Here is a 57,671-nt window from a genome sequence, read left to right as displayed (position 1 = left end):
CGAAATTAGTGGAACCCCTTATAAAACCATCTTGGAAAGAGAATTATTGCATTCCGGTTGCAAATAAGGAGATTTATATGCCTGCTATTGTGACTTACCACAAACATTATTACTTTTAGCTCCTATTCTAAATAGTATTGAGTGCACATGTATTTCTAACTAAATCACTACACATGATAGCCGATTTACGCTTAGTGGCACACATGAAACCACTACTTTCTCAATCAATTCTTCTGCTTACTAACAAACGGTTCGCGTATACATTTTACATTCGTTTAATCTTAACTTTATCGGTATGATTGGCATCTTTTTTAGAAAGCTAATAAGTAGTTTGAAAGGTATTAGGATTTTAGCAATAACTACCTTATTGTCTCTTGCAAGTTGCAGAATTGCGAAGAACCCAAGTTTTGTTATAGTTAGCCCTGGTTTTTCAATAGACCAGCCAACCTTGCGCGGTTGTATTCTGTCGTATACATCTCAAGGTATCAGTTTAAAAGATGCCATCAATTCATGCGGTTTTTACAACAAGCTGAATTTAGGTGATTATCGTGATCCATATGGTCCATTTGGAGCATTTGGAGAGAATAGTACTGGGGTAGAATCTATGGATTGTAAAACAACGAGTACTGATCCGAGATTAGGGTCTTTAAATGGACCGAGTTATTATAAACAAGAAAGTCATGATAAACAGATAGAATATAATCGACAATGGAAGGAGTATCAACAATTATTGGAAAAATATGAACAAGAATGGAAAAGTTGTGAGGATGCATTGAAAAAATATTTCGAGGCATTAGGTGATTCGGATCCAAAGAATGATGCGGCGGCAAAAGCTGAGCTTGATAAGATTATGAAAGAAGTTGAAAAAACAGAGCAAGAAATAAAAAGTTTTAGGCCAAGTGTAGCCAGCGGCGATGATAATGATCCAAATAAGAATGGGACGGGACTTGCTAAAATAGACCCTGACGCCCAAAACGCTTGCAATACCGTTAATGAATTTGTTGCTCAGTGCAATCAAAATGGTTGGCGAGATCCTGTATGCCGATTGTATCTGAAGCGTATGGAAAAATGTGGAGATCCTCTTGTCACTGATCCAATACCTGACGGGGAGGTAAATTGCAAAATGCCGGCCATGGATGAGAAGACTATAAAAAGGGTTGTTTTTGTTATGTGTCAAAAATATAAAAAACCGGTTCCTGGAGAAGAGCCATGTCGTGACTTTGCGGTTCAAGGAACATTATATAAATATTACTTAAGACCTCCGAAGGCGGGAGAAAATGCCACCCCATGTAACGACCCGTTAGCATTAACAACAGAGGCCCAATGTACTCCAAATATTACTGTAGCCGTTTTTGGAAAAAAAGATATAAAGAAAATAATAGAAGAAGGTCGTAGAAAACTTGGAGGACCAATTTTCGTAATGCCTCTGGTAGGTCCAAGTCCAGGTGGACCCAAGTAAATCACGAGAAAGCCAATTCTAAAGTACAACAGGCGTAAATATGAGAAGAAAAGACATTATTCTGGCTCCAAAATAAAATTAATTTATAAATAGTTAAATTAACAACTATACTATATTGCCAGATTAATAACGATGGCAACTTTTTGCGAGAATATTAAACTAGTGAGGTCTAAATCTCTTTTTTAAAAGAAATGATAATGCGGTTGTCGCTTAAATTTAGGAATATTGTTATGTTTATTCTATTGTTCAAACAGAAAGTGCAGCTTTACTGCTTATATTAATGGGTTTTTTGCGTGCTGTTTGCTGATTGTTTAATTCCCAATTTTGAAATCATCTCCTGATTTGTCGCTCTTGAGACTTTCGGAGGTATGTACATCGTGCTTATGCCTGTTAACTTGGCTTTTGAAAGCTCATTAATCTTAATTAATTGAATCTTAGGTTCAAAAATCGGATATTGAGCAGCTTCATAAATAATTACTTCGTAATCATCTCCATAAAACGAGGATAAGTAATCAGCAAGAATAGGAACATTTCTTCCATCAAATCCTTTTGAACTGTAACCCAAATCTCCAACTAATCCTATTTGAAAAATGATGACGGACGCAGAAACATCTAGGTTCCGAGATCTAATAAGAAGATCCGTAGCTTCAACTATTTGGCAACTGTAGCGCGAGGGATCGAAACCTATATCAGCAAATAGGCAATCCAACGAGGATATTGCGGGTAGCATGGAAGCTTTATACCCCATTCCTCTTGCTTTTTCTATAGCCTGATATGAAGGCCAAACAAAAATTCCTGGATGCCCATAAAACACAACACAAACTAGCTTTTCTGTTTTTATTACCTCCAAAATCCTATCCACCATTTGTTCATAAGTTTCTCTTCTTGGTTTATTGTCGCCATAATATATATACAGATCTTCTGAATTCTGATTTAATAACAAAATTTTCCTTTCAACCGCTAAGTCAGCGACACAATACAATACTTTAGACGCATTTGCAATATAAGCGTCCGCTTCTGCCGATATATGATTAGCGCCTTTTATTCCAGTACCTATAAAAATCACCTCGTTAGTGTGTAACCTCTGCCAATTTTTAAATAAATAATTGTAATAATTCTTTTGTAAAACATGGCTTTCCGCTTCTGCTCCATGATCGACGTCGTGGTCAACATCATGATTAGGTGCTAAGTCAACATCAACATCAGCAGTTAAATGTGTGAATTCATCATTTTTAGAATATTTATTAAAAGATTCAATGAATTCATTTAGAAGTCTAGCATGAATTGAATCGTTTGCCATTTCTCTTGCAAGAAAACCCCTAACTCTGTAAAATTCTTTGGCTTTAACAGACAATTTCTGCTCCTCACTTAGGCCTACGTCTGTCATATACTGTTCATCATTGTTAAGATAATTCTTAAAATTTGCACTGTCTGCGAGAGAAATAATGAAGTCAGTAAAAGGATAATTAAAGTCACTATTTGTTGTTTTCTTATTTGGCGTGTTACTCGAAACAACATTTTCCATATTGAAGAGATTTAAAATAAAAGTAGGTTTTTTTTGCAACTAAAGCAAGTTGAAAAGTAAGCTGGAAAAACACGGGTAAAGGTTGGTGCCAAACATCTGTGGGTACTTATTGGCAAATGCAAGCAACGTAAAAAAATGCTAGAATTCGCGTTTGGGGCTTTAATCTGCAACTTCAATTCTCCCCAGCACTGACCTTGACAATACGCTTTTAGTCATTATCTTTATCACGGGTTTTCAATTAGGCTTCGGCTCTGGCAGCTATCGTAAAAAACCCTACCATCCCAAGCTGGACACCGGCTCGACATTTAACGTAATTTATTTGAATTCAAGAGCATACCTAGACCACAACTTACCTTTGTTTCATGGTTCGTTCTTTATAGTACGAATGGAAACGAATAAATCTGTATGAGCCTTAACCTTGAAAGAGCAATGGACTTTGAATCCGCTAGACAGTAAAGTAAAATACGTCTTTTTCCTTCTTTGAAATTACTTGCTTCCCATTAGCAGTACCTTTTCTTTAGCTTCTTTGAAACTTCAATCTGGTAGTAGAATATAGTTGGTATGCCTTACCGAAGTCCAGTCTTCCCAGTATATGTTCCCTTCATTTACGGGCCATGGATCATAAACATAAACCCATTCTGTAAGATTATTTTCCGCCTTAATCGTTTTCCATCCAGCAATGGCTCTTGCGTGTCTGGGGATACCACTTTTTAAGGGACGAAGAATATTAATGTTCATAACTGCTTCATTGAAAGAGGGGGATAAATCTAATAAACATGTTAGGGTATTATTAGAAAGTTCCCTCAATGCTCTTATTTGATCATCATTAAGTGCCCCGGTTTCTTGGACCCGCATCACTTCCGCAATCCTGTCCTGTTCATAGGAAAACTGAAAAAACTTTAATATCATTTCACCTACCGCAACAGCGCAGTAATTACTTTTTTGCTGCGGGATTAAAGTAAAGCCTGAAATTTTTTTTTCAAGAGTAAGATCGGAGTCATTACGAACGTTGCTAGCTACATCTATAAATAGATCTGGATAGTTAGGTAATTTTGAAGAATTGTAAAGTTCTTTAGATAAATCTTTTTCAACTGCGTCGATCAAATTGATCATAGAATAAATACCAATATATTCAGTCGATCCTATTGGCCGTGTTTCGAGAGGAATAATAGTTTTATCTCCTATATCCATAACAAATTCGTTTCCTGATTTATCTTTTACTTTAATCCCTAATTTTGGATAAGCATAAGCATAAATTCTTGTCTCTTTTTCATCTCCCGTCAAATACTGTTCACCAGCCTTTTTTAAGGCTTCGTCAACTTTACTTTGTATTTGTAAGGGGGAATTAACTCCGTAAGAAATAACTTTAGGGAAAGATAAATCTGCTATGTTTACCCTACACCTAACCTCTTTATTATTCTGCATAAGTGCGACGAAATCGACAAATAAAAGGTTTTCATTGATGTCATAAATTTCTTGAACGTTTTTTTCAGTAAAAACAAACTCACCCTCTCCGGCTTCGGGCAAATTAAATATACTCCAGTCGTCAATTCCTTGTTCGCCACCTTCTGCTTCTTCCTTTAAAAAGGGTATTATCCATCGATTCGCATGAAAAACAACGTCTTTGTCAGGCATATTTAAATTTTTCTATCTTTTTTCTCTTTTCTAATTTTTGTACAAAAGGTAATTCAAGGAATTTAGTTGTGAAACTTTTGAAAGTTTCAGTATCTTTCTCATGGCTTTTGTTAAGTATCATTCTATAGATTTGATAATACCAAAACATCCTACATGCTCCAAAGGCTTTATCACATTGCAGCACTTCATAGACGAAGCTGAAATAGTATGGTGATCCAGGTATTGATTCTGTCTCAAAAAACTTCTCAACTATCTGCAATTCATCAAACAGCATTGGCGAAACCTGCTTCTTAATGGTAGTATATATGTCAGCACTGTCTAATATAATCAAATCAACTAATTCAAGCAAAACTTGAGCTAATAATGCTAGTTTCAATTCCCTTGGATAGTCAAGCATCACAAATTTTTCTTTTTGGGATAAAAAGTATAGATCGGTAGTTCTTGACTGAAGAAATTGTATAGTAGAAATACAAAGTTGCATACCAGCGTTTTTATTGTCAGTAGAGCTTTGTAATCGAATTAAATTGTGTATTAATTGTATGGAATGAAAAATGAATACTCCTATTTTATCATCTTTAATCAATAATTCATCTATTTTAAGAGCTTTTTGAACATCATTAAAAGCCTGTTGGAAATCATTCTTTTTATATTCCAAATACGCTTTTGCCGATAAGTAAAACGTACTACCAATAATTTTCAGTTTCTCATTTTTAGTATTACTAAAAAAATCCAATGCGGCATTATTTATGATTGTAGTCGCTGTCAGAACTCGGTTTTCCCGAGCTGCTGTAATACTGCTGAATAGAAAGCTCCTAAATCTTGTAAATTGAACCAATTCATCTTCCGCGAACCTATTACCGAGTTCCTTGAGCAGGATTGTTTCAAATAAGTCTCCTTTCGCTTCCGGCTCAATCAGTTGCACACCTACTCTTTCTTCAAAAAAGAAACGAAAAATATTATCCCTGACATCCTCCTGATTTTTCATTTTGAATGTGTAATACTTCTTTATTTAAGAAATAAGATAATAATAGCCGGTTTTTGATGTTGAATTTTGCAGGAGGGCAAGGTATTTCCCCTTCCAGCCATGATTTTGGACACGAGCCTCCACAAGTCGGAAGCATTTCACAATTATTACAATTATAATTCCCATCAAAAATTTTAGAATAAAAATCCTTAATCATGATCTCATTTTCCATTTTCATACCCTTATTAATATGTCCTATAGAGTACTTATTGACTTTCTGCCCGTCAATAACCTCTTCGTACTGGGGAATGTAACTGACTTCTGAACAGTTATAAATATCCCCATATGAGTCAAATAATTCCGCTCCCTTTCTTACAGCCATACATAAAATTTTTTTTCTCTTAGGCAATAGGGTAAATTTCATACCTCTCCTTTTTAATTCTGCAAACCATTCTATTTCCCAGTTTCCAAAACTTTCCATATCAGCAACGATAGAAGATACATCATTTCCCCAAGATCGAATAGGAGCGACATAAAAGTTATCAACTTTCTTATCCAATCCTTTTAATGCTAATAAGTCCAATAAAGGGATAACGGCATCTTTATTTCTTTTATCGACATTACATCTGATACTTATTTTTAAGCAGCAAAAAGGATCATTTACGACTGCTTCAATATTATTTAGAATAATATCAAAGGTGCCTTCGCCTTTTTTATACATCCGTCTTTTGTTATGATACTCGGCTATTCCATCTAAGGTAATTTCTGCGTATTCAATTCTTAATTCCGAAAATAATTCCTTTGCTATTTTATTTGTAAGATTAATCCCATTAGTTACTATTCTTGAATTATAACTTATACTATTTTCATCAATAAAATCAAAAATTTTGTTGCTGATTCTCCTAATCGAACTCAAAGCCGTTAAGGGTTCTGCACCAAACCAGGCCAATTCCAAACTTTTGTACCCGCCTTTAATCAACTTATTGATAATTCTATCAACTATCTTTTCTTCAAGTTCCTGGTCTAGCTTTTTAGCTGTATGCTTTTGTGCACAATAGTCACACCCCAATTGACAACTAGCCGTGGGTTGGATCGATATAAAAAGGGTTTGGTCATGTTTAATTGCCTCCAGGTTTTCCCTTATAACAATTTCTAATTCATTTTCATCCTCCGGTACCAAGACTTTACTTTCAGCTAACTTATCAGTTAAACAAGAACTTATTGCATGCAACGTATTACCCTTAACAAATCGGAACTCGTCCCGAGTAAGTACACTCATTTCGTTTGTTCTCGTGCTATAAACTATAACCTTTTCTGAATTGTCAGTAGGATCAGTAAATAAGTCAGAAAAGACAACATATTTGGAAAGTTTGTTCATAAAGTATTTGATAAAAAAATAGGGGCAAATAACCCCTATTTATAGGTTACAAAACGCATCACTTTAACATGAGCAGTTACCGCCTCCACATCCACAACCATCCCATTTCATATTCCCCATCCCCAGATCTTCAACCGCCAATTTTACGTCGGGATTAACTTTGATGTCTCCGCCTGGCCCAGATTCTGGGGGTTGAACAAATTCAATTTTTACATCTACTCCTTCTGGTAAACGAAGAGTGAAAATTTTGTTTTCTGCCATAGATTTTGATTTAAAAATGAAAAATATACTAACAAGTTGTCTGCAAATTTTAATATTTCCTCCTCTAACCTCAATAAACCTATTGACTATTTCCACATCCACAAGCATGCCGTTACATATTAATCCATCCGTAAATCGTCAACAGCTATCCTTACATCCGGAAAGACCTTTAATCCATTTAGCCCAGATTCTGGGGGTTGAACAAATTCAATTTTTACATCTACTCCTTCTGGTAAACGAAGAGTGAAAATTTTGTTTTCTGCCATAGATTTTGATTTAAAAATAAAAAAGGTTTGTTAATATTTAAAACAATTTGGGCCTTTTCCTAAATTTTTTTTTTACGGCCTCCCTAACGTATCTAATAAAAGCGTCTATTTACCCGCTCTTGCAGTTCTGCTGGTGGGGAAACAGGGGTAGCGAACGCAAATGCCGTGAGACTACGAAAGTCAGTTGTGCAGGGAAGCCGAAGATCGCTATTATCTAATGTGCGCGTTGGTTTAGCTAAGGTAGATTAAGCAAAAAAATTTGAGAGTATTTAGGGCATATTAGGTTTAGTGTATATATTGTTTTAAAATAAAACTATGACTTTGAAACCGTTACTTACAGCGATTCTATTACTAACGCTTGGCGTTCATGCTTTCTCACAGTTTAATGACATAAGTTTAAAAAATAAAGGCGCGATTTTTCAACTGTCAGTTTGGAAAAGCGCTATTGAAAATGTTGCGAGTCAAAAGATTAATGATGCAACAATATCAAAAAGCGACAAAATAAATATATCGAAGAATTACCAAGTGCTTAAAGCACAAGTAGAAGGGGCGGTCTTACAGCTTAGATATGAGATTAATAACAAAAATAAGTTAGCTAAGAAATTCAATCAAATAAACTGTGCATTCTTAAATGACCAGTTTGAAACAACTACTTATAAATATATTCAATTGAACGCTTTTGTTTCTGAGATTAAAGACTATTTCAGAAACGCCAAATTATTTTTACTTGATCCAATTACCCTTAGTAATAATAAGAAAATAGGTCATCCTCGCATGCCTGCAGCACCAATATCTATCGATTTAAGTTCAATTAGCCCGATAGATTTCATAGGATCGGGGTGGACTATTTACAAAGACATAAAAGATTTACAAGGAAATCGTGCCGAGGGCTTAGCTGCATTACTTAGTGAAGTGACACTGGCTAATTTGAATGACCTGAAAAAATAACGGTATTTAATGAGTGCTGTTCCACTTTCATTTTAATTGATGTAAACTAAGTAAAATATTCCTATTTTTTGCGGGACTTGCAAAAATAATAAGTAACTAAAACGTTGAGTTAGTTTACTATTTCAGAATAGATTTGTCCACTTCTTAATTAGTCAATGCGAATTCGATAACATATACTCGCAAAGAGCTTCTCCGAATTGATTGTTTCTTTATCGAGTTAAGCGCCATCATCTTTCACGAAGAATATGTTGCTTCGACTAACTCAAGAAACAAAAATTAGGCATAGACCCTTTTCCTCTCATTGGTTTTTAAGTTCAGGAGCTAAACCATATCGAAAGAAACCTACTGTCCGTCCGTCCAATTCCCTATAATTACAACTGGTTGACAGCAGTAAAGAAAATACACCATAACTCCTGGTATTGTGTCAATTCATTCTGTACTACGAAGGAATGCTGCTCAAGGCACAATGCATATACAGATGTAAAAAGGGCTATCTACTTTACCGATACAGGGAAGGGGTTAAGGAGTAAGACTTGAAAGTATATATAATAGTTTTTGCGTAATCATTTTTTATACTCCTTACAATATTTGTAAAAAATAGTAGTTTATAATTAACCAAATTCTAAAAGTAATCCGATGAAGAACCATGTCCTATATAATAGAATCTCGATACTAGTTTTTAGTTTACTTCTAACAGGGTTTTGTGGAGCTTTGATGTTATCACATAATCTTAGAGAAGTTGGCAAAAGAAAAATTATTGTTCCATTAGTTATAATAACACTTATTATAGATGGAATTATGTTTCAAGTTATAAAAAATGTAACATCAGATAGTTTAGTCAGGTTACTAGTACCTAATGCTATTGCAGGAATTATCTTAAGTTTTCCTATATGGGATATGTACTTAGCAGAAGTGGATGGTTTTGAAAGCAAGTCTTTGTGGCTGCCATTCTTCATAATAGTAGTATTATATGGAGGACTTATTGCAGCGAATATTTCTATAGGTAACTAATATTTATACAGCGAATAAAAGGTTATTTTAATAACGACTTATTCTTTTTAGGAGATAGTTTTATGAAGTTATAGATACCTCCAATAGTAAAAAATAAACCAAGCATTATGTCAAGGAGACCAGTTATGTAAAACTTTTCTGTATTAGTTAGATAGTTTTTAATAGCATCACAAATTAAAAAACAGCCATATCCAACTATCAATACTTGAAGTATTCTTTGAGTTAAGTTTGATGGTATAAAATGCCTTGCTTTCATTAATTCAATTGTTTTAGATACTGTTACTTTATTTTCAACTCATTGTATAGTTATGAAACATCAAAAAATCCAGTGTATGATTTTGGTTGAGTATAGATTCTGATGCCAAGTAATTCCAATCAAGCACACCATCTGCATAGTATTGGAAATGGCTAGGTTGAGAAGTCTTATTAACTATAATTGTTGGTTTCCATGTATGTCCACCCACTAACCCTATAATTGATGTAGATGCAGCATATGGTAGTATATCATTTGAGCCTTTAAAATAACCATATGAAATTAAAAGCTTAAAACCGCGTAACCCCATCTTGTCAACTATAATATATTTATAACTATTTATTTTAGTGTGATCGACGTCCTCTTCAGAAAGATTTAAAAGCTTATTTGAGTGGTTTATGTTGCTTTCAACAGGTCTCGCCATTACAGAAAAAAGACCTATTATAAAAAATACAGATACTAATAGTCCATGTTTTTCTTTAATCAATTTTGCAGCCCTAAAACACCGAACTATAAAATAAATAATAAGAGCAAAGTTTAATAAAGTGCAGAGGAAATACAACACAGAGTATAACATATAGTATCGGTTTTAACATACAAACAGGGCTTGATTTATAAAGATTTACATTAAGAAACAAGATTCACAAGAAATACTTTAGATATACTAAAATCATAGATTTTTTTATCAGAAGGTTTAGGGCTAGTGTTTTTAAGAGTATTTTTTGTTTTTAAAATCCCTAAGTATATTTCACTTCCCATTTTAACCATTAAAATAAATATTTAAATGAACCTAGAAATTACTGCTTCAAACTTTTACAATTTATGGTACGAAACTACGGAGGCTCAAAAAGAGCTTTTACTTAATAGTTTTAGAAATAATACCGGCTTTACAAACTTAATTTTTCATTCTGAAGAAGCAGTTCTAAAAAAGATAGCTGACAAACTTGAAATGAACTGTTACACTAAAAATTATTATTCTTTAGATGCTATTTTTTATACTGATGACGATTTAGTCCCTTGTAGACCACCTAATTCATATTGGTTCAGAAATATACAAATTGCTTTTGAGCATGAAAATTTTTTCGGTAGTGGCTTGTATCAGGAAGTAAGCCATCTTTTAATTACAAATTGCAAGATGAGAGTTTTAGTTACTTATCGCAATGGAGATGAAAAAATGGAATTAGATAAACTTCATGCAGTAATTAAAGGAGTTCCACAATCTCAAAACATAGCTGACAGAGAAAGCTTCTTAATAATTTTTGGCTATGAAAATAATTTTCAGTGGAAAGGATATATTTATAAAAATGAGGGTTGGCAGTTGTTAGCTAATCCTACATCGGAGGAATTATTGTTGTCCGGTGTCCACTACCTATAGTAAGATAGTGGACAGGACACTTTTTTATTTTCCAATACTTTTACTCATATTATATAACAAGAATAATAGTATTATAATAACTATTGCAAGTAAGTAGATGTGAGTTAAAACAAATTTGACAATAGTAGCTAATAAAGCCATTATAAAGCAAAGGATTAGTATTTTGAAGAGAAATTGATATACTGAAAGCATAGGTATTGTTGTTTAGATTATTAACTTAAAAACCAGTTGCTTTGCCTGTGTTCCAATCCCCTTCTTATCTCATTGACGAAGGTGAATGCATTAACACTCCGGTCTAAGAATGTATCTATATAGCTGGTCTTGTTTGCACCTGTAAAAAGGTTATATAGCCTCCAGAGGTTAATATTACCATCTGCATCCCTGCAAAAACTGTTATCCTTGTAATAGTCTTTACATACCATGCCAAGCTGAGTATCACCAAAAAGCAGAGGAGAAATATGGCTTTGCAAGTTCTTAGGTAGGTGTGGATACATTCTACATCTTCCAATCAAATGAGCAAATTGCTGTTCAGTTAAACTGTAATTTGAAAACTGTTGCAACTGATGCAGGTGAAGATTTCCATTATAACTTTCAAATAAACTTTTGATGCTTGCTGTAAGTTGGCCTAAGCTATTAACTTTTAAGTCTCCCATATAACCATCTGTCCAGACACATAAATTTGTACAAACTCTGTTTTGAAAACCAATAAATACTTTAAAGCTCTCCAATGCTCCTTTTTTAGCATAAAGATTATCCAGGTTATAAGACTTAACACCACCAGCTACTAAATGAAGAGTGTTACCATCAATTTCCTGACTTATAGAAGGTATTTCAATAACAAAAGCCATCCTTTCGTAGTATATGGTCTTCTCATGCTCATTAAGCTCATTGGCTGGCTTATTCCTTGCTTCTGGCACTCTTCCCTTAATAGGATGTGATACTCTTATATTGGGCTTACAAAAGGTTTGTCCAGCATATACATTTAAAAGAGTTCTGTGAGTTGCCTCAATGAATTCTGCATGACTAATGACAGGTTCATTATCTTTAACATATACTGGTATTATGTGTTGCTCCTGTATATCCTTTAATGAGGTTTCAATAGTGTTTGCTTCTATAAAAGGTTTTGCTGTTGAGACAGCTATTTCATAATCAGGTAAGAAAGGAACTTCTTCAATAAATTTTGTTTTGAATGTCCTGTTATCTGCAAGTACTAGTTCCATGTTGTTGAAGTTTTAGTGTGTGAAGAATTACCATTTTGTGAAGGGTTAGGTGTAATCTCCTGCCTTCTTTTAATAAACTGAGGCATAAGAGTTTGTTGGTACATGGGATTAAGATTATAAACCTCCATTAACTCACCAATTGTTTTACAAGCACCTATTCTTGTAGTAATAGCTAACTGTTCCTGCTCATTTGGTACTGCACCTTCATTGCACCAATTAAGAATTTTTATACCTGTTTCAGAAGTAATTTTAAACTCAGGTTGATCCATAAATAAAGAAGTCCTGTCTTTACTAGCAGTAGCATAATGCTTCATATCCAGCTCAAGTACTATAGTAAATTCATAATCTAACCCATCCCTTTGAACTCCCTTCATGCCTACCTTTTCAGGTACTTGCTTACCATTCTTTTCCACAAGTACATAATCCTGCTTGCTTCGGATATTACCAATTACATGAACAGGGCTTTGAAGAAGTGTTTGAATAAATGCATTGTGCCTGGGAGTAAGTTTACTCCAGTTGGTGTAGCTGTTCCCTGTCATTGAAGAATGAATGTCAAGAATACCTCCTAAGCCTTCCCACTCATGAGAAATGCTGTCAATGATAATAACCTCCATACCTTTCTTTAAGCACAAATTAATAGCCTCTATGTATCTCTCAGGTGTGAATGGTGCTGTGAGTGCTACCACCTGAAAATTACCTACATGTGCAAACAATTCTGCACTATGATTTTCTGTATCAATTACTGCAACCTTTTGCCAGTTATTACACAATCCATAAGCAAGTAGTAATGCACTAAATGTTTTACCTGACCCACTTGGGCCTTGAAGAGCCATCTTTATTTTAGCTCTTTTTCGTTCTGCTGTTCTTAACTCCATAATAGTTGATTTAAATGAAATAATAGTTATATCACACTTAAGAAGGGGTTGAGTATTAACTGAGGAAGAAGAATGAGAAGAGTAAAGAGGGATAAGAGATCAGTACTAATGAGATAAATAAGACATACCAGAACACACTCGCAACTACTAATACATCTATACTTACAACACCCACAAATTGTATCATTATGTTTGTAACTTTTTATAGAATTTAGAAGCAGTAAGGGTTTTATGAGTTGGAGGTAAAAATTTATTATGGTATAGCTAATAGGTAACTCATTGCCTTAAAAAATAAGGGGGGTAGTGGTGATAGTTGCAAGTATGGGGGTTGATTTAGGGGATATAAACGTTTCTTTAAAACTTATTCAACTTTTTAGGGAAAAAAAATTAAAAACTATAAAAACTTCTTTTGAGAAATTTCTTAGCTTCATATTAAAATAATACCTGTAATATGTATTATGAAATATCAACTAGGAAAACTGGCGTTATTATCATAACAAGTTTTATAGCTTTGATTTGCTTTACAATAGTTGGTTCTTTTCTTAAAATAATTCATAACAATACAGCAGATGTATTTCTTGTAATTGCGGCTTTATGTTCCGTAACCTTTTTTGATTAAAGCCCTTTATGATATTTTCACTTCTAAAACTATTAGTATTTAAGAATAGCTAATTCGGGCTGTAGGCTTTTCAATAATAAATACTTTTGCAGGATTTTATTACATAAAGAGGAAGGATTGTAGGAAAAACCTACCGTTTATCTCACTTTAAAAAAGCAAAAAGCCTTCAATGAGAAATCTAAAATTGAATGTACCGATTAGTCCCATAGATTTTAAAAATAAGAGATATACCTTAAGTATTAATTGGGAAAATGTTCATTTTTATAATGACAAAATATCATTTAAGATATGCGATAAATATTTTTCAAATAAGTTTTTTTTTAAAGGATGCAAAGAGTCTTACAATTACTTGAAAAAATATTTTTTCAGGAAGCAACTTTATTCGCTCATTGTTGACTTCGAGTATGAGAATCCAATAAGGGTACAAAATGTTGACCAATTAAACAATATGCTTGAAATTTTAGCAATAGAAAGCTATATCTATTTTGAGTGTAACAGTGCCTCACTTGGCCAAGCAATAAGACTTTCTAAGCTGAATTTAAAAAAGCAAGTGGTTTGCAACATTTATAAGTTGTATAAAAAATCAGTATACTTTGATTTACTTATTGACGTCCATGATGATAAATTTAAAGTCGTTCCTGTGCCTGAAGTCATATTAAATGAAAAAGGTAATATTGTCCAGATGGAAAGTTCTTTTCTTTTTGCCATTAATAAGGGCGATTTCATAAATATTATTTGGGAAAGTGTGGTCGAAAAAAAGGCTACCTACATCTTTACCTGTGCAAAACGAGATTATGACACGCAATTGCAAAAGATTTTCGATTATATTACTTCTCCTAAAATTAGAAACAAAAGGCAACTCATAATGTCTTCAACTAAAGAACACTACTCAAAAGAGCTGATGGAAATTTTGCAATTAAATCAACGTTTGGAGCATCAGATCCCTAAACAATGGATAAAGATTATCATAGGTTTATGATATGCTTCCCTGTACTGTCAAGTCGTTCGTATCTAAGTTAAGTAACTCGCTTAACTTCCTCCTTGCTTGGTTTAATTGTAAATTTAATTCTACTTTTCTGTTGAACTGTTTTTCATTCTTAATAGCACTTTGCATCGCAGAAATCCGTGTTTTTAGTTCCTTTATCTTTTTATCATACTCAATAAGATCAGAGAGGTCTTTCTGTTCCCTTGCATAGTTTGATAGCTGTGAGCAGAAATCAGCATATACAAAGTCAATGCTGATCTTTAAATTGAATTGATAATTGTTATCGGATGAATTAAACCAGGTGGTAGAAAATGACCAATCAACAACTGCTTTATCCTCGTTTAAAGGATGATGATGTTTTTTTGAGGTACTTATTAATGCTACCTCCTTATATGATAAAACAAATACTATCTGGTACGGAATGGCTTTATCAATAATATCAAGTAAGTCTTTAGGATAAACTGCTTCTTTTAACCTTACTTCAAAAATCTGAACTTCACTTGTTTCATTACCAGTAAGATTGATTGTTTCCTTTGATAACTTATTTAACCAGGTGATTTTATCTATTACGTCCGCAAACTTCTTCTTTTGCTTACTATTTATAAATTCATCAAAAGCATTTTTTGGTACAAAGCGATTAACAATAGTTGATGCAGGCAGATTAAAATAATTCATTTTATTATAATGAATGAAATAAGTTTAAAATCTTCAAACCCTTTTACTTTCCCGGTTAGTGCTGTTGTGCCGCCCGATCTGAACAAACTTTTGACATCTTTATCTTCATCCGTTTTTACTATGGAACTAATCGCTTTTTTTAATAATCCGGAATAAAAATCCATCTTTTTAAAATCATCCGTTTCTGCATTAAACTCTTCACATAACTCTGTAAGAGGTTCAGTAATGCCTTTAGTTAATAAGCGAAGCGTATCTAATATTTTTTTAGATTCAAAATAAGTTTGAAGAATTGTACCGTCACTTTTAATATGGACTAAATAAAAAGGATGCAACCTGTTTTGCTTATCACTATTGACTTCATTATTGATGTTCTTGAGAGCGAAAATGACGCCTTTTTGTAAGCCGGTATTTGCTTTAGCTACTGCGTACAAACCTTCGGGAATGTTCTTCAATGTTCCATACTTCTTGAAAAAGTTCGATAAATCCACTCTGAAATCATTTAAACCTAAATCGGTTATACTTACCCCTTCTCTCAAATCTTCCAGGTCAACAACCTCTTCCTGCAACTTCTTTAGTTGAATCTTCCTATACTCCAAATCTTTATCATCTGTATTAAGAATGTTGTCATCTCCGGTGCTCGCCATATTGCTGATAAGCATACGATCTTCCACTCTTTGCTTTAAGTTGATATAAGTGTCCAATGTAACATCCGGCCAAAAGTTGACCATTGTAATGCTTGAATTGATTGAGCCTATTCTATCAATTCTACCAAACCTCTGAATAATACGGACGGGGTTCCAATGTATATCGTAATTTATAAGAAAATCGCAGTCCTGTAAATTCTGGCCTTCAGAGATACAATCTGTTGCTATCAAAATATCAATGCTTTCATGCAGGTTAGGAAATAACTCTTGCTTACTTTTAGAACGAGGTGAGAAGCAGGTAAGTAATGTGTTTAAGTCTGTTGGTATATTTTTATTTGAGGATAGTCGTCTTGAACCGGTAATTAATGCCGTGTTAAGACCAAAGTCTTTTGACAATTCATCTTTTAGACTGTTATAGAGATAATTTACAGTATCGGCAAAAGCAGAGAAAATTAGAATTTTTTTGTTGCCTGGATTTAATGGGTTGTTTATTTTTTCCGCGATTACCTCTTTCAGCTTTTGCAGTTTGATATCTTTTGTGACGTTTACATCGAATACCGCGGTGTATAATGTTTCTAACTCTAACAAGTCTGCTGACAGGTCTTCCGTCCACCTTACTTTATCTAAATCTTCTACCCGAACTTTTACTTTAGTACCTATTACGTTTTCTTCATCACCCCAATCTGCTTCCCAGTCAATTTCTTCTGAATTAACATCAAAATGAACCCCTGAAACAGCCTCTTCGTCATTGTTAAGTGAACCTATTGTATGTTTTATTTGGTTTATAATGTCTACTAAAGTCAACCTGAATGAATCCACTGAACTTTCAATTCTCTTTAGCAGGTTAATCTTCATTAAAATTTGCAAACTTCTTTCCCTATCAGTTTGCGTGAAAGTGCCTGTACCTGACTTTACTTTTTTATCATATTTCAGTTTATATAATTCTACTCTACTTGGTAGAATATATTTCAAGGGAGAATACACCGATAAATTCAGCAACGCCAATCGTTCCGCTATGTCCTTAAAATTTATTTTAGTGGCGGATAATCGACAGTGAATTGAAATAGGTTTGTTTCTTGTAGGAAACTTACCAATGTCTTTGGTGTCGTAATAAGTAGTTATATGCTTTCTTGAACGGGCAATGGTAAGGCTGTCTAAGATTTCAAAGAAATCAAAGTCAAGCATACCCAACAGCTTTTCCGTGGTCCTTTCATCGTTGGACAATTTTGTCCAGATATTGAAGGCCTGCTGTGCTTTTTTAAAAATTAAATCAATTCCTTGTTGTGTATTTAATTTACTGTCAATCTGCTGGGGAGAACCTTCGTAAGCAAGTGCTAACTGATTTTTCAAATCGTTGAACCTGTTATTAACAGGAGTAGCTGAAAGCATTAAAACTTTCGTTTCAATTCCCTCCTGTACAATCTTTCTTAGAAGGCTTTGATACCTGTTTTCCCTGCCAGCATTTGCATTGTTGTTTCTGAAGTTATGCGATTCATCTATTACAATCAATCCATAATTACCCCAATTTACCAATTCCAGATTACGGCCATTACTCATACCCCTGTCCCGTGAAAGGTCTGTATGAAACAGGACATCATAATTGAATTTATCCTTTGCTAAAATGTTGTTTTTATCATTCTGGCGATATGTATTCCAGTTGGCTTCTAACTTCTTCGGACAAAGTACTAAAACGTCTTTATTACGCTTTTCATAATACTTGATAACACCTAAAGCAGAAAAGGTTTTACCTAAGCCTACACTATCAGCAATTATGCAACCATTGTATTTTTCTAACTTGTTGATAGCGCCTATTACAGCATCTTTCTGAAAATTAAATAATTGGTTCCAGATTACTGTTTCTTTAAACCCTATTTCGTCGTTAGGTATGGTATCAGAAGCAATATCATCTAAGAAGTCGTTGAATATGTTGTAGAGCGTGATAAAATAAATAAACTCCGGGCTATTTTCTTTATAGGCATTTTCAAAATATTCCTGCACAAATGTTGTTACATCTTGCAGGTTTTCATCATTTTTCCATATTTGATTAAACCAATCGATGTATGCCTTACTCTGCGGAAATTCAACCTTCTGAATTAAAGTTGGAAAACCCGGCTTATGTGTTAATCCTAAATCAGAAGATGTAAAACCGGTAATATTTGCATAAGCTGCCCCGGATGCCTCATTATCGACGTTTATAACACCATTTAAAGGAATGTTTGAATGTTTATTTGATTTGAATGTTGCCTTATCTTTTATCCATTTGCTACATTCTTTTGCAATTGCCCTCTGGTTCAATTCATTCTTCAGCCTTAGCTCAAATTCACCACCGCATAATTGACTTTCATTTACAATATGAGGAATATAAAATTCTCTTGATTGCTTTTGAAATGTTTCTTCTATAAAAGTAGGTGACGTGAAAATGAAACGCAATTCTTCGGTGTGCCTAAGTTCTTTTTTTAAAGCCTCATAAGCGTAAATCGAAAACGAAGATGCAGCTATAGATAACTTTGAGCCTTTTTTTATTTCAAGTTTTAAGTCGTCATTTAGCCTGGTATTTATGTTGTCTATTAACTTCATCACTATTTTAATTGTACTACTTCTAATAACTTTTCGTAGCTATTTACTTTCTTAAATACTACCTCTGTATTACTGATTGCTTTAAAATGTTCATCCGCGCAATGCAGTTTCAACTTTTCTATCTCTCTTAACTCTAAGTCCGAATCTGAGCCTTTCGTTTCTGCAACAAAATAGATGTGTCTTACCTTTTCTTTATCAAATACAATTACCCAATCAGGACTGTAGTTTGCAACAGGTGTTGTTATGTAGAAGTTCTTAGGCAATTTTGCGTAAACCGATACTTCCGTACTATTGTCTAAAGATTTGGCAAATGCTGTTTCTATTTTACTATCAGTTATAATGTAATCGTAAATATGCTTTTTAAGCATCTCAGCGTTACGCAGCGCCTCTTTGGTATTGGTAAAAACAGTTTTTGCATCAAATGTATCTTCTACCTTGTGGTATACGATGTTGTTGTAAATCAGACTTGCCTTTACTTCATTGATTAGCTTACTACTTTTTGCAATAAATTCCTCCGGGTTCTTTCTAATTAATAAGAATTTTACAGGGCTAATTTTTTTTAATATGTCTGCTATTGTTTGTCTTTTCAAATTAGTAATAGCTACTATTTCCCCAATTATATCGTATAAAGTATTAGTATAAATATCAGTGCTTAGTTTTTTGTTGGTCCTGTCTATTACTGTAATGGCTTCGTTGTTTTCAATCTTTTCTTTTGTCGTCTGTTCTAATACACCTTCCTTCACTTCGTAGCTTCTATCAGCTATATTTAAATCCGCATTAATTCTGTTTCTGCTATCCTCAATCAATTTCGCTGTATCAAACCGGACTTCGTATATAGATTTAATGTTAATTTTCTCCCAAAGTGCCTGAAACTCTTTCTTGTAAAAATTCGAGTTAATTGCTATTGTTTTGATATTTCTGTCATTATCAATTCCAAAGGGCTCGCCGGTGTATATTGAGGTTAGCAACTTATTAATATCACTCCTAAACGGCTCTAAGTTAGCTGGTAGCGGCACTTTGTTTTGTTCTATTAGCGTTTTGCCCGTATCTGTTATTTTACCATTAATATCAGCTATTCTTTCATATAAGAGTGTATTGTTTAAAAGGTTTGCCTGTGCATCATTTAGACGTAATTGTTCGCCTTTTTCATTCGTCAATACTTTGCCTAAGAAGAGTTTTACTTCTATTTTTTGAGGTCGGTTTTGCAGTGCGGCTGCTATTTCATCTTGCAAGCCCTTTGCAAATGCCTCGTAACTTTCGGATGCAATAACTGTAAGTTTATTTATTTCGTGTACCTGTTCGCCAATGGTATCATAGTCTAATCTAATACCATCTTCATTAACACATAAACGCATACCTCGCCCTACTTCCTGCCGCCTTCTAATTGTAGCATCGGAATGTTTTAATGCACAAATCTGGAAGACATTTGGATTATCCCACCCTTCCTTTAATGCAGAGTGTGAGAAGATGAAACGAGTAGGTTCAGAAAAACTAAGTAAGCGTTCTTTGTCTTTCATTATAAGGTCGTATGCTGATATATCATCTGTATCATCACTGCCACGTTTTACTGTAGGGTCGATTAATTTTTTTCTCTTATCGATTGAGAAATACCCGTTGTGAATTTTGTCTGCTTCATCCCGTACTAAATACTTTGCATAATTGGTCGGTAAGTAACCTTTGTGGACTTTTCCGAGGTCGGTTTCTTGCAAGAAGTCGTTGTATTCCTGATGAAACATATCCATGAAATCGTTACGCACTTTGTTATATTCTTCTTCAAATATTTTAGCATATTCACCAACTCCTTCATTACCATCTTTATCGTACACCCGGTATTTGTCAACAGAATCAATAAAGAATAATGATAAAACCTTTATGCCTTTATCAAACAACTGCTTCTCCTTTGTAAGATGAGATAGAATTGTTTCCCTGATTTGTATCCTCCGGAAGTCTTTTTCATAATAGTCTCCAACCACCTCACCCGCGAAAATATCCTGACCATTGATGACAATTTTATTATGGTATCCATCTATCTCCTGAATAGTGTATTGCTGGTACTGCTGCATATTGCCACTAAGCTGAAATATGTTTGCACCCTTCTCTAACCTCTCTCTCACTCTTTTAGGTTCGTTATTGACACTTCGTTTTTCATACTCAATTAATGCTACCGGTGGTTTTGTTTTACTTAATATTATCTGTTCCAGGTATAGGTAACCATTTGTGCCGGTTGTACCTTTTAAACTGATACCTTTTACCTGAATTTTCTTAACTAACTTTTTATTGTAAGCATCCAAAGCATCTAACCTAAAGATTTTATTATACTCGACTTTATGGGTGGCAGAGTAACGAAGTGTGAGCAATGGGTTGAAATCTTGCATACTCTTTAGAGTTGCTTCACCATCTACGCTTTGCGGTTCATCAATAATGATGATAGGGTTTGTTTGTGCAATTATTTCAATTGGTCTTCTGCTTCCAAACTGGTCCAATTCAAAATAAATACGTCTTGCATCAGCACCTCTTGAAGCAAAAGCCTGGGTATTAATAATCATAACACTGATACGGCTATCCGACGCAAAGTTTTCTATATCCTGTGGACGGCTAGAATTATAAATAAAGGGAACTATCTTATGGTTGTAAATTTCCTGGAAATGAGTTTGAGTAATTTCAAACGATTTATATACACCCTCACGGATGGCAATGCTTGGTACAATAATAATAAACTTGCTCCAGCCGTACTTTTTATGTAACTCGTACATAGTTCGGATGTAGGTATATGTTTTACCTGTACCTGTTTCCATTTCTATAGTAAGGTTATACCCTTTATTAACGCCTTTTGTACGTTCTAATTGTTTACTCTCCGAGATTTCATTATCTTTTTGAACCTGATCATTTATAAGCAATTGTTCATCAGATATTTTTATTTCAGCATTTCTATAACCAATCGCTGTTTGTATTTCAGTATCAAATTCCAAGGTTTTAACGCCCAATGCAGCTTCCTTTGTTTTACGCATTAAAGCAGTACTTAATTCTAACGTATAGTGGTTTTCTTTAGGCAACTGTCCCACAAAACAGTTTACTACTGCATTAACGGCATCTAATTGAAACTGTTGTTCTTTAAATTGTAATTGCATCCTTTATATTACTTTCATTTCTGTTAAAGGTGACAATTGCTTTAGCAATTGTTTTACATTTTCTTTAGCCGTATCGTCTTTAAAACTGGCATCATTAAACACAATACGCAATGGATGGTAGGTAGCAATTTCTTTGGCGAATGCTTCATCAATGCCATCATTAAAGCAGGCAAAAAGGCTGTTTTCTGCTATTTTAAATACCTTTTTATCCTGGATGCTTAAAGTTTCTATACAGTAATGTAAAGGCAAACCCCAAATTAACATGATTTGAGCTAATAAGTCCTGCGGTGTTCTATCAGGTTTTATATTATTAGCAAAAAGGTCAAGGTTTTGTTGGTTGTAATCCTGTGGTTTGTAATAAACATCCTGCATATTACTACTGTCTTCCCGGAATACCCGGAAACCAGTATCTAAATGAGAAAGAGTATTATTTTTGAAATCAATGCTTGTACTAATAATTTCAATCCTTGTATTTAATTCATCAATTTTTTCAATGCTTGGCAGAATTTCAGATCGTTCCTCATCAATTTCAGCAATTAATTTTTCTTTTTCTTGTCCTAAACGTTGTACTTCCTCTTTCAATTCATTCGAAATTGAGATGCCTGCACGACGAATACGTTCTTTACCAATCTCACAAATGTTCTTAAAACCTGCTTTATAAGTGTTACTTGACATGTCAACACTTTCTGGTAGTTGAACCATAATAAATCTTCTGTCACCATTATCCTCAGCGTTTAACTTAAGAGTTGCGTGTGCAGTAGTAGCAGAACCAGAAAAGAAGTCCAAAATTATTTCACTATTTATATTTGGTACAGCGTATTCAATTAAATCCGATAGCATTGAAACTGATTTTGGGCTGCTAAATTCTGCTTCACTTAATAAACTCCTATATTCTTTTGTTGCTCGATCCGTCGAATAGCTTGTACCGGAAAAAACTGATTTTGGTTTTATCTTCCTTAACTCGCCATCTGTTTCGAGATAATCTTTCTCGAAAACATCCCATTTTGATCCACCACTTACTGCTCTACCAATTAGTGTTTTAATTTTTAGTCTGGCCGTCTCTTTTCCCCATCGCCAACACCCATCAGAATTATCAGATTTTCTTGGAAGAACTTCTTTTGAAAAGCTATCCGATTTTTCAACACTAACCTCGCCAGTTTTTGGATTTACAAAAAGTGGAAAAAACATGTTCGGACGAGCTTGCCTTGTATCTGCACCCCCTCTTTTCCTTAAACCGAGCTCTCGGTATTTACCAATATTATCTTCGTTATTAAATTCATTTATTCTGGTATCAGGCAACCTAAGACCCACTTCTTCATAAAAATCCGTTTTCACATACATTAGCAAACGTTCATTCGCTGTTGCAATATATCTCTTATCATTTCTTCCTTTCAAGTTATTTACCACACATATATCTGCCACAAAATTTATTTCCCCATAGATTTCATCACATACCTTTTTAAGATTATGAACTTCATTATCATCAATGCTTATAAAAAGAACCCCATCATCCTTCAATAAATTCCTTGCTAACTTGAGCCGAGGATATATCATCGTAAGCCAATCGCTATGGTATCTGCCATTCGATTCCGAATTAGGAACAAGCCTCTGGTTGTATTCGTCTTTTAATCCACTATCAAATTCAAATTGTGCTTTGTCTTGCACGAAATTATCCTTGTATATAAAGTCATTTCCGGTGTTGTAGGGCGGGTCTATATAAATCATTTTTATTTTGCCCAAATAGCTCTCCTGCAACAGTTTTAATACTTCTAAATTGTCTCCTTCAATGTATAGGTTCTGAGTGTTGTCAAAGTCAACACTTTCTTCTTTAATCGGCCGTAAGGTTTTAGTAGTAGGTAAGTTTGCTGTTACAATAGCTTCCCGCTTGCCCGGCCATTCCAAACGGTAACGTTCTTTAGTGCTTTCAACAATATCTGGATTCAACTCTTGGCGTAGTTGGTCAAAGTCAATTGCTTTTCCATTGGCTGTTTCTGTAACACAGTTAGGGAAAAGGGTGGCAATCTTTTGTATATTCTCAGAAACAAGGTCTGGAGATTGTAAGGTTAGCTTATCCAACATAGTAAATTCTGCACTTTTTATGGCAATATGGGTAAAAATAATTGGAAAAAGTAAACAAAAGCAACGGAGTGCAATAAAAAATAAGTAGGGGAATTTAAGATTATTAGATTACGACTGTATGTAAAATAAAAACGTCCGTCCATTTTATCCTTATAGAATATTCTGGACGGACGTTAGCTCAAGAAGAAGTCTATCTTAAAACCGTTATAACTTAATTATATTTAAAATCATTGTGCATGATAACAGCAAGCTTTTCCATTTGCTTAACTTCATCTGGACATAAGTATTGAGCTAACTTAACTAAATTGTTAATTCGGTATTTGGCTTTCATTTTTTTTATTTCTTTATTCATGTACTCTATAGCTCCAATAACCACATAAGTAACTTCTATTCCTTCCGCAAATCGAGATATGTCTTTTTCTGTTACATTTTTATACATGTATAATTCCTCCATATTAAACTTTGAATGTGCCACAATCCCTGCCTCTCTCATTGATTCCCTTTTGTGCTTCAGTTGCTCCTGTGCTGTATTCCACAAATCTTGCTTTAAAGATTTGAAATAACATTTTAAAATTTTATCTTCCTGCTCCTCCCAATTCCATTTATTTAAAAATGTTTCTGCTGCACCACCAATCATTATATATAATAATTTTGGAGTAATCTTAAGTTCTTTTGCTTTTGCTAATACTTTATCAGTTAGCGGTATATTTATATCTGTCATAACATATTGTTTTAAAATTTACAATTCGTGTCTCATTAAACAAATGGCTATACTCCTCTATAAATATGTTTACTGAGTTTACTTTTGCAAAAAATAGAGGAATACAACCACCCGTTTGATCTTTAGAAGCACTTAATCAACTTATTTCAGGCATCTCGTCGTAAGTCCTACCATTAAGTAACCTACCAGCTGCCTTTTTATCTTTGCCACCCCATTGTTTGAAGAAAAAGGGAATGCTTGATGCTCGGCATTTCCGGAAAATATCCAAAACCCATTCTTTCTGCATAGGTCTCGGTGTAAGTCCACTCTCTCCACCTACAATTACCCAATCAATATTTTCCAAGTTTAGATTTGGCAATGGCCCTATTAGTGGTTCACAGGATAGGAATTTTACTGCTGCATTTGTTTTTCTTAATGAATCAATTCTGGAAATTACTCTTTCATCCTCCACAGAAACTCCCATCCATATATTCTGAGTCCAGTTTAATTCTGCACATACTTGTAGCAGTCTTTCATCTCTTTTCGTCAGTATTTGGTAGGTGTGTTGTGGTGTTTCATTCATTACGTTAAAAACTCGTTCGATAAAATCAGTAGGAATATCCGGATGAAATAAATCGCTCATAGAATTTACAAAAACAAGCTGAGGTGTTTTCCACTTATAAGGAGTTGCTAATTCATATTCATGTAGTGTAACCTTAAAACCATTACGATATTTATTTACTTTATCTGTTTGCAGTCGTAAGGAAAGTCCTTCTGCATAACAGTATTTACAACCTGCAGAAACTTTGGTACATCCGGTTGTTGGATTCCAAGTCATCTGTGTCCACTCTATATTTGATAATGCCATTATATAAAAATTTAATCTTATGATCGATGCGGTATAACCATGAAGCTAGGTTTATAACAACGCTTTCAATTTTTCACCCATCGAAATTTTATCAGGAAGAAGAACGAGGAAGATATACTTAAGTATATAGGACAAACTAGTATAACCTACACTATTGCAAAAAATAGCTATTAGTATATAATCAGTGAGGTATGAGATAATTGTTTTAAAAATGTCCGTCCAGCTATCCCTAGGAGTATTGTGGACGGACACCTTCGCTATTGTCATGGCCGTTAAGGGAAATAAGAAATAAATGAACCAATTGTTGCCTTTATTTATATTTAACAGTTGGTTGCATGATAATCTAGTTTTCTTTATAATCTTTCCCAAAAGCTCCTCCTACTCTATAGCTTCCATCCAAGAATGAAATAAAACCGTGTCGACAGAATTCCTTATACAGCAAATCATGTTTTTTAATTTCGATAGCAAGTGCTCGCACCATATTCTCAGTAAAAACCGGTACTTCTCCTGTTAAATAAATATTATCTTCACCCAGAAGTTCTTTCGTTTCAAATGTACTTGCCATATCACCCTCTTTAAAAATAATAGGTTCTAGCGAGGGGTCAATGTGAAATAAGATGCCTAAAAAATCCCAGAAAAAGGGAGCGCATACTGGTTCAATCTCATATTCATTTACTAGTAAATCCATTACATTATAAAAAGTTAAGACTGTGGTTGGATTAAAATCTTTGTTTGTTTCGTCAATTTCATCTGAATTTTCATTTAAATTCATATAATAAGTATTTTATAAAAGTTTAAAAAATGAGGGGGAACATGATAACCTTTCCCCCTCCTGTTGTCCGTCCGTCCATTTCACTTAGTATATGCACGCGGACAGTATGTTCTTGGTAAGAAACCAATGGAAGTTTTAATAACTCCTAAATTTAATCTACTCCTGGTTTAGCAGGTTCTTCCGAGGCTACACCTTTAACCCATTCTCCCACTGTACTTTTACCTACCGGAACATTAAATTCTTTCTCTAGCATTTTTGCTATATCTCTCACGCTTTCACCCTTCTTTTTTAGTTCAGCCGCTTTTGCTTTAAGTTCTCCTGTTTCATTACAATTTCTGCTCCCGGCTAACTCTTCAATTACTACAGTTTTACCTGTATTAGTAAATACCATTTGTTCGTTAAATTGCAAAACAGTCGAAGCTTGCTTGTCTTTAGCAGGCAGGTAGTTACCTTTTAATGCTATAAGATGCCTTAGGTTATTATCAAACCGGTCTTTTCTTAACTCCAGCAGTATTCGTGCCTTGCTTTCAATAGCCATCGAACCCAATACTGCGTTTTTACTTGGCACAGAATATTCTTTGGCTTTTGCAAGATGGTGGTTGAAAACAACCAAACACTGATGTTTTAATGCTAACTTTTGGTACTGTTGTAAAAAACTACGCACTACTAATGCATTATTAAAATCATTCGAACCAAATACATCAGTGAGGGTATCAACTATTACAATATCCGCTGGCATTCTCGATAACTCTAAATTTAACCTTTTTAAAAGGTTATCAGTCTCGAATATAAAACGCAAGCCCTTAAATTTCTCCGGTGTTAGCTGTTCACCATTTTGTTTCTTTAGTAAATATGCAATCGAATTTTCATCATCTTCGGTGGATACATAAATTGCTGAATGATGTGTAGCAGTAAGTTTAAAACTTATAAATTCTGCCTGATTTAAAACTATCGCAGTTGCTAGTTGTCTCAACCACGCTGATTTGCCTGTATCACTTGAGCCCGCCATAACTGCAATTCCTACCTGAGGCAGAAATGGCTTTAATAATGTCGGCATTTCACTTACCTGTTTTGCTATTAGCTCTGACGCACAAAAAACATAACTTGGCTTTTCCTTAATAATTGCTTCACTATCTACCTTTCCAGTTTTTGCATCCGTTGCAACTTCGTCGTCAATTTCAAAGAACTTCTTTTTTTCTACATCTGATTGTGATCCATCTTTTTCACAATCAATTCCAACCTCCAATAAATTATTTGTACTTTCCTTATTGATCTTTTACCTCCTTTCTTACCGCTAATAACCTATACTTTTTAAGAAAGTCGCAAAATTCTTGTGTCAAAGGAACATTTGGAAGCATTTGTAACAATCTGCCAACGAACACAATTCCTCTTTTAGTTAAAAATAACTCTCTATAACCTGCAACCACTCTTAGCGACTCCTTGGCTACGTAAATAGCTTGATGTTGAAATAACATCAAACTCCTATAACCCCCTAAAACATTATTATCTTCATCAATAACGTCGGTTAGGCGTAGCAGCCTTAAGATTTGTCTACGGCCGAACTTAATTTCATATTTATTTCTCAAAATCCGCATGCATTCTTTAATTCGCCAACCATTGGCCGGGCGTGTTTGTTTTGTTATCACCACCATACTAACTGTTTTTAAGCACCCTGCGGTAAATTCCATACAAGCTGCCCGTTAATTAATTCTATTTCAGTAGTTGATGTACACTGCTAAGCCCATAAATCTCACCTTATGACTTTGCTTACAATAAATATGACTGTTTTTTTTACATGACTTTATTTGGTTTTTAAATATGACTAGTTTATTATTTGTTTCTCTTAAACGCTTTACTTATTCCTCGAAGTATAACATGTACTTTTCACGATCCTGCCGTGCTACTTCACTCAGAATTATGCAGCAGATTTTGTAAAAGTTTTCAGGCGTTACCACTACCTCGTCAATACTAAGTGGAGCGTCATTTACGCTCTCATCGTCCCCTGGAGTAACAACGCCGTTTCTTATACAATGAAACATATGCTTGGCATCTTCACAAATTAAATATTCGTGCTTTTTCGAATAGTCGTCCTTTTCAAAAAGGCCGGCTTCCTGCCCTGCAAAGAACCATGCTCTTTGACTGTTCGACGCCTTGTTCAGAAACTGCTCAATTTTCCTATAACTGTAGAAGGTGTTATCTGAAGTAATAGTTGAAAATATTTGTTCGCTGTATAACATTTTATAACTTTTTAGTTAAATAATCAGTGTACTATTTGCAATTAAATTACTATCTACACACAAATCCATTGATTGTAAACAGCCATAATACTGTAATGTCGATACGTTAACGCATGATCATTAAAAAAAGCAAAAGATTACTATAGATTACTTCTGCTAATCTTACAATTAAATTTATACAATAGAGGTAATCTAGTTGCTTCAGAAAGTTGAATTCCTACTTGCACTACGTGATGCATGTAATAGCTAAGTAATGAACGCTATCAACAGTTCTAAAACGAAATATATTTGGGGTCCTAAGAGTGCTTTAGAAAGCTCTCTGATATGAATAAATAACAAGAATTTGCTCTTATTAATACAACACAAAAGTAAAAGAAACTTTGCAAAAATTAAAAAAAAGGACAAAAAAAAATTCAAACACTACAAATATTAATATCTCAAAAAGTAAAAAAAAGAATTGTGGTGAGGGAAACACTAGGAGTTAATTTGACCCCTTAAAATATTGGTTTAGTTTATCGATATGCTTGTATGAAACCGGATCTTCGAATGCATTTAAATAGTGCTCTGTCACAGCAGGACTACCATGACCTAAAGCTTCCTGAATAAAATCTAGACTTACACCCTCCTGTTTTAAAGCATTTCACTTGCCTCATCATTTGTGATGTTAAATAGTAAATAAGAAAAAAGATTTAAGTTTTACACTTACTAGCGTAGGCTTTACAAAAAAGTGCGCCACTATATGCGTCACTTAACGAGACTTTTTATGTATATTAGGAGAAAATAATTTTTAACGGACGATAATTTCAGTGGTATTTTTCATTACACATACTTTGTTAAAACCCTTATCCATATTGCACTTCAATAAAAAAACCCCGGTATAAAAACCAGGGCCTCAACAAGTAGCGAGGAGCAGACTTGAACTGCCGACCTTCGGGTTATGAATCCGATGCTCTAACCAGCTGAGCTACCTCGCCATTTCGGGGTGCAAATATAGGTCTCTTTTTCTTTAAAAAAAGTGTTTTTTGCAGTATTGCTATTTATAATGCTTTACAGATAGCTTTTGGAGGTTACAAACCTTTCTCCGCCAAACTTGTAAGTATCTTTACTTCTTTACGAAGCGGTAAAATAAATATATGAGGACATATTCTTCTGATGCGTTGTACAGTCAATACAGGGATGAGTTGCAGAAAATTGCAGATGTAAAATATTCGGCAGCAGTATTGCAGTGGGACCAGGAAACGTATTTGCCCCCAAAAGGAGCAGGTTTTCGGGGAAGGCAAATAGCTACTTTAAGTGAAATGGCACACCAAATGTTTACTGGTGAAAATATTGGCAATCTTTTAAAGGAGTTGCTCTCCCGGGAATTGACGGAAAGACAAAGACGAAATGCAGAGCTTACACTAGAAGATTATAACCGACTGAAAAAGCTATCACCTGCATTTGTAAGAAAAATGAGTGAGGCAGTATCCGCAGCGTTTCACGCATGGATAGAGGCACGAAAACAAAACAATTTTTCAATATTTGAGCCTTCGCTTACTATATTAGTCGATTTAAAAAGACAGGAAGCCGAATTGCTGGGGTATGAAGGTCATCCGTACAATGCGCTAATGAACGAGTATGAAAAAGGAGCTACGGTGCAAATGTTAGACAAGGTTTTCTCAGATATAAAAAATCCGTTACTTGACCTTTTATATGAGGTAACCGAAAAATTGGTCGCAGAAGATTACTTTCTTCGCCAGCATTTTCCCACGCAGCAACAATGGGAGTGGGGTACATACCTCGCGAAGCAACTTGGTTTTGACTTTGCCGCAGGCCGGCAAGATATATCGGAACATCCTTTTACCACCAACTTTAGTAGCCACGATGTAAGAATTACTACACGAATAGATGAAAATGATTTCGCTAACATGACCTGGAGCACCATACACGAAGTAGGTCATGCGTTGTATGAGCAAGGGTTACCCGCAGAGGAATACGGCTTGCCATTAGGTGAATATGCTTCTTTAGGCATACATGAATCTCAGTCTCGATTGTGGGAAAACTGTGTAGGAAGGGGAGGGGCTTTTTGGCAATATTATTATCCCAAGCTGCAGCAATATTTTCCTGATCAGTTTAATAATATTTCAAAAGAGCAATTTCTAAGGGCAGTTAATAAGGTGCAACCCTCGTTGATAAGAACTGAAGCAGATGAACTTACCTATCATTTTCATGTTATGGTACGTTACGAGCTTGAAAAGCATTTGATAGAAGGTTCTTTGCAGGTGAAAGAAATTCCCTTATACTGGAATGACCAGTATAAATCTTTATTAGGAGTAGAGGTTACCGATGACAAACAAGGTTGCCTGCAGGATGTACACTGGAGCCATGGAAGTTTTGGATACTTTGCCACCTACAGCCTCGGAAGTTTTTATGCGGCGCAATTCTGGGAGCAGGCAAAAGCTGATATTCCAGGTTTGGAGAGTCATATTGTTAATGAAGGCAATACAGCTTTGTTACTTAATTGGCTTAGAAAGAATGTGCATGCGCACGGCAGATACTACACTAGTGACGAATTGTGCAGTAAGGTAACTGGTAAAAAATTGGATAGTACCGTGTTTGTGAATTATTTGAAGCAAAAGATGAATGATTTGAAATAATAGGCAAAGCTTTTTACAAATTATCAAAAGTTTCAAAAAACCGATAAGCAGCGATTTAAACAAGAAAATTGTCTGTAAGAACAATTAAATGCATTTTTTCATATTTTAATTTTTGCTGTAAATAAATTTAGTACTATTTTCCACCTCGATTTGTGAAAAAGCTATCTGCCATATTACTAACTGTATTATTCCTGTTTAACCTTTTTGGATACAGAATACTGTTTAATTATGAGCAGCAGCAATCAGATATAAGACTTGAAGCCTCGCTTGACAAACAGGATTATAATGATGCCGATTTGGTTACAATCAAAGTTCCGCTCTCTCTGCCGTATGTTAATAATCAACAAAGTTTTGAACGTGTAGACGGTGAAATAACCGTTAACGGAAAAATATTAAAATACGTTAAACGTAAAATCTCTAATGGTAATCTAATTTTGTTGTGTTTGCCAGACCATGATAAAATGAGAATTGAGTCTGCAAAAGACGAATTTTTTAAATATGCGAATGATTTGGTTCAAAACAACCAATCAAAGAAATCAGGCAACACAAAGGCCGGTGTATTTAAAAATCTTCAAACAGAGTATAACATAAATACTTATGAATATGTATATGCCACCCGGCGTATTCAACATACTTACACGGTTCCTTCACAATCTAACTTTCTACCTTCTTCTCATTCCCGGTTACCAGAACAACCACCTGAGATAATTTAATCTCTCATTGGGGGATTTTTTATGGCAATTGCGCTTTAAAGTAATCTTTTGTACCGGGCTTTAGTGCCGCTATTAATCTTGTCTTGCGTCGCACTCTTGTACTGTAGAATCCATTTCTGCAACAACAAAGTAAATGTTGGTTTAAACAACTTTTTCAACAACTGCTTCAATGCATTATTAGCGCTTATCAAGAGATTTGAATTAAAAAGCTTGACAAAAATTATAGTTGGAGCCATCGCTGTTGCTGTGAAAATTTCCACATGATTACAAAAAATGATTTCATTAAAATGAGAACTTTTTTCATTAATGTACTATGAATAAATTGATTGTTGCTTTTGTAATAACAGTGCTGTTGTATGGGTGTAAAAAAGGTGATTATGTAAAAGTAACACATGACCCGTTGTTGTATAGTAAAACGGTAAAGAAGCTGAATGACATAGTGTTGGAAAATAATTTTCCACCTATGATTGCTGCCCGTAACTATGCTTATGCAAACATTGCCGCTTACGAAGTGATTGCTGCGGGAGATAAGAATTATACATCGCTCGCAGGGCAAATTCATGAGTTGAATCCGATACCAAAGCCTGATAAGAAAGATAAAATAGACTTTCCTTTTGCTGCATTAATTGCCTTTTGTAAGGTTGGCAATGCAGTTACCTTTCCTGAGGGCAGTATGGATACTTATGTTGATGCATTAAAAGACCAGGTAAAAGATGCAGGTATGCCTACTGACGTATTTGATGGCAGTGTGAAATATGCAAACCTGGTAGCTGACAGTATAATGAGCTGGAGCAAAAATGATAATTATGCAAAAATACGAAGCGCCAGCAAGTTTTCTGTAACCAATGAGGAAGGCAGATGGGTTCCCACCCCGCCTATGTATGCCCAGGCAGTAGAGCCGCACTGGATGGAAATAAGAACGCTGGTGATGGATTCCTGTTCGCAGTTCAAGCCAGTTCGTCCACCAAAGTATGAACCTACAAATAAGTCAAGTGCATTTTATAGTGCAATGATGCTGGTCAAAAATTGCGTGGACAGTTTAACTCCAGAGCAAAAACATATCGCTGATTTCTGGGATGACAATTCATTTAAGCTGAATGTGAACGGACACGTAATGTACGCTACTAAAAAGTTTTCACCCGCAGGCCACTGGATGAATATTGTAGGCATTATTGCGGCTAATAAGAAAGCTGATTTCAATACTACCGTTTCTGCCTATACTCAAACATCTATCGCACTCTTTGAAGCGTTTATCAGTTGTTGGGATGAAAAATTCAGGAGCAATTATATAAGACCCGAAACAGTAATAAACAAATATGTAAATCCAGAATGGCAACCTTACATTCAAACACCACCGTTTCCAGAGTATTCGAGCGGTCATGCCGTTATATCAGCAGCGGCAGCAGAAGTAATGACCCATTACTTTGGTGATAATGTGCACTATACAGATTCTTCAGAACTGGAATTTGGCGTTCCTAACCGTTCCTTTACATCTGTCAGGGAAGCTGCTAAAGAGGCGGCTATTTCCAGGGTATATGGCGGTATTCATTTCAAACATTCCTGCGATGTAGGCCGCGATGAAGGTATTAAAGTAGGCACTTTTGTTTTACAACGTTTACATATGAAGAACTAAAAAATAAACTAAAACCAAACCGAGCTCATAGGGTTATTGCAACCTATTAAGTTCATCCTTTCCCCAAAACCATCGGTAAAAAATAAAAAAACAACTTATTATGAAGAATATTTTATCAATTGTTATTGCTACACTAATTATAATTATTGCTACAAATAATACCATTAATGCGCAGGGCTGTGTCGCAATAAAAGGAAGCGGTGCAACCTGCATGTTAGCCCACCCCCAAAGTACAAATAAAGCGGGATGGCAATTTAGTACAAGCGAAAGGTATTACAAGTCCTTCAGGCATTTTTCAGGAACTGAAGAAAATAAGGACAGGCTAATACAAGGTACAGAGGTTATAAATCATACATTTATTACTGACCTTGCCCTCACACGTATTTTTAATGATCGGTGGTCTATGACAGTAGATGCTCCTGTAATATCAAATGCGCGTTCCTCTTTATATGAGCATGGCCTGGTAAATGGCGCGTACATAAAAAAGGAAAGACACTCTACCCATTCTTTTGGTTTGGGAGACGTGAGGGTAGCAGTTTACCGTTGGTTGCTTGACCCGGCCAAATACGTGAAAGGAAACATTCAATTAGGGCTGGGCATTAAATTGCCAACAGGTGATTATAATTATCAGGATTACTGGTACAATGTAGGCCCGAACGGAACAAAAGAATTGCGTACGGTAGATCAGTCCATACAATTAGGTGATGGTGGTACAGGGCTTACCGTAGAAGCAAACACTTTCTACAATTTCACTCACAATTTTAGTGTTTATGGTAACTTTTACTACCTCGCGAATCCAAGAGAGCAAAATGGGGTAAGAACTTACAGGGAAACATTAAGTCCGGCTCTTGCAAATGAAGCTATTATGAGTGTGCCCGACCAATACATGGCACGCGGCGGATTTAATTACATGTTCAACCACATAAAAGGTTTATCAGTAGCAGCAGGTGCCCGTATTGAGGGTATTCCTGTTCATGATCTTATTGGCGGAAGTGGAGATTTTCGCCGTCCCGGTTATATTTGGTCAATTGAGCCATCTGTTAACTATGGATTTAAAAATGTCAATTTCTTTGCGTCAGTACCTGTGGCAATAGTTCGTAATCGTTTGCAAAGTGTAACTGATAAAGAGAATAGTGCTAAGAGCGGTAAATTTGTTAGAGGTGATGCAGCGTTTGCTGATTATTCAATAAATGTAGGAGCAGCTTTTAAATTTTAATACCTGGCTTTTATTCATTAAAACTCAACCTTTTAATTTTATAAAGGTTGAGTTTTTTATTGCACTCTATTTCTTCAAATGTTTCCATATAACATTGTAAACATCAGTAGGCTCAATAGTATTGTTATCATTTGCCCTCTCGTCTGTTACCAGTATAGGATGAAACTGGGAAGGCACATGTATGCTGCCGTGAGAACCTTTTATAAGAGTTGCATCTAAAGGGATCACATCCATAACATAACGAAAGCCTGCTTTTTTTCGCAATAACTTATATCCAGCACGTGCTTTTGATGTCATAAACATTTCGACAGGATCATACCCTGGTTTTTTATGAATGTCAACAACTCTCGCATAGTCCGGAGCTTTGGAATCATCTAACCAGAAATAATAAGTGAACCAGCTTTTTTGATCAGCCATTACTACAAATTCACCTGATCTCTCATTATTTATATGATAAGCCGCTTGAGCCTCTTTGTCAAGAATTAATTCGATTCCCGGGACTTTTTCAAGCAGTGTTCTGACTTTCTCAGTTACAGAAGGATCATTTATATAAATGTGCGCAACCTGGTGATCTACAACTGCAAAAGCTTTTGATGCTCCGGCATCCAACAGCTCTAATCCTCTTTCGATGCGTATTTGTAGTAATCCATTTTCGCGCAATACCCTGTTTAGATGAATCGGATTGTTTACGGGAGCTATTCCATATTCTGAAAGTAAAATGATTTTTGCCTGTTTTTTTTCGTAAAATCGAACAAGCTTTTCTACCTCCTTATCGATCTCGAGTAATTCTTTAGATATTTTTGAAAAATCAGGACCAAATTTTTGCAGACAATAATCAAGATGTGGAAGATAAATAAGCGTAAGCGTGGGATTGTATTTGTCATCTGTAAACATAGATGCTTCAGCAATCCAATCAGTCGACTTAATGTTGGCACCCGGTCCCCAGAACTGGAACAAAGGAAACTGTCCCAACTTATTTTGTAGTTCATCTCTCAATTCCGCAGGTTCAGAATAGCAGTCAGGCATTTTACGTCCATCAGCCAGGTAATTCGGACGTGGAGTAACGGAATAATCCGCAGTCGAATACATGTTGTACCACCAAAACATGGTAGAGCAGGTAAAATTCGGGTCTTCTTTTTTAGCTTTGTCCCATATTTTTTCTGCCTTCACCAATTTGTTAGACTGTTTCCAGAACTTAATTTCACAATCTTCCCTGTCGTACCATCCGTTGCCCACAATGCCATGATCAGAAGGCCATTTTCCCGTTACGTATGTTGATTGAACTGCAGTAGTGACTGCAGGCAAAACCGGTTGAATAGTAGCAAGGTTGCGACGCGAAATGTATTGTTTAAGAAATGGAGTATGTTCTCCTATAAGAGAAGTAGAAAGACCAACAATATCAATAACAACTGTTTTATTCATTTTTTTACAAAAATTATTATTAAGATAACTGGTTCGCTACCCATTGCAATTCGCGACTGATAGATTTTTGCATTGGCAATTTTAGTGCTTCGGGAAGCACTTCCCAGGTGTAAGTTTCCACTTCCAGATGGCTCGTTATCATTTGCTTTTTCTGAATTTTAAGCACTTCACAAATGTCGCCTTGTGTTGATTGTAATAATCCAAAATCTTTTTCAAAAACCGGTACATGAAAATGCGCTCTCCATTCTTTTACAGAGGGGTTCTCCACGTCCTCCAAAGCTTCAGGAAGATCGCGGTATCGCAAATATGATGAGTCTTTTTTACATGCCACCACCTGGTGAAGGTAGGTCGGTTCATTAAATTTTATAAAAGCAGATTTAACTTTCAGGCGATAAGAGGTGTCATCTGTTAAAACCGCTTTTAACGCAGCGCTTATTTGAATTTTACCTACTTTGATTCCGAGTTGATCCAATTGTTTTATTATTTCCGCATGTGGTTCGTAGCCTATTGCAAAATGGCAGATATCATAACATAAACAAACATGCGTTTTTATCATCTTTTCTGCTTCATCCTCTGACACAGAAAATGTTGTGGCAATCCGCTTAGTTCCTGCAACCAGTAAATCTTTTTGAAACCAATCAATAAATTCAACACCTGTTTCCATTATTCCATCTGGTTCTGGTTCAATATCAAGATGGAGTATTTTACCCGTTGCTTTATAGATGTTAATTAAGTGCTCGGTTATTTCAAGAATATTTTGTGTTGCGGTATGCCTTGCCGCAGCAAGTTCTGCAGCGTTATCAAACCAATACCTATAACTAAGAGGTGATGTGGAAACACCACCATCCATATTGTCGGGAAGTAATTCTGCAAGAATATTAAATAAGCGGAGGGTGTAGTCTACCCGCTCGCGTGTTGTCCAATCGGGCACGTGTACCTGGTCTTTAACACGTGTATGATGAAATCCGCCGTAAGGAAATCCATTTATGGTAAAAACATAAGCATTATTTACTTTCAGCCATTGCTTAAAAACTTTCAATTCTTCTTTTTTCACTAATTCAAGTGAAGCAATATTTGACAATCGCAGTCCAATGCCCATAGGTGCATTTGGTAACACCTCTTGTTTAATGGCAGGAAAATTTTGTTGTATGGCTGCAAAATGTTGCGGCCAGTTTTCACCTGCATGAATGTTGGTGCAATAGGTCAAATGACTTTTAGAGGTTTCCATATTTTTCTGCTTATGAAATAAGTTGTTTAAATTTTAGGGGAATCTTACTGAAAGATGAAATTGGTTTTGCTATCATGATGAAAATAATGCAACACCAATAACTTCATTATCAGTTCAATGGTACTCATAGAGCGAATGCCCTGAAGCTAAGAAATAAATGTAGGCAGTATTATTTTATTTATCTATAGAACAGGCTGAAAATGTTTTAATCTATCTGCCGCTACTTTCACAAGTTTCCAGTCTATCTCGTGTACCTCCTTGCCTTTACCGATAGAAGTAAGCAGGGTAATGGTTAAACGGCCGCCGAGGTGCTCACGGAATTCCTGCAATCCAAGTAAGATAGGGCTGTGTTCTTCATTCACTTCCATCAACGGATGCGTAATCTCAAAACCAATATTTTGCAGTAAAGAAATTATTCGATTTACTTCATTATCAGTCAGATTTCCTTTTAACCCGGAATACACACTATCTAACGCTATACCCATAGCTACTGCTTCTCCATGCAAAACTTTAAAGTTGGTAAGCTGTTCGAGTTTGTGCGCACTCCAATGTCCAAAATCGAGCGGACGCGAAGAGCCTGTTTCGAAAGGATCGCCACTTCGAATATGTTCAAGATGAAGATCTGCGCAGCGGTGAATAAGATATTTCATTGTATCTAAATCACGGTTGCTTAGCTGGAGTGCATGCTCTTCTAGCCACACAAAAAAATCAGCATCCTTAATTAAAGCTACCTTAATAGCTTCAGATATGCCTGACCGCCAGTCACGATCAGTAAGGGTAGTTAAAAACCGGTCGTCATTGAAAACAGCAACAGGAGGTGAAAATGAGCCAAGGAAATTCTTTTTCCCCTTATAATTTATTCCATTCTTTACGCCTACGCCAGAGTCGTTTTGTGATAAAACCGTAGTGGGAATTCGAATATGTTTTATGCCTCTGTGAGAAATGGATGCAGCAAATCCGGCAAGGTCAAGCAAAGAACCGCCACCGATGGCAGCAAGATAAGAATGACGATCTATTCCATACTGGTTCACAGCATCGACAATGCGTAAGAGAAAATTTACATCGTTTTTAGCAGCTTCCCCTCCGGGGATTACGATCACTTCGCTTGCAGGATGAATAGCTTTGAAGGCGCCGAAATAATCTTTTATCTGGTTTAAAAGATCAGGATGAGCATGAAGGACGCCTTCATCGACTACAAAAAGAATTTTTTGTTCGATACCCTTTATTTTGTGATCAATAAAGAAATTCTTTAAAAGTGTATTTGAAGTATCAAAAAGCCCGCTGGTGAAGTGAACTTTGTATTCAAATTTTATATCAAAAGATTGTTGTAAATAACCCATAATTGAACGATAGCAAGCTTGACTGTTTGTCTTTAAATTTTAGATGGCTTCACAAAGTTACATGGAGCCGGTTATATTATTCGATTTTTAAAATCAGTTGAAAACATTAGGTAACTGCGAAAAGTTTAGCCAGTTTTAACGATAAGGGTAATAAAAGTATAATTACCAGGGCCAGGTATAACGCGCCGAAAGCTGCCGCCCACGCTGCATTCATAAGTATAAGCGCCAAAACACCCGCTTTTACAGCTTTGCCAATGTTTTTTCCAACCGGTTCCTTAATCGCTTTAAGTAAGGGTCTAAAAATCATCCACGTAAAAGGCAGCAGAAAAATAAGAGCAAGCCATATTCCTCCTTTTGCAAATGCAAAATAGAGAATAAGGCTTATAACAATTGCATATAAAAAAGATGCTGTATATAAAGTAGTGCGACTGCCGCCATGTACCTCGCCTCTGCTAATCATTGTTATTGATGCAATATAAATTACAGGGACTAAAGCAAGATACCACCAATCAATAACTGCTGATGGGATAATGCTAATGCCTAGTAAAAGATTGAAACCACGACACAAACCCATGTTTACAGGACCTGCGAAAGAATAATGTTTGCCCCACTTGTCATACACAATAGCTGATACAGCAACTAAAAAAGCAAGTATTGCTGAAGTAATAGAAGTAAAGCCCGCTGCTATTATTCCTGCCACTAACATGAGCACCCCCAGGGTAGCTGCTTCCCTGATTGTAATTAACCCTACGGGAATTGGACGCTCTGGTCGTTCTATTCTATCAAGAGCGGCATCAAAAACATCATTAAAAACAACGCCCCCACCGTAGAGACCTATGGTTGAAAAACACAGTAGCAATATTGGCAGCAGATTTTGTATTTGAAAAGATTGATTGCCTAAATAACCGGAAATTGCAATACCAGCTAAAACATCAGCCACTGAGGTGACAATATTTGCAGGCCTCATTAAACGTAGGTAACCTGTTGTTTTTTTCAAGATTTGCTTAACTAACTGATGATGATGGATGATTTATCGATTCTTGGTTGCTGTCCTCCGCGCAATACTGTGTTACCTTCAAATTTCTCAGATTGGTCTATATTTTTCGCTGCAACAAAATCTGTTTCATTTATCTGGCCACTCTTGCCAAATGCAGTAATGGCATTTCTGTAAGTTACCATTTCGATATCTTTTACACTAATGCCACGGGCCTTCATTAAAACTGCAGTTTTAGGTACAGCCAAAGGATCGCTTATTCCCCAATCGGCTGCAGAATTTACCATAATACGTTCCGTTCCATATTCTTTTACAATTTCCACCATGCGCTCATTTCCCATTTTTGTAAACGGATATATGGTAAATGCAGCCCAAAAACCTCTATCCAGCACTTCTTTTACGGTTTCCTCATTATTGTGATCTACAATGACAGTATCAGGGCTAAGACCATGCTCTATTGCAATGTCCATACTTCTTCGTGTGCCCCTTTTCTTATCTCGGTGTGGAGTATGAATTTGTACGGGTAACGCAGTCTCTTTCGCTAATTCAAGTTGCAGTCGATAATATTTTTCTTCTGCAGGAGTTTGGTCATCAAAACCAATTTCACCAATTCCTACAACACCTTCTTTCATAATAAATAAAGGCAGAATCTCCATAACCTGTTCGGCAAGCTTTTCATTATTTGCTTCACGGGAATTGAGTCCGATAGTGCAATAATGCTTAATGCCAAATTGAGATGAGCGAAATCTTTCCCACCCTATAAGACTGCTGTAATAATCACGGAAACTATCGATACCGGTTCTCGGCTGCCCAAGCCAGAAGGCAGGCTCTATGAGTGCAACAATACCTGCATCGTACATGGCCTGGTAGTCATCGGTGGTCCGTGACGTCATATGCACATGCGGATCAAAGAATTTCATTCCTTTAATACTTTCTAAATCTAAAGGAGCAGAGCTTGCTTTTTCCTTTACCTTTTCTTCATCCAGATTATTGCAACACATAAATTAACGATAGATAAATAAGTTAACGATTGCTGGAATTTTTAAAACATATTCCAGTTCAATTTATTTTCAACGATTTTCAATTTCAAATCAGGCTCCCCGTTTAGCAATGCTTTTGCCGGTGTATAATTGCTTTGAAAACAAGCTAAAGCAGCTCCTTCTTTTTCTCTCTCATCGGGCCCATTAAATGCTCCTTCTATATTTTTAAAATTGCCTTCATCAATAAATTTTGCAACCAAACGCCACAACTGCGGGTTGATCTGCCGATGTGCTGCCCTGCGTTCGTTAGCATAATCGATCAATATCCATGCTAATTCTTTATTCGCTCTTTCGTCTAATCCTATAATACGATTTACATTTTTTTCTGTAAAAAAAGCCTTCATCACCAGCTGGTTCCATGCAAGGTCTTTCAGATACTTAAAGGGGTAGGGGTTATTGTACATGATTGCTTCCAGCACAAAGCCAATATTGCTTCGGATACCTTCTGCACATCTTCCTTGCCACTCTTGAGGATGATTGAAAAAATATAAAGCAGAATATAAAGCAGCCAGTTCATTCATTTCTGCTGCTGTAAAAAGATTATCTATTTTAGCGCAATAGGCTTCCTTATCGTCTGAGACTACTTGCATTAAAAGCCATACTCTGCATAGCTTGTCAATGGTCCAATCATCAATTGAAAATCCCTTATGAACTTTTTCGATAATTTTTCTTTGTTCCGCAGAAAGCTTAATTAATTGCCTCCCCGTTTTTCTCGGAACCGCAGCAAAAGCAAGATTTAATTGAGTGCTTCCTTTTTCTTCCTTTATAACAATGGCTTTTTCGCTGAGCCACTTAAACACTTCTGGCGCTACATTTTGCTGAATGATAGTAATAATCACAGAATCAAATTCTTCCCTTTCTGCAAGATCCATCGTAAATGGTATAAATTTATTTTGCTATAAAATAGTTTATTGCTAAAGCGGCACTTATAATGAGCAATCCAAAAAACTCTCTTGTTTTTTCTATGTAGGGCTTGGTGGCCTGCATGCTTTCTACAATGCTCGGTCTATTATATTTTAATACCCAGTCACGCACACCGTCTTTGGAAAAAAATATTTGTATAGCGTAAATAAGATAAAAGGCAATCGCAATAAGGTATATGACCGGGTAAAATTTACCGAATGCTGCAAGACCGCAGCAAATAGCGGCGACCATATAAATGGGTACCCAAAGCCATGAGTCCTTATCATTGAGATTTACATAGGCAAACAAAACAAATGCAATGCAGAAAAAACCGTTTAGAATACTTAAGAACATAATAGTCTTTTTATGAGAATTGCTTTTAAAACGAAATTAATTTATTATGAATTGTAAAAATAACAATAATTATTTTCAAAGTTTCAACTTGCAAAAGTGATTTTCGTCATGTTTCTATAACAAAAGACCACGCTGCTGGTTGTACTTTTATTTTTGAATTACTATTCAAAAAAGTAAATGCTGCATCATTCCGGAAATGGTGAGAATAGCAATTGATGAGGTAGTAAATATATCTTTTACTTCTCTTGCTAACCGAGAGGTCTCAGAAAAGTTTTATTTACAACAGGTACCAGGTAAAACGGTGGCTGTCGTTTTTAAGAAAAAAATACGGGGAAGAATAAGAACAGATTGAGAAGTTTAAAGCAGAAGTCGATTTACTAAGATATACTTTGATTTGAATTCTGCTTTAAACAATTTTCTCAATCTTTTCAACTATTAAAATAAATGGTGCGAAGCTTTTATTATCACTTGTTACTACCGATAATAACTCAGCCGCGGCTGTAATTGGGTGCTTCCTTTGTAATAACTACATCGTGTACATGGCTTTCACGCATTGCTGCATTAGAAATTTTTACAAAGCGTGCCTTTTGCAAATCTTGTATCGTTGTTGCTCCACAATACCCCATACCCGCACGAAGCCCTCCTGTGAACTGGTATACAACTTCATTTACACGTCCTTTATATGAGATACGACCTTCAATACCTTCGGGAACATATTTTTTTATGTCTTCTTCCACATCCTGGAAGTAACGGTCTCCACTGCCATCTACCATGGCGCCTAAAGATCCCATTCCCCGATATTCTTTAAATTGTCGTCCTTCATAAAAGATGGTTTCCCCGGGGCTTTCTTCTGTTCCGGCAAAAATGCTTCCCATCATTACTGAATTTGCTCCGGCGGCAAGGGCTTTTACCATATCTCCTGTATAACGGATACCTCCATCAGCTATCAATGAAACACCTGTACCTTTTAGTGCGTTTGCGGTTTCCATAATTGCAGTTAATTGCGGAACTCCGATGCCTGCTACAATACGCGTGGTGCAAATCGAGCCTGGTCCTATGCCCACTTTCACTGCATCGGCCCCGGCTTCTGCCAGCGCTTTTGCTCCTTCGGCCGTTCCCACGTTACCTGCAATTACCTGCAAATCTTTAAAATTGCTCTTTAAAGATTTTAAGGCATCAATTACCCCTTTACTATGTCCGTGGGCACTGTCAAGTGTTACTACATCTACGGCAAGATGCTGCAATGCCGCTGCACGATCAAGCATATCTCTTGTAATACCTAGGGCCGCACCTACCAAAAGTCGTCCGAAAACATCTTTACCAGCATTTGGAAAATTCCGCAAATGCAAAATATCTCTGAAAGTTATTAATCCCACCAATTTTCCACTTTTATCTACCACCGGTAATTTTTCCACTTTATGCTGGCGCAGAATAACTTCAGCTTGTTTAAGGTCGGTTCCCTCTGGGGCGGTCACGAGATTTTCTTTTGTCATTAATTCGCTAACCTTACGCTGCCTGTTATTTTCAAAGCGCAGGTCGCGGTTTGTAAGAATACCTACAAGTTTGTTTGAATTGTCAACAATGGGTATTCCTCCTATTCTGTTTTCTCTCATTTGCCGCATTGCATCGCCAATTGTGGAGTCGACAGTTAAAGTGATTGGGTCGATAATCATTGCGCTTTCGCTTCTTTTGACCTTCCGCACCTGTTCGGCCTGTTGGTCAATACTCATGTTTTTATGAAGAATACCTATACCACCTTCGCGGGCAAGGGCAATAGCCAGTTTAGCTTCTGTGACAGTGTCCATAGCCGCAGAAAGCATAGGGATCTTTAAAGATAAACTTTTTGTAAGCTGGCTGCTAATATCTACATCACGTGGTAATACCTGGCTATATCCAGGTAGTAATAACACATCATCGAAGGTTAAACCTTCGCCGAAAAATCTTGAGGAATCTATATTGTTGTTAAAGGTGGAATTTGTTGCCATGTGCAAAGATAGAGGCAGGAAATAATACGAGGCAAATAATTCTGAAAGGGTTTAAAGCTTTGGGGCCAAAGTTTAAGGTATAAAAAATTGATGCGATTTTCAATTTAACTATACCTTATCTTATACCTAACCCTTACTATTCTATAACCTCGCCTTTCTATTCCTTTTTTAACGAACTTGCCGCCCTTATTTTAAAAATGTTTATTTGAAAAAATATTCTTCTCTCATATTAAGTTTTTTATCTGGTTTACTGCTTGTATTAGCATGGCCTGTTTTGCCTTTTACGTTTCTTATTTTTATTGCATGGGTTCCGTTATTATCAATTGCTGACCACGAAAAAAACAGGATTCGATTTTTCGTATTTGCAATACTAAGCATGTTTATATGGAATTTAGGCACTACATGGTGGATAGGGAATGCTACTACTGCAGGAGCCGTAGGAGCTATTGTAGCAAATAGTTTTTTGATGACTATTCCACTTTGGGGATTTCATATTTTTAAAACGAAATACAGCAATAAAGCAGGTTACATTAGTCTGATAGTCTTCTGGATGAGTTTTGAATATATTCATCTTAACTGGCAATTGAGCTGGCCATGGCTAACATTAGGAAATGTATTTGCCACACAAACGGACTGGGTTCAATGGTACGAATATACGGGAGTGTCGGGTGGAAGCTTTTGGGTATTGAGTGCAAACATAATGGTTTATAGCGCATTTAAAAACAGGCACAGCATAAATAGAAGTAAAATTATTACCGCAACAATTGCCATCTTGTTTTTGCCTTTTGTCTTATCGTATTTGATACACCCTGCAAAGGCCGATGTAAAAAAAGCAATAAATAATGTAGTTATCGTTCAACCTAATATTGATCCTTACAGTGAAAAATTTGATGTAGCCTCAACAGAGGAACAAATCCAAAAACTAATACATCTGTCTGAAGAAAAAATAGATTTTAATACGCGCCTCGTTCTTTGGCCAGAAACTGCTTTGCCGGTTGCCGTATTTCAGAACCAGGTTCAGGAAAACATGTATTATAAACCTGTTTTTGATTTTGTTAACAGGCATCCCAACATTACGCTTCAAACAGGTGTAGAGTCTTTAAAAAATTATGGAAGAGAGAAGCCTACGAACACTGCACGGCTGAATGAGTCAGATGGAAATTATTACGACGCATTTAATTCTGCAGTTATAATAAAAGCAAACCAACCGCTGCAATTTTACAATAAAAGTAAATTAGTGCCCGGAGTAGAAACGCTGCCCGATTTCCTGATATGGTTAGGTGCTATTTTTGAAAAATTTGGCGGGACTACAGGCGGCTACGGGCACGACAAATCAGCGCTGGCATTTGAAGATGCGGGAAATCCATATATAACTGCTCCTATAATTTGCTATGAAAGTATTTATGGAGAATATATTACAAGCTATATTAAAAAAGGAGCAAACCTGCTAACCATTATGACGAATGATGGCTGGTGGGCCAACACACCCGGCCATAAACAACACTTGAATTATGCCAGACTTAGGGCTATTGAAACCCGCAAGTGGATTGCGCGAAGCGCAAATACAGGTATTTCCGCCGTAATAAACAGCAATGGAGATATTTTAGAAAGCAGAAAATGGGATGAAGCGTCTTCTATAAAATATGCCATTCCCACGCTTGCAGGTGAGACTTTTTATGTACGCAATGGTGATATTCTTTTTAAACTCGCTATATTTTTAATGGTTGTACTGCTTGGCTACCACCTTGTAATGGTTTTGAAAAAAAGGTTTAGACGAGAACTTAGCACATAAGGATCATTAGCATTTTTCGTGTTGAAGTTTTGGTTGCATATGCCTTCGAAAACTTATTAAACATTGTTAGATCACTTTACGTGTACTTTCCTTTTTTTATTCATTAATCAAGAAATTTTATTTTTATTCTTTAAAGCTGAACTATGGAAAAAAAGTTTCAATACCTCAATACAGAAATGTACTATAACGTGTCAGGCGAAGGCAAAGCTGTTGTTTTGTTGCATGGCTTTGCGGAAGACGGTAATATCTGGAGTGAACAGGTCAGCTTTTTACAGAAATATTGTAAACTTATAATTCCTGACTTGCCTGGCAGCGGCAAATCGGGCATGTTGCAAAAAGACAACGTAGCTATTGAAGGTTATGCAACCTTTATAAATGCTTTGCTTGAAAATGAAAATATTGAAAAATGCATTTTGTTAGGTCATAGCATGGGCGGCTATATTACCCTCGCCTTTGCTGAGATGTTTGCTCAGAAGCTTACGGCCTTTGGTTTTGTTCATTCAACTGCATTTGCAGACAATGAAGAAAAGAAAACATCACGGCAAAAAGGAATAAAAATGATGGAAGAATATGGTGTTTTTCCTTTTTTAAAAAATACCACGCCAAATTTATTTTCTGAGAACTATAAAAAACAGCATCCGGAAAGAGTTTCGGAATTGATTGAACAAGGCAAAAATTTTAGTAAGGAGGCATTAATACAATATTATGCAGCAATGATGAACCGCCCCGACAGAACCGAGGTATTAAAAAAAAGCAAAGTTCCGGTACTATTCATTATAGGTTCTGAAGATAAAGCAGCACCTGTAGATGATGTGCTAAAACAGGTTCCCTTACCAAAAACTTCGTATGTACATATTATTCGCGGAGTAGGACACATGAGCATGTGGGAAGAGCCGGAGAAGCTTAATAAGTATCTTCTGGAATTCATTATAAATGCCTGATAAATTTTTATAGTAAAAGAAATCGCATTAATTGCAATATTTGTTTTAACCGGATTCATAAAGCCTCATTTTTTACACTTAAACAGAAAATTATTGACATAGTAGGTTCGTTTTTTTCTAAACCAAAGTGTTTTTCTACAGTGTTATCAGTGATAGCTAAATCTTTTGTAAATAGTAGATTGTCAAAAGTTCACAACGACCTGAATATTTAAACGTTTTCGTACATTCACCTTTATATAGGTATGGGTTCAGTAACTTGTATCTCATCTCTTCATGAAAAAATTCATAGTACTTATAATTACGCTATTATATTTTTTACCGGTTTATGCCAGTCATATATCAGGAGGAGAATTGTTTTATGAATATGTCGGCCCTGGCACTTCTGCAAACAGTAGCAAATATAAAATTACCATGCGCTTGTTTCGAGACTGTCATCCCGCAGATCCCCTGGCTCAGGCATTAGAAAGTGAAGTTGTAGTTGTAGGCATTTATCACAATAGTGATCTGACATTTCAATCTTCTGTACAGTTACAATTAATACGACCAATTCCAGAAATTAAATTAAATACTGCGGTAATACCCTGCCTTACCAGTGCCCCTGAAGTATGTTTCCAGGTAGGAGTTTTTTCAGCTGAGGTCGAACTGCCAGCTTCTGCGGACGGTTATCTTTTGTCATGGATAAGGTGCTGCAGGCGTAATAATATTGCGAACTTGGCTGTGTCATCAGGCGTTGGGGCTACCTTTACCACCACAATACCGGGTACATCGGTTTTACCCGTTGGCCACAACAGCAGCCCTCAATTTGCTATAAAAGATACGGCACTTGTTTGTCAAAATAAAAGTTTTGTTCTCGACTTTGGTTCATCTGACGCTGATAAGGACTCTATAAGTTATTCGTTTTGCGAAGCATATTCAGGAGGAACAGTATTAAATCCCGACCCTGGAAGCGAAGGTGGGGGAGGGTTACCCCAACAGTTAACTTTAACCTCTCTACCTTATAAAAGTCCATTTAGTGGCAGTAGTCCATTAGGTGCGGGAGTAACTATAAACCCGGTTACAGGGAAGATAACAGGGATCGCTCCAGCCTCAGGGAGTTATGTAATAAATGTATGTGCAACAGAATGGAGAAACGGAAAAGTGATTAATATACATCACAAAGATTTTATTCTTGAAGTTGGCAATTGTGACTATGCCACAGCTGAACCGCTCCCAATTTCAGGAGCCTGGTGTAAAGATTCTTCTGTTCATTTCAGTAATAATAATAATTCTTCTTCTATAAAAAGTTACCACTGGGATTTTGGAGTTCCTGGTGCAACATCAACTGAAGCAGCTCCCTCTTATACCTATCCTGACACTGGTGTTTATACAATAAAACTTATAGTTAATGGTACTGGAGGATGCATAGATGAAGACTCAACAACAATAGGTGTTTACCCTGGCTTTAAACCCGATTTTCAAGTGACCGGCAGTTGTTTTCAAACGCCTTTTGATTTTAGAGATAAAAGTACCACAGGAAATAACGGTACAATAAATAGTTGGGCCTGGAATTTCGGTGATTCTTCCTCTGCTTCTGACGTGTCTTCTATACAAAATCCTACTCATACATATGCTGATTCAGGAACAAGAAATGTAAAACTTGTCGTTACCAGCACTAAAGGTTGCGTGGATTCAATCATAAAGCCAGTTGAAGTAAAAAATGTTGCCGCATTGTCTCTTCCCTTCAGAGATACTCTGATTTGCAATAAAGATACTTTAGCCTTACAGGCTATCGGGAACGGTACTTTTGCATGGACTCCTGCTTATAACATTATAAATTTAAACTCTTCTGATCCTTATGTTTTTCCTAAACAGACAACCACTTATTCTGTAACTGTTACAGGCGAGGGAGGATGTATAAATAAAGATTCTGTCACAATTAATGTACTTGACTCTTTAACTGTCAATGCAGGAGCGGACACGAGTATTTGTCTCACTGATACCATTGCCTTGCTTGCTGAAAGTGAGGGATTAAAGTATAGCTGGGCTCCAACAAGTGGAATAATCAACAGAGCTGATATTAAAAATCCTATAGCCCGTCCCGATACAACAACAACATACACTGTAACCGCTAGCGTTGGTAAATGCGAGGCCAAAGATGCTGTAAGAGTAAAGGTGGTTCCCTACCCGCGTGTAACGGCAGGCCCCGATGTTATTGTTTGTTATGGAAACAGCGCACCGCTTGCAGCTACAATTACAGGCTCTTCCTTTGCATGGAGTCCTCAAAATTCTCTGACAAATGCAAATACTTTAACACCTGTTGCTAATCCTTTGTCAACCACTTCCTATATTCTTACTGCATATGATACAATTGGATGTCCAAAGCCCAAAACTGATACAATAGTAGTAACTGTTGTGCCACCTGTAAAAGCTTTTGCAGGAAATGATACAAGTGTAGTTGCAAATGAGCCGCTTCAGTTAAATGCGTCAGGAGGTAGTGTTTATACATGGAATCCAACTATTGGAATGGATAATTCTTCCATTGCTAACCCGGTAGTTACCTTAAGCGCTTCATACGATTCTGTCATTTATAAAGTAAGGGTGGGTACTGAAGGGGGATGTTTTGCAGAAGATGAGATGAAAGTTAAGGTATTTAAGACGGGTCCTGATTTATTTATTCCAACTGCATTTTCGCCTAATGCGGATGGGAAAAATGATGTCTTGAAACCTTTGCCGGTAGGTATAAAAAGTTTCAATTATTTTAGAATATATAATCGCTGGGGGCAAATGGTGTACAGCACTACAACTATTAACAACGGATGGGACGGCACTTTCGAAGGAAAAGAGCAACCCACAGGAACGTATGTCTTTATGGCCCAGGCAACAAATTACCTCGGAAAATCAATTTCTAAAAAAGGAACTGTTGTGTTAATAAGGTAAAGGCAAGATTTTGTAACACATTTTTCATTTAACGCCGCTTATCATAACTCTTCTGATGCAGCGTTAATCGTTTTTACTGGTATTTACATTTCCTTAGGTGATTCTTTATTTTCGATTTTTCATTTGCCCCCTGCTTCCTACCTTCGCAGCTATGCATAAGATAGTATTAATAACAGGCGCAACATCAGGGTTTGGAAAAGCTATAGCAGAAAAATTTGCTTCAGGTCATTGGAACTGTATTATTACCGGCCGTCGGGCTGATCGGCTTCATGCATTTGCAGATGAACTAAGAGAGAAGTATGGCGTACGCATACTAAGCCTTGTATTTGATGTGCAGCACAAAGAGCAAGTTTTTCAAAATCTGGGAAATCTGCCTGATGAGTGGAAAGAGATTGATGTACTGGTTAATAATGCAGGCCTCGCACTCGGCCGTGATACTTTTGATAAAGGAAATATTAATGACTGGGACACAATGATCGACACAAACGTTAAAGGTCTATTGTATGTTACCAAGGCTGTGCTTCCATATATGACATCTAGAAATCATGGTCATATTATAAACCTTGGTTCTATTGCCGGAAAAGAAGTGTACGAAAAAGGAAATGTGTATTGCGCAACAAAATTTGCGGTAGATGCTTTAAGCCAATCGTTCCGCATTGATCTCTTGCAATATAAAATAAAGGTCACTGCCATACATCCCGGTTCTGCTGAAACTGAATTTTCAAATGTTCGATTTAAAGGTGATGAGGATAAAGCGAAGCAGGTGTATGAAGGATATACCCCATTGTATGCTCCTGATCTTGCAGATATAACCTGGTATTGTGCCACACTACCGCAGCATGTATGTATTAACGAACTTGTTGTTACAAGTACGGCCCAGGCAAATGCAGTTAATTTTTATAAGGAACAGGCTCAGTAGGTAAAAAAGCTTTCTACCAATTTTTAAGTTTTTTCTTGTTATTCTTCAATAGCATGGTGTGAGCCTGCGTGATGATGAACAGAAGATTTCTTTTTCATAAAAAGACAATTGAGGCAGTAAAAGAAAAAAGAAGGAATAGGGTTAAATATTGCCGTTGAAATTTAGAAAAAAAAAGCAAGGCGTATTTATGCAGGCACAGCTTCTTTATTGTATTTATTGCGGTATTCAATAGGAGATAAACCGGTGATCTTTCTAAATATAGTTCTGAAAGCTTTTGTGTCTGCATAACCGACTTCGTACATTACCTCATTTACATTTTTCCGGCTTGTTTCAAGGCTTTTTTTAGCCGCCTCTATCTTTACCCTTTGCAAATATTCCGCGGGCGTATTGCTGGTGGCTTTTTTAAAACGCCTCTCAAAGTTTCTCCTTCCAACCGCGCATTTTGACGCTAAATCTTCTACAGATATTTTATCGCCCACATTATGCTCAATGAATTCCTGCGCCTGCTTTATTGCCTCATCCTTGTGCTCTTTTTGAGGGTTAAATATCATAAACGAAGATTGGCTATTTCGCTCTATTTCTATTTGAAACACTTTCGAGCAAAGTATAGCCATCTCCCTGCCGGCAAATTTTTCAACAAGATATAAAATAAGATTAAGCGAAGAATACGCGCCTCCGCTTGAATAAATGCCTTGTTCGTCTGTAATTATTCTGTCAGTAACAAGATGTACGTCAGGAAACATACTTCTGAAATCATTCGCAGCTACCCAATGCGTGGCACACTTTCTTCCCTTTAGTAAACCTGTCGATGCAAGCAAAAAAGATCCTATGCAAAGGCTCGCTATTTCAGCGCCTGATTTATATTGTTTAATCAGCCATGGAATAAAATCCTGGTTAGCCTCCAAAGCTTTTTTCATGTCGCTCTCCTGAATGGCAGGTATAATGATAAGGTCCGTTTTAATATTATCGTCAATCAGCACATCAGGATGTACACTGAATAAACCTTTTTTCATCCGGGTCTCTTTATTAAGTCCAACCAGTTGAATGGTAAATAAAGGTTGTCTGCCTGCCCGCAAAAGGAAAGAATTTACCTGAGAAAAAATTTGGTGGGTTCCTTCAATATTGGTAATGCTGACATCCCCTTCCGGAACAAGTATAGATATGTGTTTCATAAGCCAAATCTAAGCGAATAGTTTGTCACAATCAACCCCTTAATTTGCCGTTTTTACACCCTCTCATATTCAAATAATGAAGGTAGGTTTGTAGTAGCAGTATAAAGTGAGCTGATAGCAAGATAGGCTTGTAAAAATAAAACAGGTATTGCGAGATGCTTTTTTTAAAAAAAAATTTTGGAATAAAGCGGTTTAAAAGATGAAAGCTGTTTGATTGTATAATTAAATTTTAAAGATTAATCATTAAAACATTTTCTATGTTTAAGCATACAAAAGCCTTTAGCAGTTTTTCTGTTGATGACCTGCAAAAAGCAAAAGCATTTTACAGTGAAGTGCTTGGGTTAAATGTGACTAACAATCCAATGGGATTGATAGAATTACACATCGATGGAGGAGATAAAGTACTTGTATATCCTAAGTCAAACCATACACCTGCAACTTTTACCATTCTTAATTTTTCTGTAAATAATGTGGAAGACGCGGTAGCTGAGCTAAACTCAAAGGGAGTACGTTTTGAAATCTACAACGAAGCTAATTTAAAGACGGATGAAAAGGGAATCGCACGTGGTGGTGGGCCTACAATAGCATGGTTTAAAGATCCGGCGGGTAATATTTTATCTGTGGTTGAAGAAAAGTAATATAAAGGGAAGATGATGTGTCTCCCTTGCAAGAATTCATTATCAATCTTACAAACATATTTTAAAGAATTAAGCAAGAATTCCAGCAACTTCAGAATTGAACGCAGGAGTAATTATTACCAATATAAATAAGGAAAGATGTATTAATTAAAGGACTCTAGAATTTTAAAAAATGGTAGAAGTTTTTAAAACAAATATTCAGCAACAAAAACAAGCAGAGATTCTTGTAGGCGTTCTGTCAAACTACTTCCCGCTTACAAGAATAAATTTTGATTTAGAGGATTGTGATAAAGTTTTAAGAGTGGAAGGAAAAATTGTTTTGCCAGAGAGAATAATGGAAATATTGAATTCTGAAGGATTTTACTGCACAATCCTGGAATAAGAAAAATGAAGTGTTAGCGGGATGGATGAAGGTTGGAGTGATTTGTTTCGATTTGCGTGAAATCGCTTGCTTTTAAAGATTTGATTTCAGATATTTATCTTATAAAAGATAAATACACATTTTTTAAAATTTATAATAAAACTATGGAAAACGATAAGCATCCAACTCTTGCAAATGGTAAAGTTTGCTACATAGAAATACCAGCCGTTGACGTTGATCGCTCAGTCTCTTTTTACAGAGAAGTTTTTGGTTGGAAAACCAGGAAGCGCAGCGACGGGCACATTGCTTTTGACGATGGGGCAGGTGAGGTAAGTGGAACCTGGGTAGTTGGACGCCGTCCGTCAGGTAATCCTGGCCTTTTAATATATATTATGGTTGACAGCGTTGCTGCCGCTATTGAGTTGGTTATTGCAAACGGTGGCAAAATTGTTCAGGCAATTGGTGCAGATGCGCCAGAGATAACAGCCAGGTTTAGTGATCCGGCGGGTAACGTAATAGGCCTATACCAGGAACCGACTTAAGATGACGGACATAATGTGAGCTTCCTTATTGAATAATTTCCAATAAGATTTATACGAATATTAAAAGATGTTAAACGGGAAATAAACATCAATTATATTTTAAACTAAAACAAAATAAAATGGCTACAATTAATGCTTATTTAAATTTTAACGGCAATTGCAGAGAAGCTATGACATTTTATAAGGAATGTCTCGGGGGAGACCTGAACCTGCAGACGGTGGAAGGTTCGCCTATTGAAGCTCAATGTCCTACTGCCATGAAGCACCAGATTTTACATGCTGCATTAACCAGAAATGGATTACTACTGATGGGGTCCGATATGGTAGGGCCAGAAGGCTATATAAAAGGAAATACAATGGCGCTTTCTGTAAATTGTGACAGTAGTGAAGAAATTAATTCATTTTTTTCAAATCTTTCTGCCAGTGGGCATATTATTGACCCCTTAAAAAAGCAATTTTGGGGAGCCCTGTTTGGGGTTCTTACCGACAAGTTTGGAGTAAGGTGGATGTTTAATTACGACGAAAAACAGCAACATCAAACAGTTTGATAAAAACAGCTTCTAAAAGCATTATATCCAATTATACCCTTTGCAACGTTAAATTGAAAACGGCAGATGAACGGAATGCGTCGCAACGATGTACAGACGGAGCAATAAAGTCTGTACCCAAAATTTTAATTGTTTTTATTGCGAAAGATTGTTACGCCTCCTGGCCTATCCATACTGCTCCTCCTATGCTGCTTCGTTGTGCACCTGTTACACTTTGCAAAACATTGTATTCTTCCCTCCATCTTAGAACGCCGATCAGGCCCATTATCAATGCTTCTTTGTAATTGATAATGGTGGCCTCGGGTACTATAACCTCTATCAAAAAAGGACGAAGAGACTCTGTAAGGCGCTGTATAAGGAACGTATTGAAGGCTCCTCCGCCTGTTACCAAAAGCTTTGTATTTTTTATTTCTTCATTTGCAGACAGCTTTTGAATAGAATAAACAAGTTGCATAACAATATGCTCTGTATATGTTCTTAATTTATCTGCAATTGATATGTCAAAGGCTTGTATCAATGGGAATACGACATCCGTTCCGAAGTTGTTAGCCAACGATTTGGGATGCGGTAATGAATAATAATAGAGCGCATTTAAACGTGTTAATAAAGGCGTATACACTTTTCCGGTGGAAGCACTGTAGCCACCTTCGTCGTAGTCTTTTCCCCCGGTATTGGCAATCATGTTCATTACTCGGTTGGCTGCACAAACATCAAAAGCGACATAATCGTTTTGACTTTTATAAGAAAGATTTGCAATGCCGCCAAGGTTGAGATAAAGAGAATAATCATTAAATAAAAGTTTTTCTCCTATTGGTACAATTGGTGCACCCTGACCACCAAAAGCAACGTCCATAGCCCGAAGGTCACTTACCACATTTATTTCTGTAGCCGCGGCAATAGCCGCTCCATCACCCAGTTGGGCTGTCATTCCCAATGCAGGGGAATGAAAAGTTGTATGGCCATGTGAGGCGATTAATTGCACTTTATGATGCAGATCAAACTCCTCAATGAATTCATTTACCTGCTCACCGATGAATTTCCCGTAAGCAGTATGCAACAAAAGATAATCATATGCAGAAAGATTGGTAGCGTTTTGCAACTTCTCAACCCATTCCTGTTTATACGGCTTGCAGCTTGCCGCTTTTATTTCAAAACTCCACTTGCTTCTACTTTCTTCAAATTCCGCGAAAGCGATATCTAAACCATCGAGCGATGAACCACTCATAATTCCTATAACTCTATACAACATAAATATTTGAGATTAAGTGTTCAAATGGCAGATTTGCCGTAATTTTCAGGCGGCAATGTACAATCTCAAATCTGCAATATTACTATGGTCATTAATTTAAGCAAGCAACATAGTCTCGTCAGCAGTTGGGTAGGGGAACTTCGGGACGTTGAAATACAAACCGACAGGATGCGTTTCAGGCGCAATCTTGAAAGAATTGCAGAAGTAACAGCTTACGAGATCAGCCGGGAGCTGGAGTGGGAAGAAGTTGAAATACAAACGCCGTTAGGAATTGCAACCTCTAAAAGATTAAAAGAACAACCGGTACTAGCTACAATTTTACGGGCAGGCTTACCTATGCACTACGGCATGCTTAACTTTTTTGACAAAGCAGACAACGCTTTTATATCTGCCTACCGTAAACACAGGCATGATGGTACTTTTGAAATTAGCCTTGAATATATGAGTTGTCCGTCTCTGGCTGGAAAAACCATTATTATCAGCGACCCTATGCTTGCCACTGGTGCCTCTCTGGTAAAATCGATACAGTATATGAAGAATGAAGGCTTGCCGGAAAAAATTCATGTCGTAACTGCCATTGCCTGTACATCAGGAATTGAATATTTGAAACTTGAACATCCTGAAGTAAAAATATGGTGTGGCGAAATAGACGATGAACTGACGGGAAAAGGTTATATAGTACCCGGACTGGGAGATGCGGGCGACCTTGCGTTTGGTTGCAAAATATAAAGCTAAGCTGGAAAAATTGTAAAGACAGAGGCAACAATTTGCTTTAAAAGAATGTCTTTTAGTGAAAAAATTATTTGTGAAAAGGCCGCGAAAGCAGGGAGAAAATCTGGAAAAAAAATGGTAAATGCCGCTGGTACCTTTAGTGTGTAAGGCTCCCGCCAGCAATAAGGCCAGTGACAATACATTAGTTAAACTTTTCAGAAGAAAATTTATTTTTACTTGTTATCTTCATTAAAACAGAGCAAAATTAAAAGCAGAAACAAAACTTAATAATTGATATACTATCATGTTTTTCTGCGATAATTTCAACCGTAACTAATGCGTATCTTCTTTTTTATATTTTTTATTTTTTTTCTGTTAGTTAACGCTAATGCACAGGATCCTCATTTTTCTCAATTTTTTGCATCTCCACTGACGCTTAATCCTGCATTAACAGGTAAGTTTGATGGAAATCTACGTGTAGCAGGAAATTATCGCAATCAGTGGCCCACTATAAACCGTGCATTTACGACCAGTACAGTTTCGGTCGATTTTCCCATCATGCGCAATTACATATCACCTACTGATACATGGGGCGTCGGTGTAATGGGTTATTCTGACCAAAGTGCAAATAGTGCCTTGAAATTTAATTATCTCAGCATTTCAACAGCTTTTCACAAAGGCTTAGATGAAGATGGTTACCAACAAATAGGTGCAGGATTCCAGGGAACTTATACCAATATGATGTTAGATGTTTCTAACCTTAAATTTGAGGACCAGCTTACGCCTTTTGGTTTTACCGGCAGCACTGGCGAAATATTTAATAATTCTACTTTGAAGAATAATTATTTTGATCTTAATGCGGGTATCCTGTACACTGGTAGCACAACGGATAAAAATAATTTTTATGCGGGCGTTTCTATGTATCATATTACACGTCCAAAGCAACATTTTACAGGTACGTTTTTTCTGCTTAATCCAAGAACTACGTTTCATGCCGGCGCATATTTCCCAGTTGGGGGCACAAGTACTCTTCACCTGAGTGGTTTATATAGCCTACAGGCGCAGGCATCAGAAGCAGTTCTCGGAGGAGCTCTTCAGCTTCCTGTAACAGAAGGTGAAAAAGCTACGAGTGTGTATTTTGGCAGCTGGATTCGTTTGAACGATGCTGTAATTCCCTATTTAGGTCTTGAATTCAGCGATTTTCGTTTAGGTGCTACTTACGATGTTAATACATCTTCATTAAAAACGGCTTCACAATCGAGAGGTGGAATAGAAATTTCGCTTATTTATATTAAAAAATCTCCTGCCAGCAGAGGCTTGCCGTGTCCTAAGTATTAATTTTATTATCCTTCTATCAAGAATTTGTAAGAAAGGCAATAACGCGTTAACCATGATATTAAACCGCTTAATTTGTCTTCCAGTGCTTTTGCTCTTTTTCGTATAAAGAAAGCCTTATTGCCGTTACAGGCAACCTAAAGTTTTATCTAATGCTCCGTCAATTTTTTTTAAACGGTTCTCTTTTCCTATGCCTACTTCTCACTGTACGCAAACGTTCTTAACAATAATTCATTCTCATTTTCTTAATTCTAAAGTTTATCTTTGCAAACTTTAATTCACGTCAGCAACGTGTATTTGGATTTTCAAAGAGCGAATGAACCTGCAGCATTTAACCGATAAATTTCAAAATAACCCCCGCCTTTTTCAGTTGGCGGACAGGCTAACTTTTTCCGAACCTCAGCATATCCATTTAAAAAACCTTCATGGGAGCAGTATTGAATTTACTGTTTCTGCTATTTTCAATCATAAAGCAACGGAAGGATTAAATCATCTTATTATTTTAAATGACGCTGAGGAAGCCGCTTATTTTCATAACACATTAGAAAGCCTTACTAGCGCACTCGACCTTTTTTATTTTCCTTCTTCTTTTAAAAACAGGAAGAATTTTAAGCTGCTTAACAGCAGCC

The 57,671-nt window shown here is 36.2% G+C and carries 50 protein-coding genes and 1 tRNA gene (1 of these 51 only partly in view); 21 read left to right on the top strand and 30 right to left on the bottom strand.

All coding sequences use genetic code 11. The features are described from left to right. Positions 1–295 precede the first annotated feature (295 nt). Complete coding sequence (locus B154_RS0103320) at positions 296–1,459, top strand: PCRF domain-containing protein (RefSeq protein ID WP_018611881.1); 1,164 nt, start codon at positions 296–298, stop codon at positions 1,457–1,459. Positions 1,460–1,736: 277 nt separating this feature from the next. Here B154_RS0103320 and B154_RS31770 read toward each other — a convergent pair whose 3' ends face one another. The 6 genes from B154_RS31770 to B154_RS32140 form a co-directional block, all read right to left on the bottom strand. Then, positions 1,737–2,984: an SAM-dependent methyltransferase gene (locus tag B154_RS31770; protein ID WP_018611879.1), complete on the bottom strand. Its 1,248-nt coding sequence runs from the start codon at positions 2,982–2,984 to the stop codon at positions 1,737–1,739. A 534-nt stretch (positions 2,985–3,518) separates the two neighbouring features. Continuing rightward, complete coding sequence (locus B154_RS0103310) at positions 3,519–4,619, bottom strand: hypothetical protein (protein ID WP_018611877.1); 1,101 nt, start codon at positions 4,617–4,619, stop codon at positions 3,519–3,521. Further along, positions 4,612–5,604: a hypothetical protein gene (locus B154_RS0103305; RefSeq protein ID WP_018611875.1), complete on the bottom strand. Its 993-nt coding sequence runs from the start codon at positions 5,602–5,604 to the stop codon at positions 4,612–4,614. The genes B154_RS0103310 and B154_RS0103305 overlap by 8 nt, the downstream gene beginning before the upstream one ends. After that, positions 5,576–6,961 (bottom strand): radical SAM/SPASM domain-containing protein, encoded by a 1,386-nt coding sequence (locus B154_RS27575; RefSeq protein ID WP_018611873.1) that lies wholly within the window; start codon positions 6,959–6,961, stop codon positions 5,576–5,578. The genes B154_RS0103305 and B154_RS27575 overlap by 29 nt, the downstream gene beginning before the upstream one ends. Positions 6,962–7,024: 63 nt before the next feature. Next, positions 7,025–7,324 carry a hypothetical protein gene (locus B154_RS32690; RefSeq protein ID WP_211217448.1) on the bottom strand — a complete coding sequence of 100 codons (300 nt, stop codon included), beginning with the start codon at positions 7,322–7,324 and terminating at the stop codon, positions 7,025–7,027. Positions 7,325–7,341: 17 nt separating this feature from the next. Next, a complete protein-coding gene (locus tag B154_RS32140) occupies positions 7,342–7,488 on the bottom strand; it encodes a hypothetical protein (RefSeq protein WP_018611869.1) in 147 nt (48 codons plus the stop codon). 315 nt (positions 7,489–7,803) lie between these two features. On the opposite strand from B154_RS32140, the gene B154_RS0103285 reads away from it, so the two are divergent. After that, positions 7,804–8,436, top strand: coding sequence for a hypothetical protein (locus tag B154_RS0103285; RefSeq protein ID WP_018611867.1), 633 nt, complete (start codon positions 7,804–7,806; stop codon positions 8,434–8,436). A 798-nt stretch (positions 8,437–9,234) separates the two neighbouring features. Then, positions 9,235–9,447: a hypothetical protein gene (locus B154_RS32135; RefSeq protein WP_157580428.1), complete on the top strand. Its 213-nt coding sequence runs from the start codon at positions 9,235–9,237 to the stop codon at positions 9,445–9,447. Positions 9,448–9,737: 290 nt separating this feature from the next. Here the strand turns inward: B154_RS32135 and B154_RS0103270 are convergent, their stop codons facing one another. Then, complete coding sequence (locus B154_RS0103270; protein ID WP_018611862.1) at positions 9,738–10,277, bottom strand: hypothetical protein; 540 nt, start codon at positions 10,275–10,277, stop codon at positions 9,738–9,740. A 207-nt stretch (positions 10,278–10,484) separates the two neighbouring features. Here B154_RS0103270 and B154_RS0103260 point away from each other — a divergent pair, with 207 nt between their 5' ends. Beyond that, positions 10,485–11,075 carry a hypothetical protein gene (locus tag B154_RS0103260; protein WP_018611859.1) on the top strand — a complete coding sequence of 197 codons (591 nt, stop codon included), beginning with the start codon at positions 10,485–10,487 and terminating at the stop codon, positions 11,073–11,075. Between the two features lie 212 nt (positions 11,076–11,287). Here B154_RS0103260 and B154_RS0103255 read toward each other — a convergent pair whose 3' ends face one another. Together B154_RS0103255 and B154_RS0103250 are read right to left on the bottom strand one after the other, a co-directional pair. After that, the gene (locus B154_RS0103255; protein ID WP_018611858.1) at positions 11,288–12,295 is read right to left on the bottom strand and encodes a DUF3871 family protein; all 1,008 of its coding nucleotides are present in this window, start codon (positions 12,293–12,295) and stop codon (positions 11,288–11,290) included. Continuing rightward, positions 12,286–13,170 (bottom strand): AAA family ATPase, encoded by an 885-nt coding sequence (locus tag B154_RS0103250; protein WP_018611857.1) that lies wholly within the window; start codon positions 13,168–13,170, stop codon positions 12,286–12,288. The genes B154_RS0103255 and B154_RS0103250 overlap by 10 nt, the downstream gene beginning before the upstream one ends. A 788-nt stretch (positions 13,171–13,958) precedes the next feature. Here B154_RS0103250 and B154_RS0103235 point away from each other — a divergent pair. After that, positions 13,959–14,768 (top strand): hypothetical protein, encoded by an 810-nt coding sequence (locus B154_RS0103235; RefSeq protein WP_018611854.1) that lies wholly within the window; start codon positions 13,959–13,961, stop codon positions 14,766–14,768. Here B154_RS0103235 and B154_RS27570 read toward each other — a convergent pair. The 11 genes from B154_RS27570 to B154_RS0103180 all read right to left on the bottom strand — a co-directional run bounded on the left by B154_RS27570 (position 14,763) and on the right by B154_RS0103180 (position 29,428). Further along, a complete protein-coding gene (locus B154_RS27570; RefSeq protein ID WP_018611853.1) occupies positions 14,763–15,449 on the bottom strand; it encodes a DUF4391 domain-containing protein in 687 nt (228 codons plus the stop codon). The genes B154_RS0103235 and B154_RS27570 overlap by 6 nt on opposite strands. Continuing rightward, on the bottom strand, positions 15,446–18,670 hold the full coding sequence (locus B154_RS0103225; protein ID WP_018611852.1) for a helicase-related protein: 3,225 nt from the start codon (positions 18,668–18,670) through the stop codon (positions 15,446–15,448). Before B154_RS0103225 ends, B154_RS27570 begins: the two co-directional genes overlap by 4 nt. A gap of 2 nt (positions 18,671–18,672) precedes the next feature. After that, positions 18,673–21,798: a type III restriction-modification system endonuclease gene (locus B154_RS0103220; RefSeq protein ID WP_018611851.1), complete on the bottom strand. Its 3,126-nt coding sequence runs from the start codon at positions 21,796–21,798 to the stop codon at positions 18,673–18,675. A gap of 3 nt (positions 21,799–21,801) precedes the next feature. Next, positions 21,802–23,877 (bottom strand): DNA methyltransferase, encoded by a 2,076-nt coding sequence (locus B154_RS27565; RefSeq protein WP_018611850.1) that lies wholly within the window; start codon positions 23,875–23,877, stop codon positions 21,802–21,804. Positions 23,878–24,088: 211 nt separating this feature from the next. Next, entirely contained in the window at positions 24,089–24,598 is a 510-nt protein-coding gene (locus tag B154_RS0103210; RefSeq protein WP_018611849.1) for a hypothetical protein, read from the bottom strand. A 136-nt stretch (positions 24,599–24,734) separates the two neighbouring features. Further along, positions 24,735–25,445: a DUF5131 family protein gene (locus tag B154_RS0103205; protein WP_018611848.1), complete on the bottom strand. Its 711-nt coding sequence runs from the start codon at positions 25,443–25,445 to the stop codon at positions 24,735–24,737. A 343-nt stretch (positions 25,446–25,788) separates the two neighbouring features. Next, positions 25,789–26,217 carry a hypothetical protein gene (locus tag B154_RS0103200; protein WP_018611847.1) on the bottom strand — a complete coding sequence of 143 codons (429 nt, stop codon included), beginning with the start codon at positions 26,215–26,217 and terminating at the stop codon, positions 25,789–25,791. A gap of 151 nt (positions 26,218–26,368) precedes the next feature. Next, on the bottom strand, positions 26,369–27,463 hold the full coding sequence (locus tag B154_RS0103195) for an AAA family ATPase (RefSeq protein WP_018611846.1): 1,095 nt from the start codon (positions 27,461–27,463) through the stop codon (positions 26,369–26,371). A gap of 19 nt (positions 27,464–27,482) precedes the next feature. Continuing rightward, positions 27,483–27,905: a hypothetical protein gene (locus B154_RS0103190; RefSeq protein WP_157580425.1), complete on the bottom strand. Its 423-nt coding sequence runs from the start codon at positions 27,903–27,905 to the stop codon at positions 27,483–27,485. Positions 27,906–28,073: 168 nt separating this feature from the next. Next, a complete protein-coding gene (locus B154_RS0103185; protein WP_018611844.1) occupies positions 28,074–28,454 on the bottom strand; it encodes a hypothetical protein in 381 nt (126 codons plus the stop codon). A gap of 900 nt (positions 28,455–29,354) precedes the next feature. Then, positions 29,355–29,428, bottom strand: a tRNA-Met gene (locus B154_RS0103180). Between the two features lie 159 nt (positions 29,429–29,587). Here B154_RS0103180 and B154_RS0103175 point away from each other — a divergent pair. The 4 genes from B154_RS0103175 (at position 29,588) to B154_RS0103155 (ending at position 34,652) form a co-directional block, all read left to right on the top strand. Further along, complete coding sequence (locus tag B154_RS0103175; protein WP_018611843.1) at positions 29,588–31,090, top strand: carboxypeptidase M32; 1,503 nt, start codon at positions 29,588–29,590, stop codon at positions 31,088–31,090. A 152-nt stretch (positions 31,091–31,242) separates the two neighbouring features. After that, entirely contained in the window at positions 31,243–31,803 is a 561-nt protein-coding gene (locus tag B154_RS0103170) for a hypothetical protein (protein WP_018611841.1), read from the top strand. A gap of 313 nt (positions 31,804–32,116) precedes the next feature. Then, on the top strand, positions 32,117–33,436 hold the full coding sequence (locus tag B154_RS0103160) for a vanadium-dependent haloperoxidase (protein ID WP_018611837.1): 1,320 nt from the start codon (positions 32,117–32,119) through the stop codon (positions 33,434–33,436). A 100-nt stretch (positions 33,437–33,536) separates the two neighbouring features. Continuing rightward, positions 33,537–34,652 carry a hypothetical protein gene (locus B154_RS0103155; RefSeq protein ID WP_018611836.1) on the top strand — a complete coding sequence of 372 codons (1,116 nt, stop codon included), beginning with the start codon at positions 33,537–33,539 and terminating at the stop codon, positions 34,650–34,652. A gap of 66 nt (positions 34,653–34,718) precedes the next feature. Here B154_RS0103155 and B154_RS0103150 read toward each other — a convergent pair whose 3' ends face one another. From B154_RS0103150 to B154_RS0103120, 7 genes are all read right to left on the bottom strand, one after another. Then, positions 34,719–36,074: an alkaline phosphatase family protein gene (locus tag B154_RS0103150; protein WP_018611834.1), complete on the bottom strand. Its 1,356-nt coding sequence runs from the start codon at positions 36,072–36,074 to the stop codon at positions 34,719–34,721. 19 nt (positions 36,075–36,093) lie between these two features. Continuing rightward, positions 36,094–37,302: a metabolite traffic protein EboE gene (eboE, locus tag B154_RS0103145; RefSeq protein ID WP_018611832.1), complete on the bottom strand. Its 1,209-nt coding sequence runs from the start codon at positions 37,300–37,302 to the stop codon at positions 36,094–36,096. Positions 37,303–37,484: 182 nt separating this feature from the next. Next, entirely contained in the window at positions 37,485–38,642 is a 1,158-nt protein-coding gene (locus tag B154_RS0103140; RefSeq protein ID WP_018611830.1) for a 3-dehydroquinate synthase, read from the bottom strand. Positions 38,643–38,748: 106 nt separating this feature from the next. Beyond that, positions 38,749–39,609: a UbiA-like protein EboC gene (eboC, locus tag B154_RS0103135; RefSeq protein WP_018611828.1), complete on the bottom strand. Its 861-nt coding sequence runs from the start codon at positions 39,607–39,609 to the stop codon at positions 38,749–38,751. A 41-nt stretch (positions 39,610–39,650) separates the two neighbouring features. After that, complete coding sequence (locus tag B154_RS0103130) at positions 39,651–40,637, bottom strand: TatD family hydrolase (RefSeq protein WP_018611827.1); 987 nt, start codon at positions 40,635–40,637, stop codon at positions 39,651–39,653. Positions 40,638–40,678: 41 nt separating this feature from the next. Beyond that, positions 40,679–41,548 (bottom strand): EboA domain-containing protein, encoded by an 870-nt coding sequence (locus B154_RS0103125; RefSeq protein ID WP_018611824.1) that lies wholly within the window; start codon positions 41,546–41,548, stop codon positions 40,679–40,681. 16 nt (positions 41,549–41,564) lie between these two features. Next, entirely contained in the window at positions 41,565–41,933 is a 369-nt protein-coding gene (locus B154_RS0103120; RefSeq protein ID WP_018611822.1) for a transmembrane 220 family protein, read from the bottom strand. A 196-nt stretch (positions 41,934–42,129) separates the two neighbouring features. Between B154_RS0103120 and B154_RS32130 the strand changes: the two genes are divergently transcribed. Then, on the top strand, positions 42,130–42,285 hold the full coding sequence (locus B154_RS32130; protein ID WP_018611819.1) for a hypothetical protein: 156 nt from the start codon (positions 42,130–42,132) through the stop codon (positions 42,283–42,285). Between the two features lie 136 nt (positions 42,286–42,421). On the opposite strand, the gene guaB is transcribed toward B154_RS32130, so the two are convergent. Further along, positions 42,422–43,918 (bottom strand): IMP dehydrogenase, encoded by a 1,497-nt coding sequence (guaB, locus tag B154_RS0103110; RefSeq protein WP_033411052.1) that lies wholly within the window; start codon positions 43,916–43,918, stop codon positions 42,422–42,424. Positions 43,919–44,123: 205 nt separating this feature from the next. On the opposite strand from guaB, the gene lnt reads away from it, so the two are divergent. The 4 genes from lnt (at position 44,124) to B154_RS0103090 (ending at position 50,486) form a co-directional block, all read left to right on the top strand. Further along, on the top strand, positions 44,124–45,710 hold the full coding sequence (gene lnt, locus B154_RS0103105; protein WP_018611814.1) for an apolipoprotein N-acyltransferase: 1,587 nt from the start codon (positions 44,124–44,126) through the stop codon (positions 45,708–45,710). Positions 45,711–45,853: 143 nt separating this feature from the next. Beyond that, positions 45,854–46,651: an alpha/beta fold hydrolase gene (locus B154_RS0103100; protein ID WP_018611811.1), complete on the top strand. Its 798-nt coding sequence runs from the start codon at positions 45,854–45,856 to the stop codon at positions 46,649–46,651. A gap of 273 nt (positions 46,652–46,924) precedes the next feature. Continuing rightward, positions 46,925–49,567 carry a PKD domain-containing protein gene (locus B154_RS30500; protein ID WP_018611809.1) on the top strand — a complete coding sequence of 881 codons (2,643 nt, stop codon included), beginning with the start codon at positions 46,925–46,927 and terminating at the stop codon, positions 49,565–49,567. Between the two features lie 151 nt (positions 49,568–49,718). Further along, positions 49,719–50,486, top strand: a complete 768-nt coding sequence (locus B154_RS0103090) for an SDR family NAD(P)-dependent oxidoreductase (RefSeq protein WP_033411004.1) — start codon at positions 49,719–49,721, stop codon at positions 50,484–50,486. Positions 50,487–50,671: 185 nt separating this feature from the next. Here B154_RS0103090 and B154_RS0103085 read toward each other — a convergent pair whose 3' ends face one another. Next, positions 50,672–51,658 carry a GlxA family transcriptional regulator gene (locus B154_RS0103085; RefSeq protein ID WP_018611805.1) on the bottom strand — a complete coding sequence of 329 codons (987 nt, stop codon included), beginning with the start codon at positions 51,656–51,658 and terminating at the stop codon, positions 50,672–50,674. Between the two features lie 257 nt (positions 51,659–51,915). On the opposite strand from B154_RS0103085, the gene B154_RS0103080 reads away from it, so the two are divergent. The 4 genes from B154_RS0103080 to B154_RS0103065 all read left to right on the top strand — a co-directional run bounded on the left by B154_RS0103080 (position 51,916) and on the right by B154_RS0103065 (position 53,747). Continuing rightward, positions 51,916–52,296 carry a VOC family protein gene (locus tag B154_RS0103080; protein ID WP_018611803.1) on the top strand — a complete coding sequence of 127 codons (381 nt, stop codon included), beginning with the start codon at positions 51,916–51,918 and terminating at the stop codon, positions 52,294–52,296. 172 nt (positions 52,297–52,468) lie between these two features. Next, positions 52,469–52,678 carry a hypothetical protein gene (locus B154_RS0103075; protein ID WP_018611801.1) on the top strand — a complete coding sequence of 70 codons (210 nt, stop codon included), beginning with the start codon at positions 52,469–52,471 and terminating at the stop codon, positions 52,676–52,678. Positions 52,679–52,821: 143 nt separating this feature from the next. Then, positions 52,822–53,199, top strand: a complete 378-nt coding sequence (locus B154_RS0103070) for a VOC family protein (RefSeq protein WP_018611799.1) — start codon at positions 52,822–52,824, stop codon at positions 53,197–53,199. Between the two features lie 119 nt (positions 53,200–53,318). Next, a complete protein-coding gene (locus B154_RS0103065; protein ID WP_018611797.1) occupies positions 53,319–53,747 on the top strand; it encodes a VOC family protein in 429 nt (142 codons plus the stop codon). A 151-nt stretch (positions 53,748–53,898) separates the two neighbouring features. On the opposite strand, the gene B154_RS0103060 is transcribed toward B154_RS0103065, so the two are convergent. Then, positions 53,899–54,996 (bottom strand): anhydro-N-acetylmuramic acid kinase, encoded by a 1,098-nt coding sequence (locus B154_RS0103060; RefSeq protein WP_026259921.1) that lies wholly within the window; start codon positions 54,994–54,996, stop codon positions 53,899–53,901. Positions 54,997–55,080: 84 nt separating this feature from the next. Between B154_RS0103060 and upp the strand changes: the two genes are divergently transcribed. The 3 genes from upp to mfd all read left to right on the top strand — a co-directional run. Then, a complete protein-coding gene (upp, locus tag B154_RS0103055) occupies positions 55,081–55,725 on the top strand; it encodes a uracil phosphoribosyltransferase (RefSeq protein WP_018611795.1) in 645 nt (214 codons plus the stop codon). A 318-nt stretch (positions 55,726–56,043) separates the two neighbouring features. After that, complete coding sequence (locus B154_RS0103045; protein ID WP_018611793.1) at positions 56,044–57,045, top strand: PorP/SprF family type IX secretion system membrane protein; 1,002 nt, start codon at positions 56,044–56,046, stop codon at positions 57,043–57,045. Positions 57,046–57,358: 313 nt separating this feature from the next. Continuing rightward, positions 57,359–57,671, top strand: partial view of a transcription-repair coupling factor gene (gene mfd / locus B154_RS0103040; RefSeq protein ID WP_018611792.1) — the start only. Its footprint extends 3,101 nt past the window's final position; only the first 313 of its 3,414 coding nucleotides appear in the window; the start codon lies at positions 57,359–57,361; its stop codon lies beyond the right edge, outside the window.

The organism is Segetibacter koreensis DSM 18137 (assembly GCF_000374045.1).
GTDB classification, from domain to species: Bacteria; Bacteroidota; Bacteroidia; order Chitinophagales; family Chitinophagaceae; genus Segetibacter; species Segetibacter koreensis.
The sequence above is the reverse complement of the archived record's forward strand: the minus strand, read 5'-3'. Positions and strand labels throughout refer to the sequence as shown.

Coding starts and splice junctions, on each gene's coding strand:
- B154_RS0103320 (WP_018611881.1), top strand. CDS start 296: ATGATTGGCATCTTTTTTAGAAAGCTAATAAGTAGTTTGAAAGGTATT.
- B154_RS31770 (WP_018611879.1), bottom strand. CDS start 2,984: ATGGAAAATGTTGTTTCGAGTAACACGCCAAATAAGAAAACAACAAAT.
- B154_RS0103310 (WP_018611877.1), bottom strand. CDS start 4,619: ATGCCTGACAAAGACGTTGTTTTTCATGCGAATCGATGGATAATACCC.
- B154_RS0103305 (WP_018611875.1), bottom strand. CDS start 5,604: ATGAAAAATCAGGAGGATGTCAGGGATAATATTTTTCGTTTCTTTTTT.
- B154_RS27575 (WP_018611873.1), bottom strand. CDS start 6,961: ATGAACAAACTTTCCAAATATGTTGTCTTTTCTGACTTATTTACTGAT.
- B154_RS32140 (WP_018611869.1), bottom strand. CDS start 7,488: ATGGCAGAAAACAAAATTTTCACTCTTCGTTTACCAGAAGGAGTAGAT.
- B154_RS0103285 (WP_018611867.1), top strand. CDS start 7,804: ATGACTTTGAAACCGTTACTTACAGCGATTCTATTACTAACGCTTGGC.
- B154_RS32135 (WP_157580428.1), top strand. CDS start 9,235: ATGTTTCAAGTTATAAAAAATGTAACATCAGATAGTTTAGTCAGGTTA.
- B154_RS0103270 (WP_018611862.1), bottom strand. CDS start 10,277: ATGTTATACTCTGTGTTGTATTTCCTCTGCACTTTATTAAACTTTGCT.
- B154_RS0103260 (WP_018611859.1), top strand. CDS start 10,485: ATGAACCTAGAAATTACTGCTTCAAACTTTTACAATTTATGGTACGAA.
- B154_RS0103255 (WP_018611858.1), bottom strand. CDS start 12,295: ATGGAACTAGTACTTGCAGATAACAGGACATTCAAAACAAAATTTATT.
- B154_RS0103250 (WP_018611857.1), bottom strand. CDS start 13,170: ATGGAGTTAAGAACAGCAGAACGAAAAAGAGCTAAAATAAAGATGGCT.
- B154_RS0103235 (WP_018611854.1), top strand. CDS start 13,959: ATGAGAAATCTAAAATTGAATGTACCGATTAGTCCCATAGATTTTAAA.
- B154_RS27570 (WP_018611853.1), bottom strand. CDS start 15,449: ATGAATTATTTTAATCTGCCTGCATCAACTATTGTTAATCGCTTTGTA.
- B154_RS0103225 (WP_018611852.1), bottom strand. CDS start 18,670: ATGAAGTTAATAGACAACATAAATACCAGGCTAAATGACGACTTAAAA.
- B154_RS0103220 (WP_018611851.1), bottom strand. CDS start 21,798: ATGCAATTACAATTTAAAGAACAACAGTTTCAATTAGATGCCGTTAAT.
- B154_RS27565 (WP_018611850.1), bottom strand. CDS start 23,877: ATGTTGGATAAGCTAACCTTACAATCTCCAGACCTTGTTTCTGAGAAT.
- B154_RS0103210 (WP_018611849.1), bottom strand. CDS start 24,598: ATGACAGATATAAATATACCGCTAACTGATAAAGTATTAGCAAAAGCA.
- B154_RS0103205 (WP_018611848.1), bottom strand. CDS start 25,445: ATGGCATTATCAAATATAGAGTGGACACAGATGACTTGGAATCCAACA.
- B154_RS0103200 (WP_018611847.1), bottom strand. CDS start 26,217: ATGAATTTAAATGAAAATTCAGATGAAATTGACGAAACAAACAAAGAT.
- B154_RS0103190 (WP_157580425.1), bottom strand. CDS start 27,905: ATGGAATTTACCGCAGGGTGCTTAAAAACAGTTAGTATGGTGGTGATA.
- B154_RS0103185 (WP_018611844.1), bottom strand. CDS start 28,454: ATGTTATACAGCGAACAAATATTTTCAACTATTACTTCAGATAACACC.
- B154_RS0103175 (WP_018611843.1), top strand. CDS start 29,588: ATGAGGACATATTCTTCTGATGCGTTGTACAGTCAATACAGGGATGAG.
- B154_RS0103160 (WP_018611837.1), top strand. CDS start 32,117: ATGAATAAATTGATTGTTGCTTTTGTAATAACAGTGCTGTTGTATGGG.
- B154_RS0103155 (WP_018611836.1), top strand. CDS start 33,537: ATGAAGAATATTTTATCAATTGTTATTGCTACACTAATTATAATTATT.
- B154_RS0103150 (WP_018611834.1), bottom strand. CDS start 36,074: ATGAATAAAACAGTTGTTATTGATATTGTTGGTCTTTCTACTTCTCTT.
- eboE (WP_018611832.1), bottom strand. CDS start 37,302: ATGGAAACCTCTAAAAGTCATTTGACCTATTGCACCAACATTCATGCA.
- B154_RS0103140 (WP_018611830.1), bottom strand. CDS start 38,642: ATGGGTTATTTACAACAATCTTTTGATATAAAATTTGAATACAAAGTT.
- eboC (WP_018611828.1), bottom strand. CDS start 39,609: ATGAGGCCTGCAAATATTGTCACCTCAGTGGCTGATGTTTTAGCTGGT.
- B154_RS0103130 (WP_018611827.1), bottom strand. CDS start 40,637: ATGTGTTGCAATAATCTGGATGAAGAAAAGGTAAAGGAAAAAGCAAGC.
- B154_RS0103125 (WP_018611824.1), bottom strand. CDS start 41,548: ATGGATCTTGCAGAAAGGGAAGAATTTGATTCTGTGATTATTACTATC.
- B154_RS0103120 (WP_018611822.1), bottom strand. CDS start 41,933: ATGTTCTTAAGTATTCTAAACGGTTTTTTCTGCATTGCATTTGTTTTG.
- B154_RS32130 (WP_018611819.1), top strand. CDS start 42,130: ATGGTGAGAATAGCAATTGATGAGGTAGTAAATATATCTTTTACTTCT.
- guaB (WP_033411052.1), bottom strand. CDS start 43,918: ATGGCAACAAATTCCACCTTTAACAACAATATAGATTCCTCAAGATTT.
- B154_RS0103100 (WP_018611811.1), top strand. CDS start 45,854: ATGGAAAAAAAGTTTCAATACCTCAATACAGAAATGTACTATAACGTG.
- B154_RS30500 (WP_018611809.1), top strand. CDS start 46,925: ATGAAAAAATTCATAGTACTTATAATTACGCTATTATATTTTTTACCG.
- B154_RS0103090 (WP_033411004.1), top strand. CDS start 49,719: ATGCATAAGATAGTATTAATAACAGGCGCAACATCAGGGTTTGGAAAA.
- B154_RS0103085 (WP_018611805.1), bottom strand. CDS start 51,658: ATGAAACACATATCTATACTTGTTCCGGAAGGGGATGTCAGCATTACC.
- B154_RS0103080 (WP_018611803.1), top strand. CDS start 51,916: ATGTTTAAGCATACAAAAGCCTTTAGCAGTTTTTCTGTTGATGACCTG.
- B154_RS0103075 (WP_018611801.1), top strand. CDS start 52,469: ATGGTAGAAGTTTTTAAAACAAATATTCAGCAACAAAAACAAGCAGAG.
- B154_RS0103070 (WP_018611799.1), top strand. CDS start 52,822: ATGGAAAACGATAAGCATCCAACTCTTGCAAATGGTAAAGTTTGCTAC.
- B154_RS0103065 (WP_018611797.1), top strand. CDS start 53,319: ATGGCTACAATTAATGCTTATTTAAATTTTAACGGCAATTGCAGAGAA.
- B154_RS0103060 (WP_026259921.1), bottom strand. CDS start 54,996: ATGTTGTATAGAGTTATAGGAATTATGAGTGGTTCATCGCTCGATGGT.
- upp (WP_018611795.1), top strand. CDS start 55,081: ATGGTCATTAATTTAAGCAAGCAACATAGTCTCGTCAGCAGTTGGGTA.
- B154_RS0103045 (WP_018611793.1), top strand. CDS start 56,044: ATGCGTATCTTCTTTTTTATATTTTTTATTTTTTTTCTGTTAGTTAAC.